The sequence below is a fragment of the Parabacteroides sp. CAG:2 genome (assembly GCF_000436315.1).
Classification (GTDB): Bacteria; Bacteroidota; Bacteroidia; order Bacteroidales; family Tannerellaceae; genus Parabacteroides; species Parabacteroides distasonis.
Genome location: NZ_FR885273.1, coordinates 58,648 through 106,498, shown reverse-complemented (window position 1 = coordinate 106,498; position 47,851 = coordinate 58,648). Strand labels below are relative to the sequence as shown.

The window sequence follows — 47,851 nt, the reverse complement described above, 5'->3', positions numbered from 1 at the left end:
CTTTTTTTGTTATATACACCAGCCGTTGTAGAGATGTGGCGTGCCGCATCTTATCCTTTCGAAATGTGCCGGATTTTGGTTAATCCAGCACTAATTTTACGATAGCCCCGTAAGAGGGTACGTTCTTAAAAGCGTCTTGCAAAGGATATTCGCCAGCGTAGACCCGGGCACAAGTCAATACCCCGCCATGCGCGAACAGGCATACCTTTTGCAGCCCGCTTTTGCGAAGCTCATTCAAGAAGTCGCTAACCCGGTCGTATTGATCTTGTAGGGATTCACCGTTTGGAGTCGGGTTATTAACCCAATCCTTAAACCAAGCCTCTGAGCGGGGATCGGAGGATAGCTCATTCCATGACTTCATTTCCCACTCCCCGAAATTCACCTCCTTGATACGGTCTTCTCTCTCCGCCTCCGGAAAGCCGCAATAATTAGCTAAGCGCACGCAGCGGGTAAGGGGACTTGTCCAAACCTTATCGAACGTATGATCGCTCAAGCCTTTTTTTACCTCTTCCGCCTCTTCCTCGAAGGTCGGTTTCAATGGAACATCGGTTTGCCCGTAGGCGTAGCCGGCGGGAACATCGACAGAGGTATGTCTGATTAAATAAATCTCCATAATTATATAGTTTGATAGATGATCACGAAACCCATATAGAAGCTTAACTCACAAAGAAGAAAAGTCGCTCCACAGCAGTCTCCCGTATATCCTTGTATCTTTCTCTTCATGAAAGAGGTGAGGAAGTACCAAGTGATAACCGGGAATATACCCGCTAGTAAGTAAACAGGTTGGGGAAGCCATAATAACGGTAAGAAAGCACAAATGATGCTAAATACATATTCTCGAGAGGTCATTCGGCTATATACGGTCTTGTTCTTGGCTTCCTCCTCTTTCCTCGCGTAAGGCAGGCGATTGATGATCATGCTGGAGACGCCTTTGCAAAAAGGATCTCCAGCCAGTATGGCACATCCCGCTAGCTCGATCGGGAGACTGCTTACTAGTAGGTAGAATAGTCCGAAGTAGAAAATCAGTCCGATTACCCCATAGCTACCTATATGCGAGTCTTTCATGATCGCCAATATGCGTTCCCGGCTCGTGCCGCCGCCGAAACCGTCGAAGAAATCCGCCAGCCCGTCCTCATGCAGGCAGCCGGTTATCAGCAATCGGGTAATCATGGCGCATAAGATCGCCACGGATGGCGGAAGAATCAAGGAGGTAGCGTACAATACCAATACCGACAAACCAGCCGTCAGCCAACCGACCAACGCCCAATGGCTCACGATATTCTTGAAACAGGCCGCCGGAACCTCCGCCAACCGCCAGAACGGTAACCGAGTAAAGAATATAAACGCAGCGAGTATCCGCAACATATCAGAAATATTTGGTGATTGCCGCTTGCTTGAAACTATGCATCTCGTTGATCATGCGAACGGCGGAGTCGAGTATCGGGTAAGCGCATACCGAGCCGGAACCTTCTCCCAGCCGTAGCCCTAGATCGAGCAATGCTTTCGCCCCCAAGAAATCCAGTACCCGTTTATGCCCGGCCTCGTCGCCGCAATGCCCGAATACGCAATACGATTGCATCTCCGGATATAAGCGGGAAGCCACCAATACGCAATTCGTCATGATAAAACCATCCACGAGGATAATCATCTTCAGTTCGGCGGCACGCAACATGCCTCCTACAGCCATAACCATCTCATACCCTCCGAAGTAGCGCATTACATCCAAGGCGCTTCCATCCCCCTTATAATTCTCCAACGAGCGTTTCAGTACGTTGTATTTATGCCGTACGCCCTCGCTGTCCAGTCCACTACCGGCCCCCACACAGTCGATCAATGGGATTTGTGTGAGGCAAGTCATCCACATGCTGGAAGCCGCCGTATTCCCGATACCCATCTCTCCGAAACTGATCACGTTACAGCCTTCGTTGTAACAATCCGTCACGATATCGGCTCCGTATTGAAGGGCTTTCTCCATTTCCTCCACGGTCATGGCCGCCTCGTGAAGAAAGTTACGGGTTCCTCCCTTGCGCACCTTGCGGTCGATAAGTTGGGGGATAACGGGGAAATCGAAATCCACGCCGCCATCCACGATCTTCAACTCAAACCCATGCTGGCGGGCAAGGTAGCAAACTCCCGCTCCTCCGTTCAAGAAATTATGGATCACTTGGCGAGTTACCTCCTTGGGAGATTTGCTTACGCCCTCGTCGGCGATGCCGTGATCCGATGCATAGATTACGTTCACGGGATGACGCAAGACAGGCGATAAGGTTTGCTGGATCAATCCCACTTGCAGGGCGAGCGCCTCGAGCGTTCCCAATGAGCCTTTCGGCTTTGTCAGATTATCGATCTTGTCTTGTAAAGCGGCCTCCAGCCCTTTGTCCGGGGCCTCGATGTGAAATTGTATCATGATAGTAGTATTTTATATAAGTCGTTGTTCTTATTCCTTGATCTTGACGGGGATTCCGCTGACCATCAAGACAACCTCGTCCGCTTTAGAGGCAATATATTGGTTGAGCCAGCCTTGCATATCGGTAAATTTACGTTGCACCTCGTCTATCGGCACGCCTCCCATACCCAGCTCGTTCGTCACGAAGATCAGGTAGGCATCTTGCCGGGAGAGTTTATCGAACTCCGCTTTGAGGAGGGAGAGAGATAATTCCACGTCGCTTTGATTGTCGAAGAAGAAGTTAGTCCCCCAAAGGGTTACGCAATCGATCACCACGACACGACCGGTAAGATCGTGGCGGCTCAAGTATTTCTCTTCCTCTATATTGGTCCACTCGGGGCCACGGTCTCGCTGGTGGCGTTCTACCCGCTTCCGGAACTCTTCGTCCCAGATGCGGGAGGTAGCTAGGTAAACCGGGTTGGGCGACAGCGATAAGGCGAGCCTCTGTGCGTACCCGCTCTTGCCGGACCGCTGTCCTCCAGTCACTAAGATCACTTTCTTACTCATCGCCTTCGTGATTCCTGTTTTTCCGGTGGGCGGCACGTTTAGCCTTGTTGATCGGATTGTTCTTGCTCGTCTTCCGAAGGGCGGCCGATTTCGGGTTGGCGGCGATCCGCTGCGCCACCGCCGATTTGCTCAGTGCCTTTCCGAACTTGGGGCGTAAGGCATCCCGCAATAACTTCTCCTCGTCGGTAAGCTTGGCGGTCTTGGATTTCCAGCCTCCCACTTTCTGCGCCTTACGGGCGGCAGCGTATTTATTGAACTTTCCGAACTTCTCCATTTTAGCGCCTTCACGGCCTCCCTTGTTCTCGGGTTTCGCTTTCCGGAGCGTGCCGAGTAATTCTTTTTCTTGCTGCACCTCCTTTTTCTCCTCCTCTTGCAGGCGGATATATTTCTCTACGTTCAAGCGTTCACCGTCCACCAATACGACATCCTCCGCCGTGACCTTCTGGCCTACGTGCGGTTGCTTGCCGTTTACGGTTACCCGTTCCATCTCGATGAAATTGTCCGCTTCCCGGCGTGAGCAAACACCGGCTTCGCTTATCAGTTTGTTTAATCTAATTTCCATATTATTAATATTATATTATTAGTAAAATAAGGGTGACGATCACACCCATCAACAGTTCCGTATTACTATTCACTTGAATGGCGATACGCATATCCTCGGTCGTGAAAGGCCTCGCGTTCGTTCCGATATAAGGCTTCTCCACCGGTTTGCCGAAATAATCGTGCGTCCCCCCGAACTGGCAGTCCAAGACCGCCGCCAAGGCCGCTACTCGATAACCGGACCCGCCGCCAAGGCCGCTTCTGGATAACCGGAATTAGGGCTTGCGTGTTCAGGGCCGAAACGCCGTACGAAATCCCTTTTCCCCCAATTATTGGAGACAAGCAACATCAAATAGGCCGTGAGGCGGGCCGGGATGTAATTGGCGATATCGTCGATTAGCGCCGCTATCCGTCCGAACTCTAGGTAACGCTCATTCTTATAACCGATCATCGAGTCCAGTGTATTCACCATCTTGTAAGCCATCATCCCCGGCAACCCCAGCAGGGCGAACCAAAACATCGGGGCGATCACGCCGTCGCTCAGGTTCTCGGACAAGGTCTCCAACGCCGCCGCCCGTATCTCTTGCGGCGACAGGTTCGAGGTATCCCTCCCAACGATCCGCGCCACTTGCCGCCGTCCTTCTTCCGTGCTACGGTCCACGGCCTCGAACACCGCCTTCACTTCCTTAATAAGCGTCTTCCCGGATAGGCAATAAAATACGCCGACAGCCGTCAGCAACCCACTGAACTGCGGATGTATGATCCAAGCCCACGACAATATCCTCTCGCAGATTAAATACACGCCAAGGATAAGCATGACTGCCAGTATACCGCCTTTTAGGACCCGCTCGGAGCCTTTATTCAACTCTTTCTCTCCGGCGCTGATCGCTTTGCCAAACCATACGATCGGATGGGGCCAACCTTCCGGGTCTCCCAGCAACCGGTCGGATAACCAACCGCCCAAAAAGGGCACGATCTTGAGTAAATTGATAGAATGATGTAACCAATACATATTGAATGTCATTGAAGGAACAAACTTAGACAAAAAAAAGAACATAAGGAAGTGGTAAGCGATTCTTCATCACACATTAGGCGAAAGAAACCTACATTTAAAGGATTTCGAGCGTAGACTTTCATATTCTATCAGCTGTTGTATGATCATCCACCATCCGTTGCATGATCTTCTAACAGTTGGTGGATGATCATACAACGGATGGTAGAAGATGAATAGGTACGGAGAAAACGGCTAAAGGATGCCTTTAGAAGCCTTAAATCTTCGGGAAGGGAGGGCTTGATATACGGGGGATTTCTTTCAATTTTGTATTTATTAACAAGAAAAGCGTTCTTACGGCCGGTTATTATTACTTTATTTGCTCCCACCGTATCGTGAAAGGAGTTAATCGAGATGACAGATGAAAAATCCATTTTAGAACAATTTGCCGCTGGAAATCATACCGCTTTCCGGGAATTGTTCATGCGTTACCATCTGAAAGTCTATTATTTCGTGCTGGGACTCGTGAAGTCCGAGAGCGATGCCGAGGACTTGACCCAAGAGATTTTCCTAAAGCTTTGGACGCATCGGAGTCGTTTCACGGAAGTGAGGACGTTCGGTTCCTACCTCTATGTGCTGGCGAAGCATACGGCGTTCAATTATATCGAATCCCGCCGGGTGAATCTCGTGAGCTTGGAGAGTGCTTCGGAGGAAGACGAGGAGCGAAGTACGCCTTATGAGGATTTAGTCGCTAAGGATTTGCGATTGTTGGTGGATATGATTGTAGAGACCATGCCGCCACAGCGGAGGATGATCTACCGGATGAGCCGTAATGAGGGATTGTCGAACACAGAGATTGCCGAGAATTTACAACTCTCAAAAAAGACCGTGGAAAAACATTTGAATCTAGCGTTAAGGGAATTGCGGAACGTAGTATTGACTTTCCTTCTTGTTATGATATGTTAATGAATTGAGGGTAAAGTGAGAAAAGTAGGTCCTATAAACAAGATAAAATAGAAAAGCAGGAATGAGTCCTATAAAAAAGATATTAAAATACTTTTTCCATCATTCGTTCTCCGGGGAGATGGTGGATCGGGTACATCAACGATTGGCGGAGCCGGGAGACGAACGGGAAAAGGAAGAGGTTTTACGGGAGATCTGGAATGAGATCGGTTTTCCGGAGGCGGATAAACGAAGCGAGATGGCTTTCACCCGGTTGGAGAATACATTGGACGTGAGGCCCCGTCCCTGTCTGCGTATCCCGGCATGGGTGCGTATCGCCGCTATCTGGCTGATCCCTTTGTTGTCGTTGGGTGTTTCTTATTATCTATATAGAGACGCACGGGATGTCAGGCAGCTCGCTTTTATGGAGCGGTTCGTACCTTCCGGCAAGCGGGAGCGGATCACCTTGCCCGATGGTAGCGAGGTCTGGTTGAATTCCGGTACCTTGCTGCTTTATCCATCCGACTTTATCGGGGATAAGCGAGAGATCTATCTGGTGGGAGAGGGATATTTCAAGGTGCGAAAACGTCCTGAGCAACCTTTCATTGTGCGGACGAAAGCGATGCGGGTACAAGTGTTGGGTACCGAGTTTAATTTATCCGCTTACTCGGACCAAGAGAAGATAACGACAACCTTGGAGGAAGGTTCCTTGAAGATCCTTCCTGATGATCCCTCGGTGGCTCCATGTATATTGAGTCCTAACGAGCAGCTTGTCTACATCCCTTCCCGGGGAAAGGTGAACGTGCGGCAGGTGGTGGGCTCGGATTACTCGGCATGGAAAGAGGGAGGCTTGTTGTTTAACAACGATTCTTTCGAGGATATTTTAAAAACCTTGGAACGTGTCTATAATGTGAAGGTGCATTTGCGTACCTCCGCTTATCATTCCAACCGGCTTACGATCCATTTCAATAAGAATGAGTCATTGGTGAACATCATGATGCTGCTCAAGGAGATAGTACCTGGTTTAGAGTATCAGATCAAAGAGGATGGAGTCTATATTGATTAAAATGTATATTTCTTAGTCTTCTTTTAAAAGTGAAAGTATATATAGAAACGAGTGTGTTTACCAATTAGAAGTAAAAACTTTATCTCACTGTTTGTTTGTCGAGCTGAACAATAGATACGAGCTTTCGATAAACAGTTTGGTGTTTGTGTCCTTTGGAATTTCTATTACTCAATGTTCTGTGTTTTACATTTGTTAACTTTATTCTGTTAGGTGTATCCTTCGTATTCCTTGTCCTAATAACGAGTACGTACTATAGAAGGAAATATAAATGTTTAACTAAAAAATCTAATATCGCATGAACAGGAATAAATCTATATGTATCACTATTCTTTGTTTGAGTCTTGCTATGGTTCGGAGTTTGCCTATTGATGCGCAAAAAGTGACATTTCATGACGGTTTTATCTCTTTAAAACAAGCATTTGAGAAACTAGAGTCAGTCTCGACTTATAAGATAGCCTATAATGACAGTCAATTGGATGTGTCGAGAAAGGTCTTGATGGATCAAAAAGAAATGGAAGTCTTGTTGGCCTTATCGCAATTGTTAAAGAATACGGGGTACACATATAAGACAAATGGAAATTACATACTTATTGTACCGGAGAAAGCGGATGATACCACGAAAGACAGAAAAAGAGTATCGGGTGTGATTGTCGATAACCAAGGTATCCCTGTGATTGGTGCAAATGTTGTGGAGAAGGGGACTGCAAACGGAACTATCACTGATATTGATGGGAAATTCACGTTAGAGGTAAGCGGTAATGCTACTCTTCAAGTCTCATATATCGGCTATAATACGCAAGAATTATCGGTCTCAGGAAAGACCGATTTCTCCGTTAAACTTGGCGAGGATACGCAAGCTTTAGACGAGGTGGTCGTTGTTGGATATGGAACACAAAAGAAGGTAAATCTGACGGGAGCGGTGCAAAGTATTTCTAGTCAGGATTTAACGAAGCGAAACCTTTCCAGTTCATCTCAAGCCTTACAAGGCTTGATACCGGGTATGGTTGTTACCCAAAGTTCCGGAGCTCCGGGAGCGACGGCCTCCATCCAAATCCGAGGAACGGGATCGATCAATTCAAATAGTGAGCCTTTGGTATTGATAGATGGAGTTGAGGGGGATATGAACTCTGTCGATATGAATGCGATAGAGTCTGTCTCTGTATTGAAAGATGCTGCATCAGCGTCGATCTATGGATCTCGTGCCTCTAATGGTGTCATTTTGGTGACAACCAAAAGGGCTAAAGAAAATAAATTATCGGTCTCTTATAATGGTTATGTAGGTTTTCGTACGCCTACCTCGACTCCTAATCCCGTAGATGCGGTCACTTATATGGAGGCTATCAATCAAGCGTGCGTTAATAATAATCAAGCCCCTCAATATTCGGAAGAGGTAATTAATGCCTATAAAACTTCTGGGGCAGATAATATTCATAGGTATGATACGAATTGGAAAGATTTAGTATTTGATGAAATCACGTTAACACATAATCATTCACTTAGTGTTAGTGGTGGTAGTGATGTGTTAAAGACATTTGTCAATGCTTCCTATAATTATGAGGATGGTTTAATACCAAATAATTCGTTCAAACGTACTGCTATTCGTTCAAACACGGACGTTAAGCTAACAGAGTGGCTTAGGGCGGGTTTAAACCTGAATATCCGTAGAAGCATTCAAAAAGACCCGACGAGTGGAACAAATAATATTATAAATAGTACGTTGCGTTTTACACCTCTTTTTGGGGCTGTTAATAATGATGGAACTTGGGGAAATGGCCAAAATGGTATCAATCCGTTAGCGCAAGCGATTGATGGTGGGGTTAAGGTCGTAGATAATAATGATATAGATGTAAAAGGAACTCTCGCTTTGACACCAATCAAAGGTATGGAGATCTTGGCCAGTTATGCCAGCAGGCGGTATGAGAATAAACAAGATAAGTTTCAGAATACCTATGATACTTATGAGGGTGGTAATTTTATCATGACTTATCCTACGACTAAATCTAGGTATGAGGAGTGGTATCAGTTGATTAAGAACCAGTTTAACGCTCAGGTGACTTATGAAAATACTTTCAATGAAAGGCATTATTTTAAGGGCTTTTTGGGATTTCAAACCGATGAGTTCAAAAATAAGTCGTTTGGTGGTTCACGTAATAATTATTACTATGATGGCTACGAGGAAATGAATCATGGGGATGCCTCTTCCTCTATGGTTAATGGTAATAGTTCTAAATTGACTATGATGTCATATTTCGCTCGCTTTAATTATACTTTTGCGGACAAATATTTAATCGAACTTACCGGACGTTACGATGGCTCATCAAGGTTCACTGCTAAAAATCGCTGGGGATTTTTTCCTTCAGTGTCTATTGGATGGCGAATATCAGAGGAACATTTCTTCGATCCATTAAAAGATGCGATTGATAATTTGAAGATCCGTGCTTCGTATGGTTCTTTAGGAAACCAAGACCTCAAGGACTATTATCCATATGCGTCTGTATTAGCCTTGGATGCCTCGTATTGGTTTGGAGATAGTAAAAATTATACTACAGGAATTTATTCCAATGCGTTGTCTAATCCTGAAATCTCTTGGGAGAAATCACAGCAGTTTGATTTTGGATTGGATATTACCGCTTTTAATACCCGTTTGGATGTGACGTTTGATTATTACATCCGTGAAATTAGCGATATGTTGCAACAATTTCCCGTGACTTATGCGGTTGGTTTGACTTCTCCATGGGAGAATGCGGGCAATATGAGAAATAACGGTTGGGATTTAAGCGTGATGTGGCATGATCGGATAGGAAAAGTGAAATATAACATTAGGGCTATGTTATCCGATGTAAAAAATGAGGTGACGGATCTGTATGGAAATAAGTATATTAATGATAATAATACGACACAAGAGGGATTCCCTATAAGTTCTTGGTATGGATATGTGGCTGATGGATATTTCCAGTCTAAAGAGGAGATTAATAACTATCCAGTTTATGGGAATAATAAAGATAATGTAAAGCCCGGATATATAAAATATAAGGATATTAGTGGCCCTGAAGGGGTACCTGATGGCCAGATCACAGATGCGGATCGTACGATTATCGGTGATCCACAACCACGTTATTCTTTTAGTCTGAATCTAGGTGCGGAATGGAATAACTTTGACTTTAATGTGTTTTTACAAGGAGTGGGTAAACGGGATATATTCTTTAACGGAGCAGGAGCAAGGCCGTTTTGGATGGGAGGTACTGTTTACGAACATCAGTTGGATTCTTGGTCTGAAGAGAATCGAAATGCAGAATATCCTTTATTATTGATTGATGGTTCAGGCGGAGGAAACATGAATAATATTCCTTCTTCTTTTTGGGTAAAGAGTGGGGCTTATATGCGTTTAAAGAACGTGAGTGTAGGTTACTCATTGCCTAAGAATATATTAGGTAAATCAGGGCTTAGTAATGTGCGATTTTATCTAAGCGGCCAAAATCTACTCACAATAGCAAAAGGATATAAAGGATATGATCCTGAAGGTGATGTATCATCTTATTATCCGGTTACTCAGGTTTATACATTTGGTGTCGATATAAAATTTTAAAGGAAAGGTTATGAAAAGATACAGATTCATTTATACGATTTGCGTGTTACTTGTTTTTATTAATATATCATGCAGTGATTTTTTGGATGTAGAAGATACGAATCCGTCTTACACAAACGAGGGATTTTATACAAATGAGAACGCAATCAGAGAAGGGGCAACTGGTGTATATTCGAACTTATATATGCAGGTTGTAGGAGAACTCGCCCATACGACAATCTTTGATTTTTATACAGGGCTAGCTCTGGAAAGAAATGAGAATACGACGATTGGTGCGGGAGGTGGTTTAAATGCGGATAACAGCGATATACTTAAATTCTGGTCCCAACTTTATACGAACGTAGCGAGAGCAAACGCATTTTTAACAGGAGTGAGGCCGAATATGGATGATCTTAGTAAGAAGTCTTTACAGTATGTATCGGAGGTCCGTGTGTTAAGAGCGTATTATTATTATCTGTTAATCGCTTTATGGGGGGATGTGCCTTTTTATACAGAACCTCCCACTTCCGATCAGTATGAGGTGGAAAAAACATCAAGGGTTAAAATATTGGATTTTATTATAAACGAATGTAATGAAGCTACCGAATATCTAGATTGGATCGCAATGGATAGAGGACGTGTTGATAAATCATTTGCGTATGGTCTTATCAATCGTATGGCTTTATTAGGGGGGAGTTTAGATTTCGGAGGAAAAAGTACTGAATATTTTAAAATAGCCGCTGAAGCAGCCTCAAAAGTGATCGGGAAACGTTTGCTGGCATTGAACTACGAGGATTTGTTTGTCGTGGAAGGACAGGCGAAAGCAGATGTCCGAAACGAGATGATTTTGGAGATGATCTATAATGTTGATGGTACGAATGTTCACAGGAATTGGACTGGATTTGGTTTTGTCTCTCGTATGCAAGGACAAACGTCTCGACATCCGAGTATGCTGTTGGCAGATACTTATGAATGTATAGATGGGAAACGTATTGATGAATCTCCACTATATGATGTACATCACCCACAAAAGAACAGGGACCCTCGTTTCAAGGCTACTTTATGGATGCATGGAGATACAGCTACTTGTAATAATGGTTCTTTGAATACCGTTATTATCAATGCCTATGATGACGAGACACAACAATATAATTATACGACTGGTGAATGGGAGGTTAGAAATAATGATGATATAAATAGCGCTGCAGCTTGGGCTAGTTTTACCAATGCCGGGTGTGGTTATATTATAGCTAAATATAGTAAAGAAACATCTCAAAATATTAGCTATACAAGTCAAAATGTACCAATCATGCGGTATGCGGAAATCTTACTTGGTTATGCGGAAGCGAAGATTGAACTAGGGGAGTTGGATCAGAGCGTTTATGACGCTATCAATCAAGTACGAAATCGTGTAGGGATGCCCAATGTATCGGCTGATAGAATCGGAAATATAGAGAAAATGCGTCAATTAGTAAGAAGAGAGCGTAAGGTAGAATTCGCTATTGAAGGATTGCATCTGATCGATATGAGAAGATGGGGAATTGGGGATTTAGAAAATGAGAAACCGATGTATGGTCGTCCTATCGAGGAAATTCGTTATAAAGGTTTGTCTGAGACCGATATTCCTTATTTTAAGAAATCGGATCGTCATGATTTAAATGATATTCCTGATTATGAGTCTTATAAAGAGAAATTGAAAGTAAGGGACGCAAATCGTTATTGGGATGCTAAATTTGAGTTATGGCCTATTCCTCAACAAGAATTGGATCGTAATCCTAAATTAGTTCAAAATAAAGGGTATTAAAATATGAAACGACGAGATTTTTTGACTTATAGTTTATTGACAGGAGGAAGCTCGCTTTTGCTTCCTCTTGTGACAGCTTGCCAAAAAGGGAATAAGATTTCCTCTTCCATGCCGATTGAAGGAGGAGCGAAAGTAGAGGAAATGAAAGCTGATATTGTGGTTGTTGGAGGAGGAATGGGCGGTTGTGCAACTGCGTTAGCCGCTTGTAGAAATGGTATGAATGTAATTCTTACGGAAGAAACGGATTGGATTGGTGGACAGGTTTCTCAGCAAGGTGTACCGCCAGACGAACATAAATGGATTGAGTCTGGTGGAGCTACCGCATCTTATCGAATGTATAGAAATAAAATACGTGATTTTTATCGGTATCATTATCATTTAACAGAGGCGGCTCGTAATAATCCATATCTAAATCCGGGTAATGGTGGTGTATCTAAAATATGCCATGAACCGATGGTTTCTGTGGAGGTCTTGATGGAAATGCTAATGCCTTATGTTAGTGCGGGAAAATTACAAATTTTGTTAAATCATAAGGCTCAAAGTTCCGATGTGCAGGGAGATGAAGTGTTAGCTGTTACTGTACGAGATAGACAAAATGGAGAACTTGTTACCTTGACCGCTCCTTATTTTGTGGATGCGACAGAGTGTGGTGATTTACTACCACTGACGAAGACTGAATATGTAACAGGTTCGGAGTCGCAAGAAGATACAAAAGAGCTGCATGCTGCTAAGCAGTCAAATCCTTTGAATAATCAGGCTTTTACTGTTTGTTTTGCGATGGAATACATACCGGGAGAAGATTGGACGATCGATAAGCCAGATAATTATACGTTTTGGGCTAACTATATACCAAATTTAACTCCTGCATGGCCAGGTAAATTGTTGAGTATGACCTATCCGACACCATCTACATTAAAACCTAATCATGCTGTCTGTATTCCTGATGGAACACCAACGGATGCTTTTAACTTTTGGATGTATCGTAGAATTATAGATCAGCATAATTTTCTTCCAGATACTTACCAAGGGAGCACGACTCTTGTTAATTGGCCTCAGAATGATTATATGTTAGGGAATATTATAGATGTGCCCGAGAATGAATTTCAGAAGCATGTGGATGCCGCAAAAGCTTTGAATCTTTCATTGTTATATTGGTTACAGACTGAAGCCCCACGACCAGATGGTGGTGTTGGTTGGAAGGGATTAAGGCTCCGTAAAAATTTGCTTGGTACGAAAGATGGAATGGCTAAATATCCTTATATAAGGGAGTCACGCCGCATTAAAGCGGAATTTAGAATTTTAGAGGAGCATGTGGGCGAAGAGAATAGGAAGTTGATATCAGGAGAAACAACTGCTGCTGCATTTTATGATAGTGTTGGTATTGGTTATTATCATATAGATTTGCATCCTTCTTGTGGAGGAGACAATTATATAGATTTCAACTCTCTTCGTTTTCAAATACCGTTAGGTGCTTTATTACCACAGCGGGTAAATAATTTGTTCCCTGCATGTAAAAATATAGGGACGACTCACATAACAAATGGGTGTTATCGTACCCATCCAGTAGAGTGGGGAATAGGAGAAGCTGTAGGTTTATTAATTACCTATGCCAGTAAAAAGCAAATATCCGCTCGTATTATTCGCAGCGATAAGAATATGCTAACGGATTTCCAGCAATGGATTCAAAAAGAAGGAGTCGAGATTGCATGGAAAAAAGAACTTGTGTAAATATTGTGTGTTGGTAAAAATTAGGATTGGAGAACCGTATTAATGGAATCAAGAAATGAATTCTTGTTTTGTTGATACGGTTCTTTTCTTTTTATGTCAAGAAAATGTTTTTACCTTTAGACGGGCAAAAAGAATCCCGAATGAGTGGGTATGGATTTTTTTGCTAAAACATGTTAATAGAAAGTTTTTTCTTTTTAATAATATGTATTTGTTTGTCAGTTACGAAATAATCACTACCTTTGCACCGAAAAATTTTTTATTAATCAATATTAAACAGCGTTTTATGAACAATTACGAAACCGTTTTCATTTTGACTCCCGTTTTGTCTGACGCTCAGATGAAGGAAGCGGTAGAGAAATTCACGAACCTTCTGAAAGCTCAAGGAGCTGAGATCGTGAATGAAGAGAACTGGGGCTTGCGCAAGTTAGCTTATCCTATCGACAAGAAGACAACAGGCTTCTACCAGTTGGTTGAATTCAAGGCAGATCCTAGTGTTATCGCTACGTTGGAGTTGAACTTCCGTCGTGACGAGCGTGTGATCCGCTTCTTGACTTTCCGTCAAGACAAGTATGCCGCAGAATATGCAGCTAAGAGAAGAAATCTGAAATCATCTAAAGAAACAGTAAAGGAGAATAATTAATTATGGCAGCAACTCAATCAGAAATCAGATATTTAACTCCGCCTTCAGTAGACGTTAAGAAGAAAAAATATTGCCGTTTCAAAAAGAACGGTATCAAGTATATCGATTATAAGGATCCTGAATTCTTGAAGAAATTCTTGAACGAGCAAGGTAAGATCCTTCCGCGTCGTATCACTGGTACTTCCTTGAAGTTCCAACGTCGTGTGGCTCAGGCTGTAAAGCGTGCTCGTCACTTGGCTTTGCTTCCTTACGTGACCGATTTGATGAAATAATTAATTAAGAGGAGACAGAATATGCAAGTTATTTTGAAAGAAGATGTAGTGAATTTAGGCTACAAAGACGATATCGTAACAGTAAAAGACGGTTACGGACGTAACTTTCTAATCCCCACGGGTAAGGCAGTGATCGCTTCAGAGTCTGCTAAGAAAGTATTGGCTGAGAACTTGAAGCAACGTGCCCATAAATTGGCTAAGATCAAGGAAGACGCTCAGACTTTGGCCGCTAAGTTAGAGGGTGTAGCTTTGACGATTGGTGCTAAGACTAGCTCTACAGGTACGATCTTCGGTTCTGTAACGAATATCCAAGTTGCTGAGGCTTTGGCTAAGGCTGGTTTCGAGAATATCGATCGTAAGATTATCTATATCAAGGAGTCTGTTAAGGAAGTAGGTAGCTATAAGGCTGTTTTGAAACTTCACAAAGAGGTTTCCGTTGAGGTTCCTTTCGAGGTTGTTTCTGAATAATAGATACTTTAATATATCATGAAAGAGGGTAGTTTCGAAACTGCCCTCTTTTTTTGTTTTAATTATAAAAAAAGATATCTGTCAATCAGCAAAAAAGCGCTACATTTGTCTCCAAATTTGCAATAATTTTAGAAAGTGAGCAAAAAGTCTTTTCTATATATTAACTTGCTATTTGCGTTGTTTTTTTTCTTGCCCGGACTTCAGGCGAGAGAGAAGACTTTTACGGTCGTGATCGATGCTGGGCATGGCGGTAAGGACCCGGGAGCTAGAGGGGCGAATGTTAATGAGAAGGAGATAAATCTCGCTGTCGCCTTAAAATTGGGTCGATTGATAGAGAATAACGCGGAGGATGTGCGTGTGATCTATACTCGTAAGACGGATCGTTTTATCGAGTTGGACGAACGTGCGAATATAGCGAACCGCAATAAGGCGGATCTTTTCGTGTCTATCCATACGAATGCCGTAAAGCGTGGAAGTACCGTGCAAGGTACGGAGACGTATACGCTGGGTTTGGCCCGTAGCGAAGAGAACTTAGAGGTGGCTATGAGTGAGAACTCAGCGATCTTGTTGGAGGATAATTATCAACAACGGTATGAGGGATTTGACCCGAACTCTTCGGAGTCCTATATCATTTTCGAGTTTATGCAGAATAAGCATATGGAGCAAAGTATTAGTCTGGCTTCCGAGATACAGAAATCGTTCGGGGCTTGTAAGCGGGTGGACCGTGGCGTAAGACAGGCTGGTTTTTTGGTGCTTCGTAAAACGAGCATGCCCAGTGTTCTGGTCGAGTTGGGGTATATCTCGAATCGTCAAGAAGAGCAGTTCATGAGAACCGCCGCCGGACAAAATAAATTGGCGGAAGCGTTGTACGATGCTTTTTGCAAATATAAGAAGAATTACGATCGTCGTAAAGGAAATATTTCCGGAGCTGTCGTTGCTCCCGTAGCGAATGAGAAAACTCCGCCTCCGGGGAGCGAGGCTGATATCTTAAATAAAAAACAGCAAGCCACAAGACAGAAAACCTCAGTTTCTTCTACCACTTCCGTGAACAGGAACACGAAAGGAAAGGTTATATATAAGATACAATTCTTGACTTCCAATAAGAAGCTTCCTGCGAACTCCCGGTTATTTAAGGGGTACAAGAACGTGGATTTCTATGTGGAGAAAGGTATCTATAAATACACGTATGGCGAGACTTCGGATTTTAACTCGATCCGGAAGATGCGCCGAACGATCGCAAAAGATTTTAAAGATGCTTTCATCATCGCTTTTAAGGATGGGAAGAAGGTGAAATATTAATGATTTAGGAATAAATTATACATTATAAATAAAGGAAATGAAAAGTGTATTCACTAAAGAGGCGAAGATCGGACTTGTGACGATCGTAAGTCTGGCGTTATTGTATTTAGGCATTAATTATCTGAAGGGTATTAACCTGTTTCAACCGGTGAACCATTACTACGTATCATTCAGCAACGTAAAGGGGGTGACGATTTCCAGCCCTGTATTTGTGGATGGTTTTAAGGTGGGATTGGTTCGTGATATTATTTATGACTATGATACGACCGGTAAGATCATCGTTGAGGTTAGTTTGGAAGATAAGATGAGGCTGAATAAGGGAAGTTATATAGCGGTTGTCAATACTTTCTTAAGCGGAGCTGAGTTGCATATCCATTTGAACACTTACGTGGATGACTTTTTGAAGCCGGGTTCTACGCTTGAGGGACGAATGGAAGAGGATATGATGCAATCCGTACAGGAGAAGATCTTGCCAAGCGTTGAGAACCTTTTGCCGAAGATTGACACGATCTTGGGTAGCTTGCAAACCTTGATCGCTCATCCGGCCTTGGCTCAATCCTTGAATCATATCGAAAAAACGACTAGCAACCTAGAGGTGTCTACCCGTCAGTTGAATCAGATGTTGAGTAAGGATGTACCGGGTATCGTGAATAACTTGAAGACGATGACGGATAATTTCTCGGAGGTGAGCGCCAACTTGAAAGAATTGGATTTGGCTACAACGGTCAATTCCATCAATGCGACCTTGGCGAACTTGAAGTTGACTACGGATAAATTGAATTCGACGGATAATAGCATCGGCTTGTTGTTAAACGACAAAGGATTGTATGATAATCTGAACAGCACGATGGACAACGCCTCTAAGCTATTGCTTGATTTGCGGGAGAATCCGAAGAGATACGTGCATTTCTCTGTTTTTTGATTATGTTAAAAAATCATAGCATAAAAGACGTTATTTAGAATCATTCTAATTAGACAAAAAGTTAGGAGACTCCTGCTGATTATACGCATAAGGCCTTTAGGTAAAGTGAGATAGATACTTCCTGAGGCCTTATTCCGTCACCGGACGTCAGCGTTTACGCTTTTGTAGAGGTCTCTAAAATAAAGGGTTTTTGAACATTGGTCGATCTAAATAGCAGTAAATCAGATAGGTATTAGTAACTGTCTGAATCTAAAAGGGATATTGAAAATTCATATTTACCAAACAAAATAGCACTTTTTTTTTCGGAATTAATTTCTAAACTTTGTAGTCCGAATGTAAAAAGTATTAGTGGGAGAGAAAGAAAACATGCAGACTGATTATCAAACATTGTGGAATAAGTGCCTTGCGGTCATAAAGGATATTGTGCCTAAGGCAGCTTTTGACACATGGTTCGTACCTATCGTTCCGTTATCATACGAAGACAAGAAGTTTACCATACAGGTGCCTAGTCAATTCTTCTATGAGTATCTGGAAGAGAAGTATGTTAATGTTTTGAAAGTTACATTGTATCGTGTAATCGGTCAAGGAACCATTCTTAACTACCGTATCATGGTGGATAAGACAACTGGTGGTACGGTTGATTATCCGGCGGAGAATGCTTCCACCGCTGTAAAGAAAGTCACTCCCAAGGACGCTAACAAGGCTCCGAATCCATTTATGACGACTGCTCCGCAGGATTTGGACCCTCAGTTGAACCCGAAGTATAATTTTGATAATTATTTCGAGGGTACGAGCAATAAGCTGGTTCGTACGGCGGGTGAGGCTGTTGCCCAGAATCCGGGAAAGACTACGTTTAACCCGTTGTTTATTTTTGGTCCGTCAGGAGTGGGGAAAACTCACTTATGCCATGCGATCGGAACCCGTATCCGGGAGTTGCATCCGGAAAAGAAAGTGTTATATGTATCTTCGCATTTGTTCCGGGTACAGTTTACAGATGCTATCCGTAAGAATACGACTAATGACTTCTTGAATTTCTATCAAAATATCGATGTGCTGCTGTTGGATGATATACAGGAGTTGATCGGTATGGATAAGACTCAAAATACATTCTTCCATATTTTCAACCACCTGCACCAGTTAGGTAAGCAGCTTATCTTGACTTCTGATAAACCTCCTGTGGATTTGCAAGGGATGGAAGAGCGCTTGATCACCCGTTTAAAATGGGGATTGACGGCTGAGTTGAGCCGTCCGGATCTGGATCTACGTAAAAAGATACTGAAGAATAAGATCAACCATGACGGAATCATGATTCCGGATGAGGTCTTTAACTTTATCGCTAATAATGTGACGGAGAATGTCCGTGACTTGGAAGGTATTCTCGTCTCTTTAATGGCTAATGCGGTTATCAATAATCGTGAGATCGATCTGCCGTTGACGAAACGTGTGGTTAGCCAAGCGGTTCGGTTGGAGAAGAAACAGATCTCCGTACAGATGATTCAGGAGATCGTTTGCAAGTATTTCAACTTGGAGCAATCGGTTATCCAGACTAATTCCCGTAAACGTGAGATCGTGCAAGCCCGTCAGATCACGATGTATTTGGCGAAGAAATATACGGACTCCTCTTTTTCCCATATTGGAAAGATTGTAGGAAAGAAAGACCATGCGACGGTCTTGCATGCTTGTAAGACGATCAAAGACCAGATTGAGACTAGTAAGTCTTTCCGGTCTTCCGTAGAGGAAATCGAGGTCTTGCTCAAGAACTAAATTAAGAATCCCTATATAGTAGGATAAGGACGTCTCTCTAAAGAGGCGTCCTTCTTTGTTTTGGAAGATCCGTATAAGTGTTAAGTTTTCTTTTTGGAAAACTATTTGATGCTTAGTTTTGTTTAAGTAGTTGAAAATGTGGAGTTGCAAGTTTTGTTTTGGAAAACTTTTCAATAAGTATTCTTTTTAACGTAGGGTAATTTGGATAACTGGTAAAGTATGCGTAAACTTGCAGTCGCAAAATAAATATAATAATTGTGGATCGTAAAACTTACACTTTTGACGAAGCGTTTAAGGCTTCATTGGATTACTTTACCGGTGACGAGCTCGCCGCTAAAGTATGGGTAAATAAATATGCCTTGAAGGATGCGTTTGGAAATATCTATGAGGAATCTCCGAATGATATGCATCATCGCTTGGCAAGTGAGATTGCCCGTGTGGAAAAAAAGTATCCGAATCCGTTGTCGGAACAAGAACTTTTCGACCTGTTTGATCATTTCCGCTACATCGTTCCGCAAGGAAGTCCGATGACGGGAATTGGCAATGATTATCAAATTGCCTCACTCTCTAATTGTTTTGTTATCGGATTGGACGGGCAAGCGGATTCGTATGGTGCGATTATTCGTATTGACGAAGAACAGGTACAATTAATGAAGCGCCGTGGTGGTGTAGGCCATGATCTTTCGCATATTCGCCCGAAAGGTTCTCCGGTTAAGAATTCTGCGTTGACTTCTACCGGGTTGGTTCCGTTTATGGAACGTTATTCGAATTCCACCCGTGAGGTGGCCCAAGATGGCCGTCGTGGAGCTTTGATGCTGAGCGTTTCTATTAAACATCCGGACTCGGAGGCGTTTATCGACGCTAAGATGACGGAAGGTAAGGTTACAGGTGCAAATGTATCTGTGAAGATTGATGATGATTTCATGAATGCCGCGGTTAATGGCGGTACCTATAAGCAACAATATCCAATTGATTCGGATTCTCCCGTTTATGTGAAGGATATCGATGCTTCTGGCTTATGGAAAAAAATTATTCATAACGCTTGGAAATCCGCTGAACCGGGTGTGCTATTCTGGGACACGATCTTACGTGAGTCTGTACCAGACTGCTATGCGGATCTGGGGTTCCGTACGGTTTCCACGAATCCTTGTGGCGAGATACCTCTTTGTCCGTATGATAGTTGCCGTTTGTTAGCGATCAATTTATATTCATATGTGGTAAATCCGTTCACTCCGGACGCTTATTTCGATTATGATTTGTTCAAGAAGCATGTAGGTTTGGCCCAGCGGATTATGGATGATATTATTGATTTGGAGTCGGAGAAGATCGAGATGATCTTGGCTAAGATCGACTCGGATCCGGAATCCATGGAGGTAAGACAAACAGAGCGTCATTTGTGGGAAAAGATCCAACGAAAGACTTTGCAAGGACGCCGTACAGGTGTGGGCATTACGGCGGAAGGCGATATGATTGCCGCTTTAGGTTTGCGTTATGGAACAGAAGAAGCAACCGATTGTGCGGAACTTATACAAAAGACATTAGCTTTGGCCGCTTATCGTTCATCCGTAATGTTGGCGAAAGAACGTGGTGCCTTTGAGATATTCGATGCGAAGCGTGAGGAAAAAAATCCGTTCATCAACCGTTTGCGTGAGGCTGATCCTGCTTTATATGAGGATATGTTGAAATACGGCCGTCGTAATATCGCTTGCTTAACAATCGCTCCGACAGGAACGACTAGCTTGATGACACAAACCACTTCCGGTATAGAGCCGGTATTCTTGCCGGTATATAAGCGCCGCCGCAAAGTAAACCCGAACGATTCCGAGGCTCGTGTGGATTTCGTGGATGAGACAGGCGACGCTTTCGAGGAGTATATCGTATTCCATCATAAGTTTGTAACGTGGATGCAAGCGAATGGTTATTCGGCAAGTAAGAAATATACACAAGAAGAAGTGGAGGAGCTAGTTGCTAAGTCTCCTTATTATAAAGCGACTTCCAATGATGTCGATTGGTTACAAAAAGTCCGTATGCAAGGACGCATTCAGAAATGGGTGGACCATTCTATCAGCGTAACGATCAATTTGCCGAACGATGTAAGTGAGGAGTTGGTAGATTCTTTGTATGTTGAGGCATGGAGATGCGGATGTAAAGGATGTACTGTTTATCGAGATGGTTCTCGTTCCGGTGTCTTGATTGCGACAGATAAAAAGAAGAAAAAAGAGGATTGCAACTGCATGCAACCACCGGTTATCGTATCTACCCGTCCTCGTGAATTGGATGCGGATGTGGTAAAATTCCAGAATAACCGTGAGAAATGGATCGCTTTCGTCGGCTTGTTAAATGGCCGTCCGTATGAGATCTTTACCGGTTTGGCCGATGATGACGAGGGTATCATGTTACCTAAAAACGTTTCTAAAGGTACGATCATCAAGAGCTATGATGAGGATGGTAATAAGCATTACGACTTCCAGTTCAAGAATAAACGCGGTTATAAAATGACAATCGAAGGCTTGGATGGCAAGTTTAATCCGGAATATTGGAACTATGCTAAATTGATTTCCGGTGTGCTCCGTTACGGAATGCCTATCGATCAGGTTATAAAACTGGTACAGGGTATGGAGTTGAATAGCGAGTCTATCAATACTTGGAAGAATGGCGTGGAACGGGCCTTGAAGAAATATTTACCGAACGGCATGGAAGCGAAAGGGCAGAAATGTCCGAACTGTGGGTTGGAGACCTTGATTTATCAAGAAGGTTGTTTGATCTGCACGAATTGCGGAGCCTCTAAATGCGGTTAAATAATTGACTAAATCTATATACCATGAAAGTCACTTTTAATATAAACTTCCATACCGTTTGGGGACAGAAGTTATGTGTAGTGGGCTCCATACCGGAATTAGGCTCTTGGGAACCTGCTTTGGCTAAGGAGATGAATTACTCTGGGGATGGAAACTGGAAACTGGAACTGGATCTTCCACCCGATATAAAAGATATAGAATATAGATATTTCTTAAGTGTTAATGATAAGCAGATCTTTGAGGAGTGGGAGAAGAATCACCGGATTGTATTGGATGGACAATCTGATTCTTACATCCTTTATGATTATTGGCAAATCCGTCCGGATAATCTAGCCTTTTATTCTTCGGCTTTCACCAAAAGTTTATTCGCTCATCCCTGCAATACACATGAGAGGGTCGTTAGAAGTGGAAGAAAATTGGTGATAAAGATATCCGCTCCCCGGGTGGAAAAGAATCAGTGTGTAGCCATTACTGGAAATCAAGAATGCTTAGGTAACTGGCATCCGGACAAGGCTTTATTGCTGAGTTGCGATACTTTCCCGGAATGGCATATTGATTTAGACGCTGCGGAGATACGGTATCCTTTAGAATATAAATTTTTGGTTTGGGATAATGATTCCCGTCAACCTTTGTATTGGGAGAGTGATGAGAATCGTATTCTAAGTCTTGTTCCCCAGAAACAGGGTGAGACCGTTGTTATATCTGGTCTTTACTTCCGGGATAGCTTACCGTTATGGCGTTGTGCCGGCTCGGTTATCCCCGTCTTTTCCTTGCGCTCGGAAAAGAGCTTTGGAGTAGGTGATTTGGGAGATTTACACATGTTGGTGGATTGGGCTAGAAAGACGCACCAACGTATCATTCAAGTATTACCTATGAATGATACGACAATGACCCATACTTGGGTGGATTCCTATCCGTATAGCGCTATTTCTATTTATGCCCTTCATCCCATGTATGTGGATTTATCGGCTTTGGGGACCTTGAAAGATCCGGAGAGAGCAGCTTTTTATGCAGGGAAGCAAAAAGAATTAAACGCAAAAGATACGGTTGATTACGAGGAAGTACTGAAATATAAATTGGGTTATTGTCAAGAATATTTCGCAGGGGAGGGTAAGGCCGTATTAGATACGCCGGAGTTTAAAGAGTTCTTGGCGCAAAATGAGTCATGGTTGATGCCTTACGCTACTTATTGTTTCTTGCGGGAAAGTTATGGGACATCGGATTTCTCTCAATGGCAAGGTAATTCTACTTACAATAAGACACGTGTTCGCGCCCTATGCCGGGAAGATAGTGACGCATGGCCGGAGATCTCGTTCTCTTATTTCTTGCAATATGTATTGCACAACCAGTTCAAGTCGGTATCGGATTATGCCCGTAAGAATGGAGTTGTATTGAAAGGTGATTTACCCATTGGCGTGAGCCGCACTAGTGTAGAGGCTTGGACGGAACCGAAATATTTTAATATGAATGGTCAAGCGGGTGCTCCCCCCGATGACTTTTCCATGAACGGTCAGAACTGGCTGTTCCCGACTTATAACTGGGATGCGATGGAGAAAGATAATTTCTCTTGGTGGAAAAAACGCTTCGCTAAGTTAAGTGATTATTTCGATTGTTTCCGTATAGATCACATCTTGGGATTTTTCCGAATATGGGAGGTTCCTTGTGAATATGTGCAAGGGCTTTGTGGTCATTTCAATCCAGCGTTGCCGTTCTCGAGAGAAGAGATCGAGCAGTATGGATTGAATTTTAACGAATCTCGTTTCACGACCCCACATATCAATCGACAATTTTTATCGGAATTGTTTGAGGAAAATACAGAAGAGGTGATAGGTGCTTATTTGGCACAATCCTCCTCCCGGCATTATGTGTTAAAACCGTTCTGTGATACGCAAAGGAAGATTGAGGCGTTGTTTGCGGATAAGGCGGATCCAGTTTCCCTACGGATCAAGAATGGCCTGTTTACGATTGCGAATGAGGTATTATTTCTTCGTGACCCAAGAGAGACCGATAAGTTCCATCCCCGGATCTCGGCGAATCAATCCTATATCTATCGGGAATTGAGTGGTTCCGACCGTTATGCGTTCGATCAGTTATACTGGCATTTCTTCTATCATCGCCATAATGATTTTTGGAAGGCGCAAGCGTTTAAGCGTTTGACACCGTTGGTCGCGTCCACGGAGATGTTGGTTTGTGGAGAGGATCTAGGTATGATCCCCGCCTCTGTTCCCGAGGTTATGAATAAGTTGCAAATACTAAGCCTTGAGATTGAGCGTATGCCGAAGAGTCCGCAGCGGGAATTTTCCGATATGTTTAATTTGCCTTATCATTCCGTTTGTACGACTTCTACACATGATATGACTCCTCTTCGTAATTGGTGGAAAGAAGATCCGGAGAAGACACAGCGTTATTACAACCATGTATTGCAACGGATCGGTGAGGCCCCGGATGAATGTACGGCTGAAATCGTTGCCCAGATTATTTCTAATCATTTGAAGACTCGTTCCATGCTGACGATTATTCCGTTGCAGGATTGGTTTGCTATGGATGATTCTATCAAGCGAAAGGATATAGAATCCGAGCGTATTAACGTTCCTGCGAATTCAACGCATTATTGGCGCTACCGGATGCATATTACGTTGGAACAGCTTTTGCAGGCTGATAACCTGAATAATAAGATAGTCTCGTTGATAAAAGAGGCTGGACGAAAATAAGAAAGACTAAGGGCCGTATCGAAAAGTGCGGCCCTCAGTCTATTTGTCCGCTTTCTTTTTCTCGGAACACATCGAGCAGGCTCCGTTGAACCGTGCGTTTGGTTCGATCTCTAGGGATTGGGTATATATATCTCCCTTGATAATTGCTGTTGATTTTAGAATAAGCTTTGCGCTTACTTTTACGGAGCCATCTACCTCACCGAGAATCTCAGCATTCTCGGATACGATATTGCCTGTTACGCTACCTTTGGGGCCGATAACGATCTTGCCGTTGCAACTGATGTCCCCTTCTACTTTTCCATCCAAGCGAAAGTCTGTCTCTGTGATAATATTACCCTTTATCGTTGTCCCCGCAGCCAAGGCGTTGTGTAATCCGCCTGCGGAATTTTCATCTTTTTGTTTTATTCCCATCATAATGTGTTGTTACTTGGTTGACAAATATAAGACTATTTTTTTGCAGGAAGGTTTACTTTCTATACATTTACAGATAAATTAAAAGATTATGACAACAAAGATTGAATTACGAAGGATGACATTCTATGCCTATCATGGCGTGGCACCCCAAGAGACCCGGGTTGGGAATACTTTTATCGTAGATTTGATACTGACAGCGCCGTTGGAGAATGCGGTATGGAGCGACGATTTAAGCGATACGATCAATTACGCCACAGTATATGAAACCGTGAAAGCAGAAATGGCTATCCCCTCGAGACTTCTTGAGCACGCGGCGGGGCGTATCTTGAAGGCTTTGAAAGAGAGATTTCCACAGATCACGGAGGTGGAACTTGTCTTGTCTAAATTAAATCCTCCGTTTGGCGGAGATATTCATAGTGCTTCGATAATTCTTAAAGAAAGCTTTCTTTCTGTTTAGAAACTTTTATTTACCTTCGCGTTTGTAAAGAAGTGATGCGATATACGATATACTAAAAGCACAAATACGATAACATTATGGCATTTACCAACAACGTAATGATTGTTCGTCACGGATTGCTGGCGAAGTTAGTAAAGCTCTGGAAAGAAAACCGTCTTCTAGAAGAAATAGATCGCTTACCGATCGAGTTGAGTCCCCGAAAATCGAAAGTGAGGGGCCGTTGCTGTGTACATAAGGAACGTGCCGTCTGGAAATACAAGACCTTGCCTTTGCTTGGTTTTGATATGCAGGACGAGGAAGATGAGTTGACACCGCTTTCAGAGTATGCGAAGCGTGCCTTGTTCCGCTCGGAGAATAAGAAGGAAAATATCATGTGTGTAGTGGATGAGGCGTGTTCCTCTTGTGTCTCCGTGAATTATGAGATCACGAATCTTTGCCGGGGTTGCGTGGCTCGTAGTTGTTATATGAACTGCCCGAAGGACGCTATCCGATTCAAGAAAAACGGTCAGGCCGAGATTGATCATGAAACTTGTATCAGCTGTGGTAAATGCCACCAAAGCTGTCCGTACCATGCCATCGTTTATATCCCGATCCCTTGCGAGGAAGTTTGTCCGGTTAAGGCGATCAGCAAGGACGAGTATGGGGTGGAGCATATCGACGAGTCTAAATGTATATATTGCGGTAAATGTGTGAATGCTTGTCCGTTCGGTGCTATCTTCGAGATCTCGCAAGTATTCGATATCTTGCAACGCTTGCGGAATAAGGAACAGATGGTAGCGATTGTCGCTCCGTCTATCTTAGCTCAGTTTAGCGCTCCGAAGGAAAAAGTGTATGGCGCTATCAAGTCCTTGGGATTCGAGGAAGTGGTTGAGGTGGCGCAAGGCGCTATGGAAACCACCCGTCATGAGGCGGAAGAATTGATCGAGAAATTGAAAGAAGGACAACCGTTCATGACCACTAGTTGCTGTCCGTCTTACGTGCAATTGGCCGAGAAACATATCCCGGATTTAAAGAAATACATCTCTTCTACTGGATCTCCGATGTATTATACGGCCCGTATCGTGAAGGAAAAATATCCGGATGCGAAGATCGTGTTTGTTGGCCCGTGCGTGGCGAAACGAAAAGAGGTGAAACTAGATCCGTGCGTGGATTTTACACTTACGTTTGAGGAAGTAGGTTCCGTATTGGAGGGATTGGGTATCAAGATCGAGGAGGCCCAGCCTTTCTCTGTATTATTTAACGCTGTCCGTGAGGCGCATGGCTTCGCCCAAAGTGGTGGTGTGATCAACGCCGTTAAGGTTTATTTGAAGGACGAGAACGTAAATGCCGTGCAGGTAGCCAACCTGACAAAGAAAAATGTGGCATTATTACGTGCTTATGCTAAAACCGGAAAGGCTCCCGCGCAGTTTATAGAAGTGATGGCTTGCGAGGGCGGTTGTGTGACCGGTCCTTGTACGCACGCCGATAAGACTGCCGGACAAAAGCAGCTTATTAAGGAGCTTACTAAATTCTAGACAAAATGATTAAAAAATTGGTTTTATTTGTCTCCTTGACGGGAGTTTTTCTATGTACCGCTTCTTGCGGACATAAAGAATTACCGTCAATGGGAGATTATTCCGTACAGGTATTTAATGATACCCACGTACGTTTCGCTCCGGATGTATATCCCGCCGCTTTTAACGCTCCGGGACCGGACAGTACCTATCATTTGGTGAATGGCCGTATTATCTTGAAGAAGGTAACATTGCCGGAATATAAGCGAAACGTTTCCGTCAAACTCCGGGTTACGGTAGCTTCGAATGGAGATCGCTGGGATAAATCCGGCTCTTGTTTTGTATTGCCAAATGCCTCGGGCATTAATTTGTTGAATATCGCTAAAGGGGAGAAGGAGTTTCCTGCGGTGGATAGCGTGAAACTGGAGAAGATGATCGGTATCATCCCCGGGACGGATTATCAACCTACCGTGGAATTGATGCGTTTCATGACTCCGTTCGGAGTAGGGCATTACAGTAGTCCCGAGGATAGCTTGACGAAACATCGTAAACCTGTGTATGTCGACCATTGGGAGGATAGCGTAAGCTGGGAGCAAGACATAACCGATTTGTATCCTCTTCTGGAAGGTGGCGCTTATGTTGGGATCTTTATCGATACATGGACACCGGAAGGATACGTCGCTAGCATGACGATCGATGTGGACGAGTCCGATCTGACTTGCGACGCTTTGCCGAAGAAACATGTAGAGCCGTTGATGAATACGGTTTATTATATCGGGCAGGAATATCCGGATATATTCGCCCGGAAGGACGTGTCATTGGATTTTGATATTCCTCAAGGCGCACGTGATGTCCGTCTGAAATATATCGTTACGGGACATGGCGGTCATTCCGGTGGTGATGAGTTCGTGGAGAAACAGAATATTGTATCTGTTGATGGAGTTCCTGTCTTGGATTTTGTTCCTTGGCGTACGGACTGCGCTTCTTTCCGTCGTTTTAATCCGGCTACCGGGGTTTGGTTGAGAAAGCGTCTGGCTGCCTATATCACCGAGAAGGGTTATTCGGAGAAAGAAGTAGAGGAACCCTTGGCGTCTTCGGATCTTTCCCGCTCTAATTGGTGTCCCGGATCGGACGTGATACCGGAAGAGGTGGAGCTGAAGGATATCCAACCCGGCCATCATACGCTGACGGTGAGTATTCCGGAAGCGGCAGAAGTGGATGGGAATAAGCTGAATCATTGGTTGGTCTCAGCCTATTTGGTCTGGGATGAGTAAATAATGTGATAATATGTTATGTACCAATGTGCCAATCATGCTCTCTTCAACTAATTGGCATATTGGCACATTAGCCAATTAAAAAATTATTGATATGGAAGACTTGTTACCTTTCGCCCTATTATGTTTCACTTCGTTTTTTACGTTGACCAATCCACTCGGTACGATGCCGGTTTTCTTGACCATGACCAATGGTATGAATGACCATGAGCGGAAAGCGATTGTCCGAAGGGCCACGATCGTGTCGTTCATCACCTTGATGGTTTTTACTTTCTCCGGTCAGTTCCTGTTTAAGTTCTTTGGTATCTCCTCGAACGGCTTTCGCATAGCTGGCGGCTTTATTATCTTCAAGATTGGGTTTGATATGCTTCAAGCACGCTACTCGAACGCGAAGTTGAAAGAGGAAGAGGTGAAAACCTATGCGGATGATATATCCATTACTCCTCTGGCAATCCCGATGTTGTGCGGTCCGGGAGCGATCGCCAACGCAATCATGCTTATGGATGACGCCTCGACACTCAGCTTAAAGGGTACGTTGATTGGTATTATCGCATTGGTTTATTTTATCACGTTCTTGATCTTACAAGCTTCTACCCGTTTGGTACGGATATTGGGAGAGACTGGAAATAACGTGATGATGCGTTTGATGGGATTGATACTGATGGTGATCGCCGTGGAATGTTTCGTAAGCGGATTGAAGCCTATCTTGATCGATATCTTGCGTGAGGCGATGGGCTAACAAATTACCAGACCAGCTTCTTTCTGCGATGGGCGCTAAATATTGGAATAACCTTTTTTATCCTCATCGCAATCGGAGATATTTGCTTTCCAGATAAGTAGCTCTGCTTGGAACGGGAGATACGATATGATATCATGGGTGTGTGTTGTTCCGTTTGAGATCGTGATCTTCTTGGATTTAGCATACAGGTTCATATCCTTCATTTTTTGCTGTCCTTCAGGTGTCGTATCATGAACTTCTTGTGTGAAATGAAGTCTGTTTATTTTTAACATGGCTAGGTGATCGATTAATTCTTTGAGATTATCCTTCGAGATGAGAGTGAAAGGTGTGTGTATTGCCACGGTCCGATTGCTGTATCGGGGGCCATCTAGTATGGTCATTCCCGGTACGTTCCATTGAATATCTCTACCTGAGTTGGGCTGTTTATTGCTGGAGGAAGCAGAAAACGTAAGGTTTGCGTTGCGTAAAAGAAACCTTTTTGTCCGGATGCTTTTATTAGAATACAAGAGGGGGCTATATTCAGTTTATAATGTTCGGCCGCTAGTTCTCTGTCTGTGCGGAATATGATATTGGCTCGTTTGTCTTGTATTTTTATTTCCGGGGTGAATCCGGCGGAAAGCGTGAACAGATCGGTCAACTCCCGAGCGATCATAGCCTGTTTTTCATTTTCTACACTGATGAGGGTTGCCTTGTTGAATGTGAAATCACCTTTGTCTGATACACTTTGCAAGGGGAAAGGAATGATCTCCGGTTTTTCGTCCGGAAGGAAACATTTTACAAGTATCATAACCAAAATAATAAAATATATACCCGTTGTACGTAACATAAGAATAATTTTTAATGATATGCTTTTTTGTTTAATTTTTCACTTGCTGCAAATCTATGCTTTAAGGATATTTTCTTGAGTCCAAAATCGTCCGTGAAAATTCAAAAAACGTTTTTTATACTCTGCAAGCCTTATATTTCGGACGATTTAGTGTTTTTGCCGAACAATGGGTGATATACAACTATGCGAGTATTTTGGAAGTTTTTACAATTATATCTATTGCTGTTTTTAGTGTGTTTAACAGAGTCTCTTTATGCAGCTCCTAGGTATTATTTTAAACAAATCTCTTTGGAAAACGGATTATCGCAGTCTTCCGTAAAATGTGTGCTGGTAGATGAAAGAGGGGTTATGTGGATTGGTACCCGATTTGGGTTGAATCGTTTCGATAGGGAAAAGATTACCGTTTATCAGGAGGAGAGGGAGAATCCGCATTCTCTTCCTTATAATGATATAGTTTTTTTGGAGGAAGATGCGGAGGGAAATATTTGGGTAGGAACCTGTTGCGGATTGGCATATTTCGATCGTGGTACTTTCCGGAACCTGCTTTTGAGTCTTTTTCCGGTAATATTTATATTTCTGGAGTGGAAGGGCTGGTTAGGATACGGCCCGGCTATGACATTCATGAGGAAGAGGATTTTTCTGTGAGCATGATTAATTTGGCTTTAGATGGGTTACCGATTCATCCTGATGGTATATCCGGGGAACAGGCTATTTCCATTCCGTGGGATTATGTTTCCCTTGGGAGGGGTATAAATCAGGGGCGGATATCTATTTGGCGAAGCCGTTTGATATAGATTCCTTGTTGGTGATTCTGCGGAATATATTAAGACAACGAGACCTACTTCGTGTGCGTTATCGTGAGTCCGGTTGTCTATTCTCTCCAAAAGAGGATGCGACAAGCAATGCGGACGAACAATTCATGTGTAAATTGAATACGTTGCTTCGGGAGAACTTGAGTAATCCGGATTTGAATGTGCCTTTTATCGCCTCTGCGATGGCGATGAGTAGAACGACGCTTTATAGCAAGTTCAGTCATTTGTCGGATGTCTCGGTTGGTGATTATGTGATTCGGTTTCGTATGGTCGAGGCTTCTCGGTTGCTTTCATCTCATAAGGATATGAGTATTCAGGAAGTAGCGGACCGTGTCGGTTTTTCCAGCGCTCGTTATTTTAGTACGGCTTTTAAACAAAGCTATGGGGTCACTCCAACCGAATATCGTCGAAATAATTAAGTGTTAGTTGCAGACTATTCTTTTCATAAATTCAATCTTTTTAGCAGAATCTGATAGATATCTCCTATAAACAACTTTTTGGGTGAGTCATATGTTTTAAATAGCTCCTGAATGAGGACATTATGATAGATTTTCTATGATAATTATTATTGTCTACCTATTGACATTTCGGGTTGGCTAGTGTAAAATTGGCTTAAAAAAGTATGGCTACAATAAAAGTAAAGTTTCGTCCATCGACGGTGAGAGGCAAAGCGGGTGTTGTCTGCTACCAACTTTGTCACAGACAGGAGAATAGGCAAATAACTACCGATATGCGGATATTTCCTCATTGGTGGAATGGGGAGAAACGAGAGTTGGTTGTTACGCCTGACAATGAAAAAACTATTTTTTCTTATCAGAAACGAATAAATGCGGACTTAGTTGCGATCCGGAAAATCATTCGGGAATTAGATGCTGTAGGGGATGAATACACCTTATCCGATGTGATCAGGAGATTTCGATCTCCAAAAACTGAAACCGGAATGTTGGACTATTTGAGAAAAGAGATTGGACTCCTTCATGATAGCGGTCAATTCAGTACTTCCCGTAATTATTTACGAACATTGAACAGCTTCTCCTCTTTTTTAGAGAATTGTGATATACCTCTCACCGCATTAGACTCCGATACGGCTTGCAAATATGAGAAATGGCTATGGGGAAGGAGAGTGAGTAAGAATAGTAGCTCATTTTATATGAGAATCTTGCGTGCCGCTTATAATAAAGCTGTACAAGAGCAACTTGTGGAGCAAGCTTTTCCTTTTCATGAGGTATATACCGGGATCGCCAAGACATCGAAACGTGCCGTTAGTGAAAAGACCATTTTGAAGTTGCAGAGACTTGACCTGTCTTATTCATCGGCTTTGGCTCTCTCTCGGGATTTGTTTGTATTCAGCTATAGTACTCGAGGGATGGCGTTTGTGGATATGGCTTATTTGAAAAAAGAAAATATAGGTAAAGGGGTAATTACTTACTGTCGCCATAAGACCGGTCAAAACCTGACGTTGCGAATTGAACCTTGTATAGAGGCGATCTTGAGACGATATCTATCGGACTCTTCGAAAACTCCCTATGTATTTCCAATCATTACCGATGAAAATCCGGATCGGGCTTACTTGCAATACCAAACGGGATTGAATTACCATAATCAGAAATTAAAGCGATTGGGGAAGTTAATCGGTGAGACATTGCCTCTATCTTCATACACTCCCCGCCATAGTTGGGCTACCGCTGCACGCAATCATAATATCCCTGTTGCGGTTATCAGCGCAGGAATGGGACATACCTCCGAGAAGACAACTCTTATTTATTTGGACTCTTTGGATAACTCGTTGATAGACAATGCGAATAATGGAATTTTAAAAGACCTAAATTCTACTGTCTCTTGGTAAGAAATCTTAGAAATACGTCGCAAATGTAATTATAATCTGCAAAACAAAAAAATAAAGGGGGGATTTTTGGATATAAATTGTATCCTCTGTTGATGTAACTCGTTAACAAATAGCATATATAAATACGTTAATTGTTTTCTTCTCTATTATTCTTTGTCTGGTCTGGAAAATGAGAGTGTATACTTTTTTCGACAACAACCTTATCTTTTTTCGAGTATCAAATTGAGTAAACCGAGTAAAAAAGTAGTTTTTATATATTTTATGTATTTGATAATAAGATAAATAACTATTTGTACTGTTTCTTACCAAGAAACGGTAGAAATATAGGGTTAGGGTTTCCCATTCACTGTAGTCAGGAATGGTCCTCATTTCGGAATTTTATATAAAAATAGCCGGATTAACCTTGATTGCTGTATATCCTTTAATCAAAAAATAAGGAAATACAGGAATGGAAGGTATATCCTCTTTGTACATGAATAAAAACGGTATAATTCATTGAAAACAATAACACTTGACGGCAACCATTGGTTTGCGCTAAAAGTATTTTATAACAAAGTTTTTGAGATCGAGGAATCCCTCAAGAAGGATGATATCGATTGCTATTTCCCTTGTGAGGATGCGGTGGTCATGCGGAATGGAGTAAGAAAGATCATACGTAAACCAATTATCAGTTCAATCCTGTTCTTTCATTCTACGACGTTGCGTGCGATGGAGATACAGCGACAATTCACGGACAAGGTGATACTGTATACAAGAGATAAGGAATTGAAAAAGGTGCCACTTATCATTCCGGACCGGGAGATGAATATTTTCATGTTGGTCACGTCATCCGGCGAGAAAGGAATGGAATATTTGGGGGCTGACAGTACCAAGTTTTGTCGGGGAGAACGTGTGAGAGTGATTGACGGGAAATTCAAGGGGGCGGAAGGATATATCTGCCGGATCAAGAAAAACAGCCGTTTGGTTGTCGCCATTCAGGGGGTCTGTGCCGTAGCGACCTCCTATATCCCACAAAGCTTTATTCAAAAAATATGAGAACGACAATAGAGACCGGTCTTTTTTTATCGGGTGGTTTTTTGATATCCATTTTACAGGGATTGATACTTATCCCCAATATCTTGTTGATCTCCTATAAGAAACGATTGTTCGATCAGCCCGACGAGCGTAAGGTGCATTCCATACCTGTTCCCCGCTTGGGAGGTATCTCTTTCTTCCCGGCGATACTCGTGTCGCTCTGTTTGATAATCGGTCTGTTCCATTGCGTTGGGATTCCGATAGCTCGTTTGCTAACCGATCGAAGTTTGTTGGAGTTACTGTTTTGGGTCAGTGGTTGTATGCTACTTTATCTCATTGGTGTGGCAGATGATCTGGTGGGTGTCGGTTATCGTTACAAATTTGTTGTTCAGGTTTTTACGGCGATCCTATTGGTGTTGCCGGGGGCATGGATTAACTCGTTAGGCGGTTTGTTCGGAATTTATATGCTTCCTTCGTGGGTGGGTATTCCTTTGACGGTTTTGATAGTCGTTTATATAACCAACGCTATTAACCTGATTGACGGTATAGACGGCTTGGCTTCCGGCTTGAGTTGTATCGCGCTTACCGTATTGGCGGCTATCTGTATATCTAACGGATCTTATTTTTATGCATTGTTGGCGTTAGCTACATTAGGTATATTGATACCTTTCTGGTTCTATAACGTTTTTGGCAACGCTCAGCGTGGGCACAAACTTTTCATGGGGGATACAGGAAGCTTGACGATCGGTTATATCCTCAGCTTCTTGGTAATACAACTAAGTGTCGTACATTCAGATGGGGAGGTCCGGACAAACCCTTATATGGTTATAGCATTCTCGACGCTCCTGGTTCCTCTTCTTGATGTCTTCCGTGTGGTGTTGCATCGATTACGTAAAGGCAGGAATCCCTTCTTACCGGATAAGAATCACATCCATCATAAGTTGTTGCGGACTGGTATGCGTGTCCGTACGGTATTGGTGACGGTCCTGTTAATCTCCTTCTTTTTCATAGGGATGAATATCCTGCTGTCCCCGGTTTTAAATCTTACTTGGTTATTGGTACTAAATATGTTGTTGTGGGCATTGATACATCTTATCATCAACCGGTGCATCATCCTTTATCAGGAAAAAGAGTGGCATCAATGAAATCAAATCAATTAATTTTATATCATGAATAAGAGTTCTCGTTATTCACATGTGTTTTTCATACAATTGGTAGGGTTGTTATTTCTTTTAAGCGCCTGTTCCACTACGCACCAAACGAATTATTTTCAAGATCTTCACCCCGGAGAGAGTGAGCAGAAGGTCGTGTCTCCATTGACGGTCAAGATACGACCGGGCGATCAGATCTCTATTCTGGTGAATAGCCGAGATCCCCAACTGACCAACCTATTTAATTTGCCGATCCTGTCGCAGCAGGTCGGACAGGTATCGCAAGGTAGTGGATCAAGTCGTGGCTTGTCCGGCTATACGGTAGACGATCGGGGTGAGATTGATTTTCCTGTATTGGGAAAAATCCATGTGGCGGGGAAAAGCCGGTCTGAGATAGCGGCCTTTATCAAGGATGCGTTGATTACTGGGAATTACGTAAAAGATCCGGTGGTGACCGTTGAATTTATGAACCTTACAATATCGGTTCTGGGTGAGGTGAACAACCCGGGGCGTTTCAATATCGACCGGGATCAAATGACCTTGTTAGACGCTATCAGTATGGCGGGCGATTTGACGATTTATGGCAAACGGGATAAGGTAATGGTACTACGTGAGGAAAATGGAGCGCAACGAGTTTACGGCATAGACCTTTGCTCCGCCAGCCAGATGTATGCGTCTCCCGCCTATAACCTCCAGCAGAATGACGTGATTTATGTGGAGCCGAATACCGTGCGGGCACGTCAGTCCACTGTCAACGGAAACAATGTTCGTTCCACCTCCTTTTGGATATCGCTGGCTTCCTTGTTGACAACGATTAGCGTACTTGTATTCAAATAATAATTGATCATTCAATTCATTCATTAAAAAATTATGGCTCAAAATAACGTTAGAACGGGTCAACCGGAGGACTTCATGCGGATTCAGGACTTGTTTTACCTCTGTCTCTCCAAGTGGTATTGGTTTGTCATCTCTTTGGGGATAACGCTAAGTGTCGCTATTCTTTATGTATTGGTTACTCCTCCGGTTTATATGCGGTCGGCGGCTTTGTTGATCAAGGACGAGTCGAAGGGGCAATCTCTTTCCGGCGAGGTGGGAGGCTCTTTTTCCGATCTGGGGCTTTTTCAGGCGAACACCAATGTGAACAATGAGTTGATATCCTTGCAATCTCCTGCGATTATGCTGGATGTCGTGAATCGATTGCGTTTGGATGTTGCCTATCATACGGATGGGGCTTTTTATCGCAAAGTCCTTTATGGACAGGATCTTCCGGTCTCTGTTTCATTTGCGGATTTGCAAGATAATGAATCCGTGTCTTTTACCTTACGTTTGCTGGATGAGGAGAACGTGGAACTATCCGATTTCATTCGGGAGGGTGAGGAGCTTGAAGAGACCTCGGTCATGACCTGTAAGTTACGGGAGTTGGTTACGACTCCGGTGGGTAAACTGACGATAGATCCGACCCCTTATTTTCAAGGAGCGTTCGCTCAGCCGATTTATGTCTCGCGATCCGGTCTGTATGGCACGTTATCCGCCTATTCCGGTAATTTGAGCGTAGCGTTAAGCGACGAGAAATCAACGGTGATCAACCTCTCGATTAAGGATGTCAGTGTGCGGCGTGCGGAAGACATATTGAATACCTTGATATCCGTCTATAATGAGAATTGGGTAAAAGACAAAAACCAGATCGCCATCAGTACCTCCATGTTTATCAATGATCGTTTGGGTGTGATTGAGGGGGAGTTGGGGAGCGTGGATGAGAATATCTCTACTTATAAAAGCGAGAATCTGCTGCCGGATGTGCAAGCGGCCTCCAGTTTGTATCTGGCGCAATCCAGCGAGACCAATTCCCGCATCCTTACTTTGAACACTCAGTTATCCATGGCCCGTTATATCCGGAACTACTTGACGAACGCTTCCAGCAAGAACCAGTTGCTACCGGCTAACTCCGGTTTGGAAAGCACCAATATAGAACATCAGATATCAGAATACAATACGACGCAGTTGCAACGTAACAATTTAGTGGCGAACAGTAGCGAGCGAAATCCGTTGGTGATGGATCTGGATCATTCCTTGCAGGCCATGCGTACGGCTATCATCTCGTCCATTGATAATCTGGTAGTCACGCTTAATACGCAAATTAGTACTTTGCGACAAAGCGAGAAGCAAACCACGGCCCGTATCGCCGCTAATCCCTCGCAAGCGAAATACCTGTTATCAGTGGAACGTCAGCAAAAGGTAAAAGAGTCATTGTATTTATTCCTGTTGCAGAAACGTGAGGAGAATGAGTTGTCCCAAGCTTTTACGGCATATAATACACGGTTGATCACCCCGCCGACGGGAAATATGCTTCCTATAGCCCCGGTTAAGAAGAATATCTTATTGGTAGCTTTTGCGCTCGGCTTGTTAATACCGGTCGTGATCCTGTTTATGTTGGAGAATATGAATACGACTATTCGCGGGCGAAAAGATATAGAGCGATTGACCATTCCATTCGTTGGAGAGATACCTTTGTCATATCGGGCGAAAAAAGGCTTTTTCCGGCGTAAGAAAGAGGAAAAGGCCATAATCGTAGTCAAGGAAAAAAGCCGCAACGTAATCAATGAGGCATTCCGGGTAGTACGTACCAATTTAGAGTTCATGATGGGAAAAGACGCTCACTCAAAGGTTATCATGGTATCTTCCTTGAATCCCGGTAGCGGTAAGACCTTTATAACGATGAATCTCTCCACGAGTCTCGCCGTAAAAAGTAAAAAAGTTCTGGCGATAGATATGGACCTTCGTCGAGCATCCCTTAGCGATTATATCCATTCTCCAAAGTGTGGCATATCCGATTACCTAAGCGGACAGGTTCCGGATTATAGCTCTATTATCGTAAAGGGAGAAACTATCGCCGGTTTGGATGTGATTCCCGTAGGTACGATCCCCCCAAACCCTACGGAACTTTTATTCTCGGAACGTTTTGCCACATTGCTGGAACAGCTCCGTATGGAGTATGATTATATCTTTATCGATTGTCCGCCGGTCGAGATCGTGGCCGATGCTTCCATTATCAATAAGTACTCAGACTTGACCTTGTTTATCATCCGTGCGGGATTACTTGACCGAAACCTGTTAGCGGATGTCGAGAAGTTCCATACGGAACGTAAATACGGCAACATGTCTTTGATCTTAAATGGAACAGACGGAGGAGGTAACCGTTATGGCTACAAATATGGCTACCATTACGGCTACGCCGGATATACGAAAGAGGAATAAATAGGATGTGGTTTTTCAAAAAGCAGACCAGTCTTGTGGGAAGCGGTATTTTGGAGGGATTTACTGATTACCATTCACATATATTACCCGGGGTGGATGATGGTATACGGACGTTGGGTGAATCTTTGGATACGTTGGATTGTTTGGAGAAACTAGGAGTTAAATCTATTTGGCTTACTCCCCATGTCATGGAAGACATTCCCAACACGAGCGAGAAATTGAGAGAACGTTTCCAGCTTCTTCTTCAATATTATTCCGGAGGTATAGCTCTCCATTTAGCCGCGGAATACATGTTGGATAACTTATTTGAGGAGCGACTGGCCTCAGAAGACTTGTTGCCGATTGGCAAGGCTCAAAAACATTTGCTAGTGGAGACTTCCTATTTTAATCCTCCGATGGGATTAAATAATATTCTGCTTCGGATCAAGGCAAAAGGCTATATACCTGTACTGGCGCATCCCGAACGATATACCTATATGAATGAGAAAGATTATTGGCGATTGAAAGGTATGAACGTGAGGTTCCAATTGAATCTCCTTTCCTTGATCGGTGCATATGGTCCGGAGGTTCGAGGTAAGGCGGAGTGGCTACTGAAAAACGGCTATTATCAACTCTGTGGAACTGATATTCATAGCCTTACGCTTTGGAAAGAAAGTGTTATGAAGAAAAGAATATCGGGAAATGTCTCTCGAATGTTGCAAGGCATCATAGCGACACATTTCCCGGGATAGTTAATGGAACAAGTAACGATATTCATCGCACGAGAAGCAGGGACAAGCTTTCTTTACGCCGGGCAAGTCACGATGCCCCACGATAAACGCATGAGGAAAGAGCGTGTGGAGTTTCCACAGGAGTTCCCTCAATCGCTCCTTCTGTTCCGGGGTACGGGTATCGGCGGTTTTGCCGCTTTCATCCAATCCGCCTTCATAACAAATACCTATGCTGCAACGATTGAGTCCACGGACATGGGCACCTACTTCCAGCAGTCGGCGATGCTGTGTCACGATTCCACTCCTGCGGATATAGAAATGATAGCCGATGGTACGGAATCCCCGTACCTTATGGTCACGGAGAAGCTGTTCCACCGTATAGTCACGGTCACTTTGGGTAGCGGAGCAATGTATGACGATGAAGCGGACAGAGTCCGCCCCATTCATCATCAATCCGCTTTCCACTTGCGTCAGCAGGGTACGCTCGTTGAGCGTCTCTTCTCCGCCGACAATCATGGGAAATGTTTCTTGCGTCATTGTCACTAGAATTTAGAAGTGAGAAACACAGGAAGATACACCTAATGCCGTTAAGGCTGCGATAATAGCCTGTACGATAGCTTGGACTATTTTCTTCCAATCGATTTTACTTGAATTGCTCATGTCTGTTCAAATTTGAGGGTGAATAATGTATAGTTCTTGGAGATCAGATCTCGTCGGGACTTTCGGAGTCCCCTTCCTCGGGAGTTACGATAGGTACCCCACCCTTAAAGTCGATTCTCACCAAATTGGTTTTCTCGGGCAGGAGCGCATAACGGAACGTCCCGTTAAGGATCGTATACTCGGCGTTAAACGCCGGTCGGATACTTTTCACCAGCTTAGCTGTCACCTCCTTGGGTGTGCTTACGCTTTTCTCGGTGAGCAACTCGTTGTAGAAGATGCCCAATCCGTCCAGCTTGATCTTGTAACCAAGCGCCATGTGGGTTTGGCAGAAATAAGCGAGACGTTCGATGACCCCGATCACGTCGGCCGGTGTCAAGGCCGACTCTTGTGCGATCTGGGTAGCCACCTGCTTGGTAGTGATTGTACCATAATAATAAGCTTGAGCACTGTAAACAGTTTCTCCCTTACGAGGGCCAATGTTCAAATCGATTTTTCTAGCATAAAAAGGCTGTGCCATAATGTTAAAATTTTAATAGTGAATACTCTGTTATTTTTATCAATGTCATTGACTGATACAAAAGTAAGGAAGTCGAAAACCTCACTTTCGGATGCTTTCGGTTTCATTCCGGTTGTTTCGTTTAAGGCGTTTCCGAAGTGAATAACTAATGGCTTGTCAAGTGAATAACTAGCGGCTATACCTAGTGAATAACTAACGGCTCGGGAAGTGAATAACTAACGGCTTCAGTTCCCGCTTACGGTTCACCGAGATACTGTACGATGATGCCTATTTGCCTAGGTGTAAACGTCCTGTTATGAGTCTTATAGTACGCTTCTTTCAACTCGGCGAGCAGGTCGGGGTTATGCTTCATCAGGTTACGGAGGTTTGCGATGGCAGATTCCTCGTTAATTGTATCAGGAAAATAGAGCTTCGCCAACTCCCTTTTGGAGTAGGGGCGGATGCGGAAATTTGTCTCGTTCATGACTTCTGATTTTTTTATGGTGATTATTCGATTTATAGATACCGGTCTCTATCGTAAAGCTTTGCGGGCAAAAATACGGTGGCCGCAGACAAGCGGAAAATTTGTTGCGACCTGTTGCATGAATCACATAAATAGCGATCGCCATGCCGACTAAGACACTCGACTGGTACATCTCGGACAAAGTGCGGCTGCAAGGTTACCTGGATCAATTGGGTGCGTGCGACACCATGAAAGAGGTGGTGGAGCAAGTCGTGAAAGCGATGATCCTGGATGATAACAAGCGGGCTAATGCCGGAACGGTTTTTAAAAAGGCATTCTTCGAGGCGTTGCGACCTTATTTTGGTGAGTTGGAAGGAGGCGTTACCTATGCCACATTCAACCGCCGTTGCAACGAGATGATACGCCGGCTCTCCATGGTGGAAAAGCATAAGGCCATCCAAGTGCTGCTGGATGGAAAGGCTTCGGGGCATATCGAGATCGAGGCTCCTAAGTCCGAGGAGGGAAAAGAGGGACGTATCCGGATCGTGCTGGAGATACCGTATCAAGACACGGGCAAACTCCATCTAAGCACGGGGATGTACGAATTGGAGTGTAAGGAGATTATCCTTCGTGGTTTTGATGCCGCCTATGCGGATCGTATCCTCTGCTGTTATGAGGTGGAGGGCGGTGCCGATCGCATGGCTGATGCTTTGGAATGTCTTGCCGCCCTGTCTGATGAGGAGACGCTCGGGCAAGTACATATACATTATATATATAACAACATTGACCGTGACGGATTGAGCTTACAGCAAGCGATTCTCTTGGCACGTCATGCGAAGAAATGAAGGAACATGAATATGGAAGCGTTAATGAACGAGGCGTTGGAGCGAATCAACCGGCAGTATGGCATTCGCCTTATGTTGGAGAAGGCACGCCCTGGTTGTGTCTTTCCCAAAGTGGACGTAATGGGTTGTTTTGTGCGGTTTAATCCTAAAATCAGATCTTTCCTGACACTTTATAACCTGATGTTGCAGTTCCCTTCCATCGACAGTGAGAGTGTCGTGTTTTTCCGACTTTACAACCTCTATTTGGATTGCGATGCCTATCCCAAAGCGGAGGTTGCGTTAGACCAATTGGAAAAGGAGGTGAATCAAATCATACGCAAGATTGATAGGCGTTATGTAAACTCTGTGACGCAATCCGTTGAACTGCAAATGCTGTTTATATTGCTTCACGAATCCTCTCACGCCCTCTTTTACTATCGTCCTGAAATAGCGGCTGAATTTCTCGCTGATGCACGTCGTAGTGTGGAGGAGGTCCAATATCTGTATACGAAAGGACTCCCCAACCGGATGAAGGGATACATGGACTCTATGATTCCGGATGGACTGCCCGATGATATACGGGCAGAGGCATCCAAAGAGCAACAGGAGAAAATGCGACAATATGGCCGTCAAATTTTTGACTTTTCCGGCTATTTGCAGTCCGGAGGCGAAGGAATGCTCGAAGAATTCGCTTGCGACCATTTGGCGTGGCAACAAGCATTGGTCCAGTATATGGAAAAGGCTGGGATGCTTGGCGAGGCGGTACTTCGTTCCAACATCAATCTATTGCTTACTCTCCATATTTTGGATTATGACAAGGCATTGAGAAGTATCTTTACAGGTGAGGCCGATGAGAAGCAAATAAACCTCGTCCGAGATGCGGGCATACGCCATGCCGCCTTACGTGATTGCATTTGGCATTTTTATAAGGAAACTTATCCAGCCGACCATTCGCATGAGTTCCTGCGTCAGTCCGAGGAGCGGGATGAGCGTGCCAAACGTCTATTGCTTTGTTCCACATTCAACCATGCGTCAGAAATCATTGATTTGCGAGACCAACCCTTCCGTTTGCCGGATGAACCTCGTATCAACGTTCTGGAGGAACGGTTTGCGGAGATAGAGGAGAGGATTCTGGAGTTTTGCTAATTGGATTGGTGGCACATAGGAAAGGAAAAGTAAACTATAGAGCGTTTATTTTAATAAATAGAATATGTTTGGTAACTTTTTAAATAATCATATCAGATTGGATTATTCCGATTTGAGATATAAAGAACAAGGAACTCCTATCGTGGCGCAACGAAACAACCGAATGTTCCAATTCGGTATTTATGGCGATAATAGCGTGATCTTCCAGCGTTGTATCAAAATGGGCTCAATTATATTGTTTAGCATAGAAAAATGTTCGGCCAAGGATTTCTGTTCTGGCGCATGTCTATATGAATACACGCCGCAATTCGAATTTGACAAATCCATAGCTTATGCTAATGCCGTTCATTATTATACAGCCGGTCGTGGTAATGCGATACCGGCTAGTATAAATCTATGTAGTGTATATGGTGATGATTTCACATTAATCTGCATGGTTGGGAACAAATCATTTGCGAATGCTTTTCATCGATCTAAGATGGGGAAACATTATATACATACATTCTATATGGCAGGGATGGCTCCGGCTCAGCACCATTTGCTTGCTATTGAAGAGGGATACGTTATCCATTTTTCACGAGGCAATGGGAGCGGAGCACCCCAGATTATTCTTGAGGAGTTTGAGCAAGTGGAAGAACGTGCGTTTGAAAGATGGGGAACCTACCTTTTACAAGTGGAATACAAGCATGAGGATACGGCGAATCGGCTGGTAGCTCGAAACAGAGCGTTATTGGTGTTTGCGGGATTCGTATCTTTTGGAGACTATGGACTAATGGCAAACAATTGTGAACATTTCGTGAGTTGGTGTAAAACAGGGAAAGCCTATAGCACGCAAGTTACGAATTTCTTTATTGATGCGACTTCTATTCTGGCAAGCATAATCATTAGAAATCCGGCTCCACTGATGGTCCGTCTTGCGCAACGGAAATTGTTGCTTGGTTAAAAAATGTTGTGCTTTTTAGATTCTTTTATGACTCTATTTAGTAGCTTGCTTTTTTGAAAGGATTACCAATGCTAATGAAACAAAGGTTTATCAAATATTAAATTTGACTTAATTACATGTCTACTTCTCAACGTGTTGTGAAAAATACATTGTTTTTATACGTGCGAACTATTGTTTCGTTATTGGTAAGTGTTTTTACGACTCGTATTTTACTAGGGACATTGGGTGCATCGGACTACGGACTATATAATGTAGTGGGCGGTTCTATTGCAATGCTGGGGTTTATAAGTACCTCCATGAGCGGTGTGATCCAACGGTATCTCAGCCATGCCGAAGGAAGTGGTGATGAAAGAAGGATACAGTTGATATTCAACAATGCACTAATCGTGCATTACATCTTGGCGGTTGTCACCATCATTCTCTTGGGAACTGCTGCTTTGTTTTTCTTCAATGGGGTACTGAACATTCCGACAGGAAAAGAGACGGAGGCTGCGATTATATACGGTTGCATGATGGCAAGTACCGTATTTTCCATCACTATTGTTCCCTATGATGCCGAGATTAATGCTCATGAGAACATGCTTTTCTACTCCATCCTCGGTATTATAGATGTGATGTTGAAACTGCTGATAGCGATAGTTATTCTCTATAGAGACAACGAAAAGTTAGTATTCTATGCTATCTTAATGGCTGCAGAAAGTTTTCTGTTACGTTTTATTACACAACAATATTGTCGGAAACATTATGAGGAGTGTCGGAAAGTGCAGATGTGCCACTACTACGATAAGGCTACCATTAAGGAAATGACATCGTTTGCCGGATGGAATATGACAAATACGGCCACTGGTATGATCTCCCTTTTTGGCATGAATATCGTAATCAACCACTACTTTGGAACAGAACTAAATGCAGCACTGGGTATTGCTACACAGCTGTCAGGAGTATTGATGGGCGTATCTATGAATATGATAAAGGCTGTCACGCCTGTATTGGTGAAGTCTGAAGGTAGAAATCAACGAGACAGGATGCTGGAGATTTCATATGTAGGTTGTAAGTTCTCTTACTTGCTTTTTGCTTTTGTAGGGGTACCGGTGTTGGTGTTTTTACCTTATATTCTTAATCTGTGGTTACATAATGTTCCTGAATGGACTGTAGCATTCTGTTCAATTCTGCTAGTATTAACTTTGGTTGACCAACTAACAGTACTTCTTTATCAAAGTATTATGGCCGATGGACATATTAAGGTATATAATGTGTTGAGATCTATCACTAATTTGATGCCTATCCTTATCAGTATCATTATGTTTAGTTTGGGAGATTTTTCACCTACATGGATTTTGATAAACTGGCTAATTTGGAAAGGAAGTATAGGAGGAATAGTAAATCTTATTGTTGCATCCAAGAACTTAGGGCTATCTGTAAGTCTTTTTTTTAAAAGAGTTATTGTAAAAGGGATGACAGTAACTGTTGTCGTTGCTCTTGTTGCTTGTATTGTGAAGGAGAGTGCTGATTATTTGCTTTTATCGGAACTATGGGGTATATTGACAGTTTTCCTTTTGAGTCTACCCCTTTATTGGCGAGTGGCTTTTACCCAACTAGAAAGAACGATTTTTTATATAATGTTTAGTAAAGTATTGAGAAGAGTATGAGTGTCTTGTCACGTATATGTGGAAGTCTGGAAGCTCGGATAAATCAACCGAGGTTGAGTATTTTGCGGACAATTTATTTCAATTTTAGGACATTGCCATTCAAGCAGGCAATAAAATTACCTATATTTATTTATGGTCGTGTCCGTCTCTTTGGCCTTAATGGAGAAGTCATTTTTGAGAATACTTATATAAAAACGGGTATGGTAAAAATAGGCAAAAATACTGAGTCTTTCAGTCTTTTTGATCATAGTGGATTTATTTCTTTGGGAGGAACTAAGAGCAAGATTGTATTTGAAGGACCAGCCTCTATAGCTCTCAACTGCAAATTAAGAGTTGCTATAGGTGAATTGCGTTTTGGAAAATATGCATATATAGGTTCAGGTGTAAGATTGATATGTAACGGAAGTAAGATACATGTCGGAAAATATTCAAGGATCGCTTTTGATACTGTTATAATGAACAGTGGATTTCATTATATGTATAATAGTAGTAAGAAAGTAATAGGACGTTGTACCAATCCGATAGAAATAGGTGCTTATAATTGGATTGGCAATCGATCTACTATATTTGGAGGATGTCAAACTAAAGATTTTACAATTGTCGCAGCTAGAAGTTTGGTCAATAAGGATTTTACGAAAGAGAAAGGTGAATTTATGATGTTGGCAGGTCTTCCAACTAAATTGGTGGCGACCGGTATTAAACGGGTTTTTTCTCCTAAGTATGATCAAAAGATTTCCAAATGGTTCAATGAGCATCCACAGGAAAAATACTACTTGGTAGATCAGTACGAAGATAAATTAGATGATATTAATCAAGAATTTTGAGATAAATATGGAAATCAGAAATTTAATCATAAAAGGAACTAGGAAATTGTATAGGAATATAAAGAAACCTGTTTTTAAGGTGGATTACTCTGATTTGGATAGAGATTCTGCAAATGAGAAGATACTGAAATTATTGGAAGAGGATAGACCTTGTATGATTTCTCGTTTTGGTTCGGGCGAGATAGGCATTGTAAACAATTACCTAACAACTCACTCCAATTCGCCTTTGTTTAAGCGATGCTATGATTATATCACGGATGATACTGGTTTGCCTTGGTGGGATAAACTATTTTATAAATCAATGCGTCTGAATGCTGGCATTTTTCCTGAAAGCATAGAAATTTTGGATCGATTTGCCGAACGTTACCTGCAAGATATTCCGGAAATTGATTTGTTAGGCTCATTTAACTATACTGAAAAGTTTATGCCGTTACGGAAAGGACTTATCAAGGTACATTTGGAATGTCTCTATCCATTTTGGACTAAACAACCATGGACACTTGCATTAAAAGGGAAAAAAGTATTGGTTGTTCATCCATTTGTAGATACCATTGAATCTCAATATGCAAGACGGGAACTACTGTTTGAAGATACTAACATATTACCATCTTTTGAGTTGAAAACGTTGCGTGCAGTTCAGTCTAATGCCGGTAATGATGTGATTTTTTGTGATTGGTTTGAGGCACTTACTTATATGGAAAATGAAATCAGCGGAATAGATTTTGATATATGTATTTTAGGGTGTGGAGCATACGGTTTGTCATTGGCTGCTACAATTAAACGAATGGGTAAGAAAGCCGTTCATATGGGTGGCGGTTCTCAGCTCCTTTTTGGTATTAAAGGGAAAAGATGGGACAATGATGCTTATCATTGGAAAGATTTACCACAATTGGAAACAAACTATAGTAGTCTTTACAATAAGTATTGGGTAAGGCCTTCACAAAGTGAAAGACCAAAGTCCGCGAGTAAAGTAGAAGGAGCTTGTTATTGGTAAACATTTATGGAAAGTTTAGATTATTGTTACTGGGCTTTAGGCATAACGGCTGTTTATCTAACGCTTTTACTTATGCAAAAGCGTTATAGATTATTACTTCCTTCTATAATTCATACATTTATTTGGCTGATTACAATCTTACTCATAATATTCCAACTAAAAGGTTTGTTTGTGTCAAATCAAGTTAGTAATAATGTTTTTAACTTTTCGAGCGAGTTCATATGTATATTAATGTTGACATCTGTGATAGGTTTTACTATGGCTCATATTGCAACAGCAAGGGCGGAAACTAAATTGAAGGTACAACTAATAGATATAGAAACGATTGATAGAATCTTGGGTAAATTTAAATGGATTCCTTATTTTTGTGGTATTATTGGTATTTTATTGTTTATATTTCTAATTGTAACAATCGGTAATATTGATTCATTTAGTGATTATCGTATATTAGCTCTTTCGACAGAAAGAGTAGGATATGCAGCAATTGCTCAACGGATATCAGGACACATAAACATTCTTGGTAATTTTTACCTAATGTTGTTAGGATATAAATATGGTCAAACAGGAATAGATATAAGGGGCTTTTTTAAATATGTGCTATTGTGTTCTTTTATTAATATATCTATTGGAGGAAGAGTGTGGATCTTGACTTCAACTCTGCCTTTTTTAGTTACTTTCTTCTTTAGCCGTAAATACAGTTCTTTAGATGTTGGTTTGCGAAAGAAAGATATAATGCATATAACAGTTATTGTACTAATCTTTTCATCTCTTTTTTCTGTCATAGCCCAGCTTCGAAATAAATCTGATAATCATGGAACCTATATGGATAAATTTTTATACTTAACAGATGGCTCTAGAATGACAAATATGGTACTTGAACAATATCCTGAAGATTGTTATAATTACGAATATGGGAAAAGTACTTTGGCGCAAGCCTTTATTTTGTCTCCAATGAGTCAAAAATTCTCAAAATCAATATCTCATGATCTGGGATTATCTGTTACTGTTAAGTCTATAATGCCTTATTTATATTATGATTTTGGCTTTTGTGGAGGAGCATTATTTTGGGGATTACTTTGTTTTTTTATAGAATACGTATGTATTAGGCTTAAATATAATTGTACAGTTATAGGGATTTTATTGTTTGGTCAATTATCATTTCTTCTATTTCAGTCTCCTGTTGGACATATATTTGCTGTTTATACACCAGTTTTTGAATGGCTTATTATTCTGTATGTTTTTAGGAAAAAGCTTTTTAGAGATTGTTTAGATACAAAATTTGAATAATAATATGAATCTTTTAAGACGCATTAAACACGCTATTGGTATATTTATACATTATTATATAAAGCCGAATCCTTCTGATTTTGGTTACTTTGGGCGAAATGCTTCATTGGG

General features: G+C 42.6%; 44 protein-coding genes and 1 pseudogene. 32 read left to right on the top strand and 13 right to left on the bottom strand.

The window, feature by feature from the left end:
• Window positions 1-79 precede the first annotated feature (79 nt).
• The 6 genes and pseudogenes from cobC to cbiB form a co-directional block, all read right to left on the bottom strand.
• A complete protein-coding gene (gene cobC / locus QVP94_RS04920; RefSeq protein ID WP_005855050.1) occupies window positions 80-613 on the bottom strand; it encodes an alpha-ribazole phosphatase in 534 nt (177 codons plus the stop codon).
• A 2-nt stretch (window positions 614-615) separates the two neighbouring features.
• A complete protein-coding gene (locus QVP94_RS04915; protein ID WP_022192100.1) occupies window positions 616-1,365 on the bottom strand; it encodes an adenosylcobinamide-GDP ribazoletransferase in 750 nt (249 codons plus the stop codon).
• Between the two features lies 1 nt (window position 1,366).
• Window positions 1,367-2,407, bottom strand: a complete 1,041-nt coding sequence (gene cobT, locus QVP94_RS04910) for a nicotinate-nucleotide--dimethylbenzimidazole phosphoribosyltransferase (RefSeq protein ID WP_005865457.1) — start codon at window positions 2,405-2,407, stop codon at window positions 1,367-1,369.
• Window positions 2,408-2,437: 30 nt separating this feature from the next.
• Window positions 2,438-2,953 carry a bifunctional adenosylcobinamide kinase/adenosylcobinamide-phosphate guanylyltransferase gene (locus QVP94_RS04905; RefSeq protein ID WP_022192099.1) on the bottom strand — a complete coding sequence of 172 codons (516 nt, stop codon included), beginning with the start codon at window positions 2,951-2,953 and terminating at the stop codon, window positions 2,438-2,440.
• Entirely contained in the window at window positions 2,946-3,515 is a 570-nt protein-coding gene (locus tag QVP94_RS04900) for a S4 domain-containing protein (protein WP_022192098.1), read from the bottom strand. The genes QVP94_RS04905 and QVP94_RS04900 overlap by 8 nt, the downstream gene beginning before the upstream one ends.
• A gap of 10 nt (window positions 3,516-3,525) precedes the next feature.
• Window positions 3,526-4,517, bottom strand: a pseudogene (gene cbiB, locus QVP94_RS04895) (adenosylcobinamide-phosphate synthase CbiB).
• A 381-nt stretch (window positions 4,518-4,898) separates the two neighbouring features.
• Between cbiB and QVP94_RS04890 the strand changes: the two are divergent.
• The 13 genes from QVP94_RS04890 to QVP94_RS04830 all read left to right on the top strand — a co-directional run bounded on the left by QVP94_RS04890 (window position 4,899) and on the right by QVP94_RS04830 (window position 24,463).
• Entirely contained in the window at window positions 4,899-5,450 is a 552-nt protein-coding gene (locus QVP94_RS04890; protein WP_005855064.1) for an RNA polymerase sigma-70 factor, read from the top strand.
• A 61-nt stretch (window positions 5,451-5,511) separates the two neighbouring features.
• Window positions 5,512-6,492: a FecR family protein gene (locus QVP94_RS04885; RefSeq protein WP_005855066.1), complete on the top strand. Its 981-nt coding sequence runs from the start codon at window positions 5,512-5,514 to the stop codon at window positions 6,490-6,492.
• A 295-nt stretch (window positions 6,493-6,787) separates the two neighbouring features.
• Window positions 6,788-10,078 (top strand): TonB-dependent receptor, encoded by a 3,291-nt coding sequence (locus tag QVP94_RS04880; protein ID WP_005855068.1) that lies wholly within the window; start codon window positions 6,788-6,790, stop codon window positions 10,076-10,078.
• 10 nt (window positions 10,079-10,088) lie between these two features.
• On the top strand, window positions 10,089-11,861 hold the full coding sequence (locus tag QVP94_RS04875) for a RagB/SusD family nutrient uptake outer membrane protein (protein ID WP_005855070.1): 1,773 nt from the start codon (window positions 10,089-10,091) through the stop codon (window positions 11,859-11,861).
• 3 nt (window positions 11,862-11,864) lie between these two features.
• Entirely contained in the window at window positions 11,865-13,589 is a 1,725-nt protein-coding gene (locus QVP94_RS04870; RefSeq protein WP_005855072.1) for an FAD-dependent oxidoreductase, read from the top strand.
• A 283-nt stretch (window positions 13,590-13,872) separates the two neighbouring features.
• On the top strand, window positions 13,873-14,229 hold the full coding sequence (gene rpsF / locus QVP94_RS04865; protein ID WP_005865478.1) for a 30S ribosomal protein S6: 357 nt from the start codon (window positions 13,873-13,875) through the stop codon (window positions 14,227-14,229).
• Window positions 14,230-14,231: 2 nt separating this feature from the next.
• Entirely contained in the window at window positions 14,232-14,501 is a 270-nt protein-coding gene (rpsR, locus tag QVP94_RS04860) for a 30S ribosomal protein S18 (protein WP_005637107.1), read from the top strand.
• Between the two features lie 21 nt (window positions 14,502-14,522).
• The gene (gene rplI, locus QVP94_RS04855; protein ID WP_005855078.1) at window positions 14,523-14,969 is read left to right on the top strand and encodes a 50S ribosomal protein L9; all 447 of its coding nucleotides are present in this window, start codon (window positions 14,523-14,525) and stop codon (window positions 14,967-14,969) included.
• A gap of 135 nt (window positions 14,970-15,104) precedes the next feature.
• The gene (locus tag QVP94_RS04850; protein WP_005855080.1) at window positions 15,105-16,268 is read left to right on the top strand and encodes an N-acetylmuramoyl-L-alanine amidase family protein; all 1,164 of its coding nucleotides are present in this window, start codon (window positions 15,105-15,107) and stop codon (window positions 16,266-16,268) included.
• Between the two features lie 37 nt (window positions 16,269-16,305).
• A complete protein-coding gene (locus QVP94_RS04845) occupies window positions 16,306-17,190 on the top strand; it encodes an MlaD family protein (protein WP_005855082.1) in 885 nt (294 codons plus the stop codon).
• 366 nt (window positions 17,191-17,556) lie between these two features.
• Window positions 17,557-18,954, top strand: a complete 1,398-nt coding sequence (gene dnaA, locus QVP94_RS04840; protein WP_008774487.1) for a chromosomal replication initiator protein DnaA — start codon at window positions 17,557-17,559, stop codon at window positions 18,952-18,954.
• A 257-nt stretch (window positions 18,955-19,211) separates the two neighbouring features.
• A complete protein-coding gene (locus QVP94_RS04835) occupies window positions 19,212-21,752 on the top strand; it encodes an adenosylcobalamin-dependent ribonucleoside-diphosphate reductase (protein WP_005855085.1) in 2,541 nt (846 codons plus the stop codon).
• Window positions 21,753-21,775: 23 nt separating this feature from the next.
• Complete coding sequence (locus tag QVP94_RS04830; protein ID WP_009276785.1) at window positions 21,776-24,463, top strand: 4-alpha-glucanotransferase; 2,688 nt, start codon at window positions 21,776-21,778, stop codon at window positions 24,461-24,463.
• Between the two features lie 39 nt (window positions 24,464-24,502).
• Here QVP94_RS04830 and QVP94_RS04825 read toward each other — a convergent pair whose 3' ends face one another.
• Window positions 24,503-24,874: a bactofilin family protein gene (locus QVP94_RS04825; RefSeq protein ID WP_005855088.1), complete on the bottom strand. Its 372-nt coding sequence runs from the start codon at window positions 24,872-24,874 to the stop codon at window positions 24,503-24,505.
• Window positions 24,875-24,965: 91 nt separating this feature from the next.
• Here QVP94_RS04825 and folB point away from each other — a divergent pair, with 91 nt between their 5' ends.
• The 4 genes from folB (at window position 24,966) to QVP94_RS04805 (ending at window position 28,840) form a co-directional block, all read left to right on the top strand.
• Entirely contained in the window at window positions 24,966-25,334 is a 369-nt protein-coding gene (gene folB / locus QVP94_RS04820; RefSeq protein WP_005855090.1) for a dihydroneopterin aldolase, read from the top strand.
• Between the two features lie 77 nt (window positions 25,335-25,411).
• Window positions 25,412-26,848: a monomeric [FeFe] hydrogenase gene (locus tag QVP94_RS04815; RefSeq protein WP_005855092.1), complete on the top strand. Its 1,437-nt coding sequence runs from the start codon at window positions 25,412-25,414 to the stop codon at window positions 26,846-26,848.
• Window positions 26,849-26,853: 5 nt separating this feature from the next.
• Window positions 26,854-28,101 carry a PNGase F N-terminal domain-containing protein gene (locus QVP94_RS04810; protein WP_022192095.1) on the top strand — a complete coding sequence of 416 codons (1,248 nt, stop codon included), beginning with the start codon at window positions 26,854-26,856 and terminating at the stop codon, window positions 28,099-28,101.
• A 94-nt stretch (window positions 28,102-28,195) separates the two neighbouring features.
• A complete protein-coding gene (locus tag QVP94_RS04805; protein WP_005855096.1) occupies window positions 28,196-28,840 on the top strand; it encodes a MarC family protein in 645 nt (214 codons plus the stop codon).
• A gap of 35 nt (window positions 28,841-28,875) precedes the next feature.
• Here the strand turns inward: QVP94_RS04805 and QVP94_RS04800 are convergent, their stop codons facing one another.
• Together QVP94_RS04800 and QVP94_RS04795 are read right to left on the bottom strand one after the other, a co-directional pair.
• The gene (locus tag QVP94_RS04800) at window positions 28,876-29,112 is read right to left on the bottom strand and encodes a hypothetical protein (protein WP_022192094.1); all 237 of its coding nucleotides are present in this window, start codon (window positions 29,110-29,112) and stop codon (window positions 28,876-28,878) included.
• A 104-nt stretch (window positions 29,113-29,216) separates the two neighbouring features.
• On the bottom strand, window positions 29,217-29,627 hold the full coding sequence (locus QVP94_RS04795; RefSeq protein ID WP_224202054.1) for a glycoside hydrolase family 20 zincin-like fold domain-containing protein: 411 nt from the start codon (window positions 29,625-29,627) through the stop codon (window positions 29,217-29,219).
• 327 nt (window positions 29,628-29,954) lie between these two features.
• On the opposite strand from QVP94_RS04795, the gene QVP94_RS04790 reads away from it, so the two are divergent.
• From QVP94_RS04790 to QVP94_RS04755, 8 genes are all read left to right on the top strand, one after another.
• Window positions 29,955-30,311: a two-component regulator propeller domain-containing protein gene (locus QVP94_RS04790; RefSeq protein ID WP_224202055.1), complete on the top strand. Its 357-nt coding sequence runs from the start codon at window positions 29,955-29,957 to the stop codon at window positions 30,309-30,311.
• A gap of 76 nt (window positions 30,312-30,387) precedes the next feature.
• A complete protein-coding gene (locus QVP94_RS04785) occupies window positions 30,388-30,897 on the top strand; it encodes a helix-turn-helix domain-containing protein (protein WP_005855105.1) in 510 nt (169 codons plus the stop codon).
• Window positions 30,898-31,100: 203 nt separating this feature from the next.
• Entirely contained in the window at window positions 31,101-32,324 is a 1,224-nt protein-coding gene (locus tag QVP94_RS04780; protein ID WP_005855107.1) for a tyrosine-type recombinase/integrase, read from the top strand.
• A 495-nt stretch (window positions 32,325-32,819) separates the two neighbouring features.
• The gene (locus QVP94_RS04775) at window positions 32,820-33,359 is read left to right on the top strand and encodes a UpxY family transcription antiterminator (RefSeq protein WP_005855111.1); all 540 of its coding nucleotides are present in this window, start codon (window positions 32,820-32,822) and stop codon (window positions 33,357-33,359) included.
• Window positions 33,356-34,483: an MraY family glycosyltransferase gene (locus tag QVP94_RS04770; protein WP_022192092.1), complete on the top strand. Its 1,128-nt coding sequence runs from the start codon at window positions 33,356-33,358 to the stop codon at window positions 34,481-34,483. The genes QVP94_RS04775 and QVP94_RS04770 overlap by 4 nt, the downstream gene beginning before the upstream one ends.
• A gap of 24 nt (window positions 34,484-34,507) precedes the next feature.
• Entirely contained in the window at window positions 34,508-35,326 is an 819-nt protein-coding gene (locus QVP94_RS04765; protein WP_005855116.1) for a polysaccharide biosynthesis/export family protein, read from the top strand.
• Window positions 35,327-35,359: 33 nt separating this feature from the next.
• Window positions 35,360-37,744 carry a GumC family protein gene (locus QVP94_RS04760; protein WP_022192091.1) on the top strand — a complete coding sequence of 795 codons (2,385 nt, stop codon included), beginning with the start codon at window positions 35,360-35,362 and terminating at the stop codon, window positions 37,742-37,744.
• A 5-nt stretch (window positions 37,745-37,749) separates the two neighbouring features.
• Window positions 37,750-38,475, top strand: coding sequence for a tyrosine-protein phosphatase (locus QVP94_RS04755; RefSeq protein WP_011965858.1), 726 nt, complete (start codon window positions 37,750-37,752; stop codon window positions 38,473-38,475).
• Here QVP94_RS04755 and QVP94_RS04750 read toward each other — a convergent pair whose 3' ends face one another.
• The 4 genes from QVP94_RS04750 to QVP94_RS04735 form a co-directional block, all read right to left on the bottom strand.
• On the bottom strand, window positions 38,476-38,991 hold the full coding sequence (locus QVP94_RS04750) for an N-acetylmuramoyl-L-alanine amidase (protein ID WP_022192090.1): 516 nt from the start codon (window positions 38,989-38,991) through the stop codon (window positions 38,476-38,478).
• Between the two features lie 12 nt (window positions 38,992-39,003).
• Window positions 39,004-39,114: a smalltalk protein gene (locus QVP94_RS04745; RefSeq protein WP_151896172.1), complete on the bottom strand. Its 111-nt coding sequence runs from the start codon at window positions 39,112-39,114 to the stop codon at window positions 39,004-39,006.
• A 43-nt stretch (window positions 39,115-39,157) separates the two neighbouring features.
• Window positions 39,158-39,631 (bottom strand): HU family DNA-binding protein, encoded by a 474-nt coding sequence (locus tag QVP94_RS04740; RefSeq protein WP_005855124.1) that lies wholly within the window; start codon window positions 39,629-39,631, stop codon window positions 39,158-39,160.
• Window positions 39,632-39,866: 235 nt separating this feature from the next.
• Window positions 39,867-40,094: a DUF4248 domain-containing protein gene (locus tag QVP94_RS04735; RefSeq protein WP_022192089.1), complete on the bottom strand. Its 228-nt coding sequence runs from the start codon at window positions 40,092-40,094 to the stop codon at window positions 39,867-39,869.
• A 143-nt stretch (window positions 40,095-40,237) separates the two neighbouring features.
• Here QVP94_RS04735 and QVP94_RS04730 point away from each other — a divergent pair, with 143 nt between their 5' ends.
• The 7 genes from QVP94_RS04730 to QVP94_RS04700 all read left to right on the top strand — a co-directional run bounded on the left by QVP94_RS04730 (window position 40,238) and on the right by QVP94_RS04700 (window position 47,740).
• The gene (locus QVP94_RS04730; RefSeq protein ID WP_022192088.1) at window positions 40,238-40,918 is read left to right on the top strand and encodes a hypothetical protein; all 681 of its coding nucleotides are present in this window, start codon (window positions 40,238-40,240) and stop codon (window positions 40,916-40,918) included.
• A gap of 12 nt (window positions 40,919-40,930) precedes the next feature.
• On the top strand, window positions 40,931-42,043 hold the full coding sequence (locus tag QVP94_RS04725; protein WP_130881999.1) for a hypothetical protein: 1,113 nt from the start codon (window positions 40,931-40,933) through the stop codon (window positions 42,041-42,043).
• Between the two features lie 64 nt (window positions 42,044-42,107).
• Window positions 42,108-42,986 (top strand): lecithin retinol acyltransferase family protein, encoded by an 879-nt coding sequence (locus tag QVP94_RS04720; RefSeq protein WP_022192086.1) that lies wholly within the window; start codon window positions 42,108-42,110, stop codon window positions 42,984-42,986.
• A gap of 116 nt (window positions 42,987-43,102) precedes the next feature.
• Entirely contained in the window at window positions 43,103-44,635 is a 1,533-nt protein-coding gene (locus QVP94_RS04715; RefSeq protein ID WP_022192085.1) for a lipopolysaccharide biosynthesis protein, read from the top strand.
• A gap of 53 nt (window positions 44,636-44,688) precedes the next feature.
• Window positions 44,689-45,459, top strand: coding sequence for an acyltransferase (locus tag QVP94_RS04710; RefSeq protein ID WP_128865783.1), 771 nt, complete (start codon window positions 44,689-44,691; stop codon window positions 45,457-45,459).
• A 7-nt stretch (window positions 45,460-45,466) separates the two neighbouring features.
• Window positions 45,467-46,453 (top strand): hypothetical protein, encoded by a 987-nt coding sequence (locus tag QVP94_RS04705; protein WP_022192083.1) that lies wholly within the window; start codon window positions 45,467-45,469, stop codon window positions 46,451-46,453.
• 6 nt (window positions 46,454-46,459) lie between these two features.
• Window positions 46,460-47,740: an O-antigen polymerase gene (locus tag QVP94_RS04700; protein ID WP_022192082.1), complete on the top strand. Its 1,281-nt coding sequence runs from the start codon at window positions 46,460-46,462 to the stop codon at window positions 47,738-47,740.
• Window positions 47,741-47,851: the final 111 nt, after the last annotated feature.

Coding starts and splice junctions, on each gene's coding strand:
- cobC (WP_005855050.1), bottom strand. CDS start 613: ATGGAGATTTATTTAATCAGACATACCTCTGTCGATGTTCCCGCCGGC.
- QVP94_RS04915 (WP_022192100.1), bottom strand. CDS start 1,365: ATGTTGCGGATACTCGCTGCGTTTATATTCTTTACTCGGTTACCGTTC.
- cobT (WP_005865457.1), bottom strand. CDS start 2,407: ATGATACAATTTCACATCGAGGCCCCGGACAAAGGGCTGGAGGCCGCT.
- QVP94_RS04905 (WP_022192099.1), bottom strand. CDS start 2,953: ATGAGTAAGAAAGTGATCTTAGTGACTGGAGGACAGCGGTCCGGCAAG.
- QVP94_RS04900 (WP_022192098.1), bottom strand. CDS start 3,515: ATGGAAATTAGATTAAACAAACTGATAAGCGAAGCCGGTGTTTGCTCA.
- QVP94_RS04890 (WP_005855064.1), top strand. CDS start 4,899: ATGACAGATGAAAAATCCATTTTAGAACAATTTGCCGCTGGAAATCAT.
- QVP94_RS04885 (WP_005855066.1), top strand. CDS start 5,512: ATGAGTCCTATAAAAAAGATATTAAAATACTTTTTCCATCATTCGTTC.
- QVP94_RS04880 (WP_005855068.1), top strand. CDS start 6,788: ATGAACAGGAATAAATCTATATGTATCACTATTCTTTGTTTGAGTCTT.
- QVP94_RS04875 (WP_005855070.1), top strand. CDS start 10,089: ATGAAAAGATACAGATTCATTTATACGATTTGCGTGTTACTTGTTTTT.
- QVP94_RS04870 (WP_005855072.1), top strand. CDS start 11,865: ATGAAACGACGAGATTTTTTGACTTATAGTTTATTGACAGGAGGAAGC.
- rpsF (WP_005865478.1), top strand. CDS start 13,873: ATGAACAATTACGAAACCGTTTTCATTTTGACTCCCGTTTTGTCTGAC.
- rpsR (WP_005637107.1), top strand. CDS start 14,232: ATGGCAGCAACTCAATCAGAAATCAGATATTTAACTCCGCCTTCAGTA.
- rplI (WP_005855078.1), top strand. CDS start 14,523: ATGCAAGTTATTTTGAAAGAAGATGTAGTGAATTTAGGCTACAAAGAC.
- QVP94_RS04845 (WP_005855082.1), top strand. CDS start 16,306: ATGAAAAGTGTATTCACTAAAGAGGCGAAGATCGGACTTGTGACGATC.
- dnaA (WP_008774487.1), top strand. CDS start 17,557: ATGCAGACTGATTATCAAACATTGTGGAATAAGTGCCTTGCGGTCATA.
- QVP94_RS04830 (WP_009276785.1), top strand. CDS start 21,776: ATGAAAGTCACTTTTAATATAAACTTCCATACCGTTTGGGGACAGAAG.
- QVP94_RS04825 (WP_005855088.1), bottom strand. CDS start 24,874: ATGGGAATAAAACAAAAAGATGAAAATTCCGCAGGCGGATTACACAAC.
- folB (WP_005855090.1), top strand. CDS start 24,966: ATGACAACAAAGATTGAATTACGAAGGATGACATTCTATGCCTATCAT.
- QVP94_RS04815 (WP_005855092.1), top strand. CDS start 25,412: ATGGCATTTACCAACAACGTAATGATTGTTCGTCACGGATTGCTGGCG.
- QVP94_RS04810 (WP_022192095.1), top strand. CDS start 26,854: ATGATTAAAAAATTGGTTTTATTTGTCTCCTTGACGGGAGTTTTTCTA.
- QVP94_RS04805 (WP_005855096.1), top strand. CDS start 28,196: ATGGAAGACTTGTTACCTTTCGCCCTATTATGTTTCACTTCGTTTTTT.
- QVP94_RS04800 (WP_022192094.1), bottom strand. CDS start 29,112: ATGTTAAAAATAAACAGACTTCATTTCACACAAGAAGTTCATGATACG.
- QVP94_RS04795 (WP_224202054.1), bottom strand. CDS start 29,627: ATGATACTTGTAAAATGTTTCCTTCCGGACGAAAAACCGGAGATCATT.
- QVP94_RS04780 (WP_005855107.1), top strand. CDS start 31,101: ATGGCTACAATAAAAGTAAAGTTTCGTCCATCGACGGTGAGAGGCAAA.
- QVP94_RS04770 (WP_022192092.1), top strand. CDS start 33,356: ATGAGAACGACAATAGAGACCGGTCTTTTTTTATCGGGTGGTTTTTTG.
- QVP94_RS04765 (WP_005855116.1), top strand. CDS start 34,508: ATGAATAAGAGTTCTCGTTATTCACATGTGTTTTTCATACAATTGGTA.
- QVP94_RS04760 (WP_022192091.1), top strand. CDS start 35,360: ATGGCTCAAAATAACGTTAGAACGGGTCAACCGGAGGACTTCATGCGG.
- QVP94_RS04755 (WP_011965858.1), top strand. CDS start 37,750: ATGTGGTTTTTCAAAAAGCAGACCAGTCTTGTGGGAAGCGGTATTTTG.
- QVP94_RS04750 (WP_022192090.1), bottom strand. CDS start 38,991: ATGACGCAAGAAACATTTCCCATGATTGTCGGCGGAGAAGAGACGCTC.
- QVP94_RS04745 (WP_151896172.1), bottom strand. CDS start 39,114: ATGAGCAATTCAAGTAAAATCGATTGGAAGAAAATAGTCCAAGCTATC.
- QVP94_RS04740 (WP_005855124.1), bottom strand. CDS start 39,631: ATGGCACAGCCTTTTTATGCTAGAAAAATCGATTTGAACATTGGCCCT.
- QVP94_RS04735 (WP_022192089.1), bottom strand. CDS start 40,094: ATGAACGAGACAAATTTCCGCATCCGCCCCTACTCCAAAAGGGAGTTG.
- QVP94_RS04730 (WP_022192088.1), top strand. CDS start 40,238: ATGCCGACTAAGACACTCGACTGGTACATCTCGGACAAAGTGCGGCTG.
- QVP94_RS04725 (WP_130881999.1), top strand. CDS start 40,931: ATGGAAGCGTTAATGAACGAGGCGTTGGAGCGAATCAACCGGCAGTAT.
- QVP94_RS04720 (WP_022192086.1), top strand. CDS start 42,108: ATGTTTGGTAACTTTTTAAATAATCATATCAGATTGGATTATTCCGAT.
- QVP94_RS04715 (WP_022192085.1), top strand. CDS start 43,103: ATGTCTACTTCTCAACGTGTTGTGAAAAATACATTGTTTTTATACGTG.
- QVP94_RS04705 (WP_022192083.1), top strand. CDS start 45,467: ATGGAAATCAGAAATTTAATCATAAAAGGAACTAGGAAATTGTATAGG.
- QVP94_RS04700 (WP_022192082.1), top strand. CDS start 46,460: ATGGAAAGTTTAGATTATTGTTACTGGGCTTTAGGCATAACGGCTGTT.